Annotated in this window: 35 protein-coding genes (2 of these 35 running past the window's edge); 18 read left to right on the top strand and 17 right to left on the bottom strand. The window is 34.9% G+C overall.

What is annotated here, in order from left to right; all coding sequences use genetic code 11:
• A protein-coding gene (locus LPB88_RS11970; RefSeq protein WP_230715819.1) for an META domain-containing protein crosses the window boundary here: on the bottom strand, window positions 1-259 show its 5' portion. 176 nt of this gene lie to the left of the window's left edge; 259 of the gene's 435 nt are visible here — the first part of the coding sequence; its start codon is at window positions 257-259; its stop codon lies off the left edge, out of view.
• A 103-nt stretch (window positions 260-362) separates the two neighbouring features.
• Window positions 363-833 carry an Lrp/AsnC family transcriptional regulator gene (locus tag LPB88_RS11965; protein ID WP_230715817.1) on the bottom strand — a complete coding sequence of 157 codons (471 nt, stop codon included), beginning with the start codon at window positions 831-833 and terminating at the stop codon, window positions 363-365.
• Between the two features lie 186 nt (window positions 834-1,019).
• Here LPB88_RS11965 and LPB88_RS11960 point away from each other — a divergent pair, with 186 nt between their 5' ends.
• From LPB88_RS11960 to LPB88_RS11925, 8 genes are all read left to right on the top strand, one after another.
• Window positions 1,020-1,835 (top strand): DUF1338 domain-containing protein, encoded by an 816-nt coding sequence (locus tag LPB88_RS11960; protein ID WP_230715815.1) that lies wholly within the window; start codon window positions 1,020-1,022, stop codon window positions 1,833-1,835.
• 110 nt (window positions 1,836-1,945) lie between these two features.
• The gene (locus LPB88_RS11955) at window positions 1,946-3,499 is read left to right on the top strand and encodes an aldehyde dehydrogenase family protein (RefSeq protein ID WP_230715813.1); all 1,554 of its coding nucleotides are present in this window, start codon (window positions 1,946-1,948) and stop codon (window positions 3,497-3,499) included.
• A gap of 158 nt (window positions 3,500-3,657) precedes the next feature.
• A complete protein-coding gene (locus LPB88_RS11950; RefSeq protein ID WP_230715811.1) occupies window positions 3,658-6,780 on the top strand; it encodes a TonB-dependent receptor in 3,123 nt (1,040 codons plus the stop codon).
• A 23-nt stretch (window positions 6,781-6,803) separates the two neighbouring features.
• Window positions 6,804-8,303: a RagB/SusD family nutrient uptake outer membrane protein gene (locus LPB88_RS11945; protein ID WP_230715809.1), complete on the top strand. Its 1,500-nt coding sequence runs from the start codon at window positions 6,804-6,806 to the stop codon at window positions 8,301-8,303.
• Between the two features lie 136 nt (window positions 8,304-8,439).
• The gene (locus LPB88_RS11940) at window positions 8,440-10,455 is read left to right on the top strand and encodes a trehalase family glycosidase (protein WP_230715807.1); all 2,016 of its coding nucleotides are present in this window, start codon (window positions 8,440-8,442) and stop codon (window positions 10,453-10,455) included.
• 37 nt (window positions 10,456-10,492) lie between these two features.
• Window positions 10,493-12,628 (top strand): beta-galactosidase, encoded by a 2,136-nt coding sequence (locus LPB88_RS11935; protein ID WP_230715797.1) that lies wholly within the window; start codon window positions 10,493-10,495, stop codon window positions 12,626-12,628.
• 109 nt (window positions 12,629-12,737) lie between these two features.
• Entirely contained in the window at window positions 12,738-15,035 is a 2,298-nt protein-coding gene (locus LPB88_RS11930; RefSeq protein WP_230715795.1) for an aminotransferase class III-fold pyridoxal phosphate-dependent enzyme, read from the top strand.
• 124 nt (window positions 15,036-15,159) lie between these two features.
• Entirely contained in the window at window positions 15,160-18,111 is a 2,952-nt protein-coding gene (locus LPB88_RS11925) for an FAD-binding and (Fe-S)-binding domain-containing protein (RefSeq protein ID WP_230715793.1), read from the top strand.
• A 51-nt stretch (window positions 18,112-18,162) separates the two neighbouring features.
• On the opposite strand, the gene LPB88_RS11920 is transcribed toward LPB88_RS11925, so the two are convergent.
• On the bottom strand, window positions 18,163-19,149 hold the full coding sequence (locus LPB88_RS11920; protein WP_230715791.1) for a GlxA family transcriptional regulator: 987 nt from the start codon (window positions 19,147-19,149) through the stop codon (window positions 18,163-18,165).
• Between the two features lie 154 nt (window positions 19,150-19,303).
• On the opposite strand from LPB88_RS11920, the gene LPB88_RS11915 reads away from it, so the two are divergent.
• From LPB88_RS11915 to LPB88_RS11880, 8 genes are all read left to right on the top strand, one after another.
• Complete coding sequence (locus LPB88_RS11915) at window positions 19,304-19,615, top strand: EthD family reductase (protein ID WP_230715789.1); 312 nt, start codon at window positions 19,304-19,306, stop codon at window positions 19,613-19,615.
• Window positions 19,616-19,675: 60 nt separating this feature from the next.
• Window positions 19,676-20,176: a DinB family protein gene (locus tag LPB88_RS11910; protein WP_230715787.1), complete on the top strand. Its 501-nt coding sequence runs from the start codon at window positions 19,676-19,678 to the stop codon at window positions 20,174-20,176.
• Between the two features lie 99 nt (window positions 20,177-20,275).
• Window positions 20,276-20,719, top strand: a complete 444-nt coding sequence (locus tag LPB88_RS11905) for an SRPBCC domain-containing protein (protein WP_230715784.1) — start codon at window positions 20,276-20,278, stop codon at window positions 20,717-20,719.
• 164 nt (window positions 20,720-20,883) lie between these two features.
• A complete protein-coding gene (locus LPB88_RS11900; RefSeq protein ID WP_230715782.1) occupies window positions 20,884-21,462 on the top strand; it encodes a Crp/Fnr family transcriptional regulator in 579 nt (192 codons plus the stop codon).
• An 87-nt stretch (window positions 21,463-21,549) separates the two neighbouring features.
• Window positions 21,550-22,020 (top strand): DUF4440 domain-containing protein, encoded by a 471-nt coding sequence (locus LPB88_RS11895; RefSeq protein WP_230715781.1) that lies wholly within the window; start codon window positions 21,550-21,552, stop codon window positions 22,018-22,020.
• 38 nt (window positions 22,021-22,058) lie between these two features.
• Window positions 22,059-23,081: a trans-acting enoyl reductase family protein gene (locus tag LPB88_RS11890; RefSeq protein WP_230715778.1), complete on the top strand. Its 1,023-nt coding sequence runs from the start codon at window positions 22,059-22,061 to the stop codon at window positions 23,079-23,081.
• 195 nt (window positions 23,082-23,276) lie between these two features.
• Complete coding sequence (locus tag LPB88_RS11885) at window positions 23,277-24,050, top strand: isocitrate lyase/phosphoenolpyruvate mutase family protein (RefSeq protein WP_230715776.1); 774 nt, start codon at window positions 23,277-23,279, stop codon at window positions 24,048-24,050.
• Window positions 24,051-24,080: 30 nt separating this feature from the next.
• Window positions 24,081-24,815: a hypothetical protein gene (locus tag LPB88_RS11880; protein WP_230715775.1), complete on the top strand. Its 735-nt coding sequence runs from the start codon at window positions 24,081-24,083 to the stop codon at window positions 24,813-24,815.
• A gap of 54 nt (window positions 24,816-24,869) precedes the next feature.
• Here LPB88_RS11880 and LPB88_RS11875 read toward each other — a convergent pair whose 3' ends face one another.
• From LPB88_RS11875 to LPB88_RS11860, 4 genes are all read right to left on the bottom strand, one after another.
• The gene (locus LPB88_RS11875) at window positions 24,870-26,879 is read right to left on the bottom strand and encodes a hypothetical protein (protein WP_230715773.1); all 2,010 of its coding nucleotides are present in this window, start codon (window positions 26,877-26,879) and stop codon (window positions 24,870-24,872) included.
• Between the two features lie 136 nt (window positions 26,880-27,015).
• Window positions 27,016-28,446 carry a hypothetical protein gene (locus tag LPB88_RS11870; RefSeq protein WP_230715771.1) on the bottom strand — a complete coding sequence of 477 codons (1,431 nt, stop codon included), beginning with the start codon at window positions 28,444-28,446 and terminating at the stop codon, window positions 27,016-27,018.
• Between the two features lie 167 nt (window positions 28,447-28,613).
• On the bottom strand, window positions 28,614-30,314 hold the full coding sequence (locus LPB88_RS11865) for a RagB/SusD family nutrient uptake outer membrane protein (RefSeq protein ID WP_230715768.1): 1,701 nt from the start codon (window positions 30,312-30,314) through the stop codon (window positions 28,614-28,616).
• A 23-nt stretch (window positions 30,315-30,337) separates the two neighbouring features.
• Complete coding sequence (locus LPB88_RS11860) at window positions 30,338-33,589, bottom strand: TonB-dependent receptor (RefSeq protein WP_230715767.1); 3,252 nt, start codon at window positions 33,587-33,589, stop codon at window positions 30,338-30,340.
• A gap of 1,785 nt (window positions 33,590-35,374) precedes the next feature.
• On the opposite strand from LPB88_RS11860, the gene LPB88_RS11855 reads away from it, so the two are divergent.
• Window positions 35,375-37,573, top strand: coding sequence for an alpha-galactosidase (locus LPB88_RS11855; protein ID WP_230715766.1), 2,199 nt, complete (start codon window positions 35,375-35,377; stop codon window positions 37,571-37,573).
• 263 nt (window positions 37,574-37,836) lie between these two features.
• Here LPB88_RS11855 and LPB88_RS11850 read toward each other — a convergent pair whose 3' ends face one another.
• The 4 genes from LPB88_RS11850 to LPB88_RS11835 form a co-directional block, all read right to left on the bottom strand.
• Window positions 37,837-39,573 (bottom strand): S8 family peptidase, encoded by a 1,737-nt coding sequence (locus tag LPB88_RS11850; protein WP_230715765.1) that lies wholly within the window; start codon window positions 39,571-39,573, stop codon window positions 37,837-37,839.
• Complete coding sequence (locus tag LPB88_RS11845; protein WP_230715764.1) at window positions 39,570-41,276, bottom strand: S8 family serine peptidase; 1,707 nt, start codon at window positions 41,274-41,276, stop codon at window positions 39,570-39,572. The genes LPB88_RS11850 and LPB88_RS11845 overlap by 4 nt, the downstream gene beginning before the upstream one ends.
• A 17-nt stretch (window positions 41,277-41,293) precedes the next feature.
• Complete coding sequence (locus LPB88_RS11840) at window positions 41,294-41,431, bottom strand: hypothetical protein (protein WP_230715763.1); 138 nt, start codon at window positions 41,429-41,431, stop codon at window positions 41,294-41,296.
• Window positions 41,432-41,561: 130 nt separating this feature from the next.
• Entirely contained in the window at window positions 41,562-43,277 is a 1,716-nt protein-coding gene (locus LPB88_RS11835) for an AraC family transcriptional regulator (RefSeq protein WP_230715762.1), read from the bottom strand.
• Window positions 43,278-43,786: 509 nt separating this feature from the next.
• Between LPB88_RS11835 and LPB88_RS11830 the strand changes: the two genes are divergently transcribed.
• The gene (locus tag LPB88_RS11830; RefSeq protein WP_230715761.1) at window positions 43,787-46,195 is read left to right on the top strand and encodes a TonB-dependent receptor; all 2,409 of its coding nucleotides are present in this window, start codon (window positions 43,787-43,789) and stop codon (window positions 46,193-46,195) included.
• Between the two features lie 223 nt (window positions 46,196-46,418).
• Here LPB88_RS11830 and LPB88_RS11825 read toward each other — a convergent pair whose 3' ends face one another.
• From LPB88_RS11825 to LPB88_RS11800, 6 genes are all read right to left on the bottom strand, one after another.
• Complete coding sequence (locus LPB88_RS11825; protein WP_230715759.1) at window positions 46,419-47,723, bottom strand: ATP-binding protein; 1,305 nt, start codon at window positions 47,721-47,723, stop codon at window positions 46,419-46,421.
• 2 nt (window positions 47,724-47,725) lie between these two features.
• Window positions 47,726-48,547: a peptidoglycan-binding protein gene (locus LPB88_RS11820; RefSeq protein ID WP_230715757.1), complete on the bottom strand. Its 822-nt coding sequence runs from the start codon at window positions 48,545-48,547 to the stop codon at window positions 47,726-47,728.
• Between the two features lie 36 nt (window positions 48,548-48,583).
• Entirely contained in the window at window positions 48,584-52,735 is a 4,152-nt protein-coding gene (locus LPB88_RS11815) for a DUF4157 domain-containing protein (protein WP_230715755.1), read from the bottom strand.
• Between the two features lie 24 nt (window positions 52,736-52,759).
• Window positions 52,760-54,157, bottom strand: coding sequence for a DUF4157 domain-containing protein (locus tag LPB88_RS11810; RefSeq protein ID WP_230715753.1), 1,398 nt, complete (start codon window positions 54,155-54,157; stop codon window positions 52,760-52,762).
• A gap of 12 nt (window positions 54,158-54,169) precedes the next feature.
• Window positions 54,170-55,654: a contractile injection system tape measure protein gene (locus tag LPB88_RS11805; RefSeq protein ID WP_230715751.1), complete on the bottom strand. Its 1,485-nt coding sequence runs from the start codon at window positions 55,652-55,654 to the stop codon at window positions 54,170-54,172.
• Between the two features lie 142 nt (window positions 55,655-55,796).
• On the bottom strand, window positions 55,797-57,671 hold the 3' portion of the coding sequence (locus LPB88_RS11800; RefSeq protein WP_230715749.1) for a hypothetical protein. Its footprint extends 969 nt past the window's final position; 1,875 of the gene's 2,844 nt are visible here — the last part of the coding sequence; its start codon lies off the right edge, out of view; the stop codon is at window positions 55,797-55,799.

Below are 57,671 nucleotides of genomic sequence, written 5' to 3'. Positions count from 1 at the left end.
AATTTCCTTTTAAAGTATAAGGAGCACTATATCCGTTACAGCCTGCATTTCCTGAAACTTCATTTTTACTTTGGTCAAACTTGATAAATGGTTTTTTATCAGGAAATAAACCACCAAAAGCAATACGCGGACCAGAAATATATTCTAACTCCCAACTTGTATTGTAAAGAGCAGAAGCATTTGCGGTACCTTTGGTTGTACAACAAGAATTAAATGACAGTGCTAAAACAGCAACAAATAGTAAGATGTAATTTTTCATAAAAATAGGTTTTAGAACATAAATTTAATAATTTTTATCAGAATTTGGGCAATAAAATGAAGATTAAATCTAATCTTGCCTCTGAAATCTTGCTTCTAAAAATCTAAACTGGCAGATTCTTCTCAAAGGCAGCACCAAAGGAGAAAAACGAATCTGTGCTTCCAACACCTTCAATCTGATGAATTTGTTCGTATAGAATCTTGCGAAGTTCCTCGTTGTTTACCGATACAATTTTTATAAATAAAGCATATTTCCCTGAGACCCAGTGGCATTCTATTACTTCTGGAATTTCTTTTAGTTTTTCGGCAATAGAATAAGAATAACGAGCTTCTTTAGTAACGATCCCAGTGTAAGTAATAGTTTCAAAACCGAGTTCTTTGGCATTTAGCTTTACAGAAAAACCGTTAATTATTCCAGCTTCTTGTAATTTTTTAACTCTTAAATGTACCAGTGAATTAGATATGTTTAATTCTTTTGCCAAATCAGAAAAAGGTATTCTCCCGTTTTCACTGAGTTTTTGCATGATTTCACGATCTAAATAGTCAGTATTTTCATTCTTCTTGGTAGCTGCCATGGTCAATGTTCCTTTTAAAATTCTACAATTTTGACAATTCTTTTGTTAAAACTCCTTTTCAAAGTGTCAAAAATACAAAATTTATCATAAAATATGTCGTGTTGTAAATAATCGAATCCTTATGATGTTATATTAACACTATTATATATAGATTTGTGTCATAATCACACTATTTATAAAGCTAAAATGAATAAAGATCAATTACTTACGAAACTATGGGAGCAATATGCTGATATTACTCCATCTGCAAGAAAAATACATGAACTATTAGAAGACAGAGGCGAAGAAATCCAGAACGACCATATCGCAATTCGTACTTTCAATGATAAACGTGTTAATATTGAGGTATTAGAAAAACCTTTTTTGAATGTTGGTTATCAGGCAAAAGGGGAATATGATTTTGAAACCAAAAAATTATATGCCAAACATTATGAGCATGCAACAGATAAAAGCGCTCCAAGAATTTTTATTTCTGAATTAGAATTAGAAAAATGCTCAGCTGATTTGCAGCAGACAGTACAGAATATATTGAACAGCTGTGATCAAAATGTATTCAACGATCCTGAATTGGTTTTAAGCGGTTCTGTTTGGAAAGGAAACTCGCAAGCCATCTACAAATCATTATTAGAAGAATCTGAATATGCAGCTTGGATGTACGTTTACGGTTTTAGAGCCAATCACTTCACTATAAATACTAATGCTTTAAAAGAATTTAAAACATTAGAAGAATTAAACAACTTCCTTGAAGAAAGCGGATGGAAACTAAACGCATCTGGTGGAAAAATCAAAGGAACTCCAGAGCAACTATTAGAACAATCAAGCACATTGGCTGATTTATACGTAGTGGATTTTGAAGAAGGAGCTATCGAAATCCCATCTTGCTATTATGAATTTGCACTTCGTTACCCAATGTCAAACGGAGAATTGTACCAAGGATTTGTGGCTTCATCTGCTGATAAAATTTTTGAAAGTACAGATGTAAAGTTGCAGGAAACTAAATAATAAAATCAACTTTTTGCAGAAAAAACAAGACAAGAGAAAAGCTTTTCTGAGTACAAACTATTGTCTAGTTTTTTTGATAAAAGCAGAATAACAAATAAATAAAAGTCGCAATGACAGAAACAGAATTAGGATTCGGAATTAAAGAAGCTTTAGATCAATTAGGAATAAAGGAAATTAACGAAGGAACTTCAACGGGATTAAACAATTTTTCAACCGGAGAAATTTTAGAAAGTTATTCTCCGGTTGATGGAGAATTAATTGGAAAAATTAAAACCTCGACTGCTGCTGATTATGAAAAAGTAATGGAATCAGCTACGGCTGCTTTCAAAGAGTTCAGAGTAATGCCAGCGCCACAACGCGGAGAAATCGTCCGTCAGTTTGGAGAAAAATTACGCAAGAACAAAGAAGCTTTAGGTAAACTGGTTTCTTATGAAATGGGGAAATCCTTGCAGGAAGGTTACGGAGAAGTTCAGGAAATGATCGATATCTGTGATTTTGCAGTAGGACTTTCGCGTCAGCTACACGGATTGACCATGCACTCTGAGCGTCCTGGACACAGAATGTACGAGCAATATCATCCATTGGGAGTTGTTGGAATCATTTCGGCATTCAACTTTCCGGTTGCAGTTTGGGCCTGGAATACGGCTTTGGCTTGGATCTGTGGAGATGTTTGTGTTTGGAAACCATCAGAGAAAACACCTCTTTGCGGTATTGCCTGCCAGAATATTATCGCTGAGGTTATCAAAGAGAACAATCTTCCCGAAGGAATTTCTTGCCTTATCAATGGCGATTACAAAATAGGAGAGTTGTTGACAAGCGATAAACGTGTTCCGTTAATTTCGGCAACAGGTTCTACTCGTATGGGTAAAATCGTAGCGCAGGTAGTTGCTGGACGTTTAGGAAATTCTTTATTAGAATTAGGTGGAAACAATGCCATCATTGTAACGCCGGATGCAGATATTAAAATGACAGTTATTGGAGCTGTTTTTGGAGCTGTAGGAACTGCAGGACAAAGATGTACATCGACACGTCGTTTGATCATTCACGAAAGTATTTATGATAAAGTTAAAGATGCAATAGTTTCAGCCTACAAACAATTGCGCATCGGAAACCCATTAGACGAGAAAAACCATGTTGGTCCGCTAATTGACAAACATGCTGTTGAGATGTACAACCAGGCTCTTGAAAAAGTAGTTGCCCAAGGAGGAAAAATCCTTGTTGAAGGCGGTGTACTCTCAGGAGAAGGTTACGAAAGCGGCTGTTATGTGAAACCTGCCATTGCAGAAGCTGATAACTCATTTGAAATTGTACAACACGAAACTTTTGCCCCAGTATTGTACTTATTAAAATATTCAGGAACTGTAGAGGATGCTATTGCAATTCAAAACGGTGTAGGACAAGGATTGTCTTCAGCGATTATGACAAATAATTTAAGAGAAGCCGAATTGTTTTTATCTGTTACAGGTTCTGACTGCGGTATTGCAAACGTAAATATCGGAACATCAGGCGCTGAAATTGGAGGCGCTTTTGGTGGAGAAAAAGAAACAGGCGGAGGTAGAGAATCCGGATCTGATGCCTGGAAAGTTTACATGCGAAGACAAACAAATACAATTAACTACACTACGAGTTTGCCATTAGCACAAGGAATAAAATTTGACTTATAAGCCGATCTAGAACTGAAGCTTATACCAAAGTCACCATAAGGAGAATACCGTAATTTATTTGGTCAGTGTTTTACCACCACTGACCCGGTAAATTGCCACAATGCAAATAAAAAACTAAAAAAAGCGAGAATTTTAATTAACAAAAAACCATTACCAAAATGAAAAAACTATTAGTTAGGAAGCTAAATTTGATTCCTTTACTGTTATGTTTGTGGCTGCCAGGGATCAACTTTGCACAAGCACAAAAAACAATTTCAGGAAAAGTTACTGATGATAAAAATAATACGCTCCCAGGTGTAAGTATTTCTATCAAAGACTCTAAGTACAATGCCGCAACTGACATTGATGGAAATTATACCCTGGTATATTCCTCAAGTCTTGTAGACCCGGTTATCGTTTTCTCGTATATGGGATTCATAGGAAAAAGCGAAGCTGTAAACAATCGCACAGAATTTAATGTGGTTATGCAGGAAGAAACCAATAAACTCAATGAAGTAGTTATCATTGGTTACGGTTCTCAGAAAAAGAGCAACGTTACCGGAGCTATTTCAACCGTTAAAAAAGAAAGTCTTGAAACCAGAGCTACAACAAGTCCGGCCGAGGCACTTCAAGGTTTAGTTGCCGGGGTAAATGTGCAAAAAAGCGGTGGTGTTGCAGGAGCTTCTGTAAGCGTAAAAATCCGTGGGGTAAATACCTTTGGAGCTACAGAGCCACTTTATATCATTGACGGATTTCAAGGATCTATTAACACCATTAACCCAACCAATATAGAATCTATGGAGGTTCTTAAAGATGGTGCTGCGGCTGCAATTTACGGATCAGTTGCTGCTAATGGTGTAATTATCGTTACTACTAAAAATGGACAAAAAGAAGGCGTAAAAGTAGATTTTAGCTCCTTTTTAAGCATTACAAATCCATCAAAAACATTAGATTTATTAGACGCTGACGGATACCGTACTGTGAATAAAAGAATGTATGATGAGTACAACAAATATGCCACTTCACCAAAACCGCTTCCGGCTTATATTACCGCTCCATCTGATGTTAATACAGATTGGCAGGATGAGGTTTTCCGTTCTGGATTTACTCAAAACTACGGTTTAGGAGTTCAGGGAAGACAAGGTGATTTTAAATTTGCTTTATATGGTAATTTCGTAAAGCAAAAAGGAATTGTAATTGATAATGAATTTGGTCAGCAAACCGCTAGTGCAAGAGTTAGTTTCAAAAAATCTATTTTTGACGTAGACGGAAAAATGGCCTATATAGGAACACAAAATGCATTGCCTAATTTCCAGTTAAAAGAAGTTTATACAATGGCGCCTTTAGTTCCGGTTTACGACCAAACACAACCATACGGTTATGGATTGGCAGATAAAAACGGTTTACCGGCTGCAACAAATCCCGTTGCCGAAGAGCATTTTAGAAAAAGCAATGACGTAGGACAAGATTTAACCGCAAATATTGCCATAACCACAAATATTGCACCTTGGTTGAAATACAAATTAGCCTATTCTTACCGCGTTAAAAACAATCAGCAAACAGCACATTTCCCGCCGTTTATTGCAAATCCAAAAGAAGTTCATCTTTATCCGATGCAATCGGAATTGAGAACAACCTGGAACGAGCAGATATTAGACAATATCATCACAGTTGATAAAACTTTTGGAAAACATGTTTTTGGATTAATGATTGGTAATACTTTTAATAGCCAGGCATCAAACTGGAATCAGGTTAGTGTAGAAGGTAAAACAACAGACTATACTGTAGAAAACGGACAATTGGTTTCTATCGACCGTCCATCTGGGTTCCTTGATCCTGGATTTGAAACAATTGGTGCAGGAAAAGGAGGAACTTACGCTGCCGATGGTTCAAAATTTCAATACAATCGTGTATCATTCTTTAGCAGGTTAAACTACTCCTACAATGATCGTTACTTATTGCAAGTAACCGTTAGAAGAGATGGCTCGTCTAAATTTGGAGAAGACAGTCGTTGGGGAACATTCCCATCTGTTGCATTAGGATGGAAAATCGAGCAAGAAGATTTCTTCCCAAAAGATATGATTCTTTCTACTTTAAAATTACGTGCAAGCTGGGGACAATTGGGTAACGAAGCCGCTTTAGGTTATTACTCAGCAAATACTTTGATTAAAACGGGTAACTCTTTAGGAAATGGTTATGTACAAGGAATTGGAAGCAACCCTTGGCCGGGAAGTATTGCAACAGCTTTAGAAAACAGAAATTTACAATGGGAAACTACAGATTCTAAAAATATTGGTATCGATTATACCCTTTTAAAAGGAAAAATTAGCGGTTCGATGAACTACTACCACAATGTAACTGACAATTTGCTTATTACCAAAAAACTGGCTCCATCTGCAGGAATCGACGATCCGGTTCTTAACGTAGGTAAAATCAGCAACAGCGGATTCGAATTTGAAGTAAATTACCGCGATCAGGTTAATGAATTCAAATACAATGCAGGTTTAAATTTTACGACTCTTAAAAACAAAGTAGTAGAATTGGCAAACCAAGGACAAACCATTTACGGAGAAGGATTAAAATATGGAGACGAACATTTCCCGACTCAGGCACGTGTAGGAAGTCCAATTAGTGGATTTTATTTGTATCAAACAGATGGTATTTTCCAAACTGCAGAGGAAGTAAATGCACACAGTAAAAATGGTGTTTTATTACAGCCAAACGCTCAGCCCGGAGATATTCGTTTCAAAGATTTGAACGGAGACGGAGTTATTGACGAAAATGACAAAGCATACGCAGGAACAGGATTACCAAAATTAGAAGTGAACCTTAGCTTAGGCGCAAGTTATAAAGGTTTTGATTTCTCTGCTTTGATTGGAAGTGGCTGGGGTAATAAATTATACAACGGAAACAGATATTTCTACGAATCTATGAATTCAGGAACCAATATGTTGGCTTCGACTTTAAATTCATGGACACCGGAAAATCACAGTAATATACCACGTGCAGTATTGCAAGACCCAAATGGAAACAGTCGTGAATCTGATCGTTTTCTTGAAAGTGGAGATTTTATTAGAATGCGCCAAATACAATTGGGATATACTATTCCAAGCAAAATGTTAGGAAAAGCAAAAATCGACAAACTTAGATTTTATGTAAGTGTTGAGAACTTGTTTACCATCACCAATTATTCAGGTATTGATCCTGAATTCTCACGTGCCTCAGTAATTGACACAGGTGTTGACCGTTTTGTATATCCATTTACAAGATCATTTGTATCTGGAGTTCAGTATATATTTTAATTCTATTTAAAAAAGACATTATCATGAAAAAGATATTTTTAGTATTATCCACTATAGGTCTGTTTAGCATCACAAGTTGTAGTGATTATCTGGACCAACAATCTCCGGACCAACTTACTTCAGAGAATTTCTGGAGAAATAAAGCCGATGCCGAATCTGCTCTGGCATCAACCTATTCACAATTAGAATGCGCCGTTGACGAATGGGCTTTCGCCGAAGTTAAATGGCCGGTTGAGGCTTATCGCGAAGACTTAAACGAATTAGGAAGTGACGCTTTGAACTACCAAAACTGGGTAGAACTTTCCACATTTACCTACACAAACGGAAACAGCCAGTTTACCAGTTACTGGAAAATTAATTACAGAGGAATCAGTAATGCCAATCAGGTAATTGATAAATTACCACAAGTTCCCACAGCAACATTAAACGATGCTGACCGCAAACAAATTGAAGCCGAAGCTCGTTTCTTACGTGCCTATTATCACATGAAATTGCTTTTGAACTGGGATCAAATTTACATTAGAGACAAATACGTTACTAAAGAAAGTGATCTAAGTGTTCCCTTAGCAACACGTGCAGCAGCTTGGGATTTTATTACAAAAGAATTCAAAGCCGTTGCCGATGTACTTCCTGCAAAACAATCTTCGGATAAAACAGGTCGTGCTACAAGCGGAGCAGCAAACAGTTACCTTGGATTTGCTTATTTGACAAGAGCCTATGAAGAAACAGCTCAAAAACAAGCATTCTTAAATGAAGCCCTTACTGCACTTAACAAAGTACAAGGATACGAGTTAGTGAAAGATTATGTTTCGATGTTTGACGGAACTACAAAAAACACTAAAGAATCTATCTTCGAATTGCAATTCTCAGAAACCACAGCAAATGGAGCATTCTACCGCAATGCACTTCACTATTGGATGGCATCATCTGAACTTGGAGGTTGGGATGAAATTCTTCCGAGTGCAATGCTTGTAAACGAATTCAAAAAAGAAGGAAAGATTGCCACTACAGGAAATTATGATACACGCCTTTACAGCACAATTTTCTTCAAAGATCCTTATTTTAATGATCCAAATAACCCATTGGTTTTAGGAACAACTTACGATGAAAAATTTGGAGATACAGACAAACCGGTTTATCGCAGATACATACCAAGTACTCAGGAGAAAATGAATCAGGAGTTTACCGCAATCAATATTCCATTGATGAGATATGCCAATGTATTGTTGATGCAAGCCGAAACACTGAACGAATTAGGACGTAGCGCAGAAGCGATTGCGTACATCGACAAAGTTCGTGCAAGAGCAGATATGCCTGGAATGACAGGAACAACTGCTGCTGAGGTAAAAGCACAAATCGAGCACGAAAGAATCTTAGAATTCCCTCTTGAAAACTACCGTTTTTATGATTTACGTCGTTGGGGAAAAACAAAAGCTGCGCTTGATGCCGTTGGCCGTACTGGTTTTGATGCGTCAAAAAACAACTTTTACCCAATTCCATTGACAGAATTACAAACAAATTAATACTGTAAATGATTTTAATTTTAAAAAGAATAGCCTATATTTCTTGGGCTATTCTTTTTTATCTAAAGGTATCATCTTGTTCATAAGAAGAACAGGCAGATATCTAATTAAAAACACATCATAAAAACAAAATAACATGGGCAAAAAGAAAATATTTTTCATTCTTGCATCCTTTATTATAGTACAATGTGGTTGGTCTCAAAAGAGTTTTCCAAACTTAGAATCGGCCAAAAATAGTATAAATTACAAAGGAAACCCAACAAATGCGACAGACAGAAAACCATTGGCATTCTCAGATAAAGGCGCATGGTTTGCATTTGGATTCTTAGACGCATCAGAAGTTCAGGCAGGATTTTCAGGACCATTTTTAATGACAGAACAAAACGGCGTTTGGTTAAGTCCATCGTTTGTTTCGCTGCAGCTAAAGGATGAAAACAAACAAGAAGCCATTAATTGGAAAACTTCATTGCTTGCTCAAAACAGCTACAACAGCCATTTAGAACAAGAATTTAAAAATGAAAAAATAGCGATAAAACAGCAATTAGTTTTTTTATCAGGACATTCGGCATTACAAAAAACAAGTATTACCAATAAATCAGGAAAAACGATCACACTTTTTCCTTGGTATGATTCAAACATTTTTTTAGACGATTTACAATTGTCTAAAGAAGGAAAAGCTTTAAAAATCACTTCTACGAGAAGTACGGCCACAGGTTATATTGAGTTTTTGAACAGCGATCCAGAAATCGAAATTACAAAACAAGGTTATAAAGCAAAGACAGAAAAATTGGTATTAAAACCAAATGAAACTAAAGAAATTGTAGTTGCCCAAACGTTCATTTTTGCTCAGTATTCATGGAAAAATGAAAAGGAAGTAATAGCAAAAACAGCCTTCAACACGTTATTGAACAACACACAAAAAGAAAAAGAAAAACAATTGGCACAATTAATTGCCAAAAAGAAAAGCATTTACAAAGACGCCGTTTATTCTGATTTGATTGCAAAACTACTTTTGACACTACAAAACAATACCAGAATTGCAGCGGAAGGATTAAAACACGGCGGACTTTTTCCGAGTTACAACTACGAATGGTTTCACGGTTTTTGGGCTTGGGACAGTTGGAAACATGCTGTTGCTGTAGCCAATTATGATTCGGAATTAGCAAAGAATCAAATGCGTGCTTTATTCGATTATCAGGAACCAAACGGATTTATTCCGGATTGTATCTACAGAGATAATCTTCTGGAAGAAAACAATTATCGAAATACAAAAGCGCCGCTTGCAGCTTGGGCAATCTGGAAAATTTATGAAAAAACAAAAGACGTTACTTTCCTAAAAGAGTTTTATCCAAAACTGAAATTATATCACAATTGGTGGTACAAAGAGCGTGATCACGATCAGGACGGTTTATGCGAATTTGGCTCAACAGACGGAACGGTAATCGCAGCAAAATGGGAAAGCGGAATGGATAATGCCGTTCGTTTTGATGATAGTAAAATCCTGAAAAACGCAGAAAAAGCCTATTCATTAGATCAGGAAAGTGTTGATTTAAACTCATTTTTATTTGCTGAGAAAAACTATCTGAATAAAATGGCAGCCGTTTTAAAACTAACCCAAGAAGCTAAAAAATGGAAAGAGCAAAGTGTAACTTTAAAAGCTAAAATTCAAACTCAGTTTTGGGACGCTCAAACAGGTTGGTTTTACGACACCACAATCGACGGAAAAACATTGATAAAAGCAATGGGCTGCGAAGGATATTTGCCAATTTGGGCAGAAGTAGCAACATCGGAACAAGCCAAAGCAGCCAAAGCAAATATGATGGACACAAATTCGTTAAACACTTTTGTTCCTTTACCAACATTGGCGGCAAATCATCCTAAATTCAAACCCGAAGGCGGCTATTGGAGAGGACCGGTTTGGTTGGATCAAAGTTATTTTGGAATAAACGGATTAGAGAAATACGGTTACAACACCCAAGCAAACGAATTAGCGCACAAACTAATTTATAATGCCCAGGGAGTTTTAGACAAAGGCACATCAATTAGAGAAAACTATCAGCCCGTTACTGGAAAAGGATTAGAAGCCTTTAACTTTAGCTGGTCAGCCTCTCATTATTTAATGCTGCTTTTAGAAGATAAAGAGTTAAACTAATTATCTAAATTTGATTAACACAACAATATTACAAAGTATGTTCAACCAAAAGATATCGCTAACAAAAATAGTACTAACAGGATTGCTTATTGCCAATTGCAATATGACGCCTGTTTTTGCTCAAAGCAAAAAAACTACAGCGACAGAAAAGAAAGACCCGCAACGTTTTTTCTCCAAGCCGGATTTAATGCAAATCGGAGTGTATTATTATCCGGAGCAATGGCCGAGAGAACAATGGGAACGTGATTTAAAAAACATTAAAAAATTAGGATTCGAATTTACGCATTTTGCCGAGTTTGCCTGGACTTATATGGAACCTGAAGAGGGGAAATATGATTTTAAATGGCTGGATGATGCTTTGGCAATAGCCGAAAAACAAGGATTGAAAGTAATTCTTTGTACGCCAACACCAACGCCTCCGGCTTGGATGGGCGAGAAGTATCCTGAGATTTATTTGGTAGATGCAAGTGGTCGCCGCAGAGAACACGGCAACAGAGCAAATCAATCTGTTTCGAATGAAAAATACAGAGAATTTGTAGAGAAAATCGTGACTGAACTCGGAAAGAGATATGGAAAAAACAAAAACATCATGGGCTGGCAAGTGGATAACGAACCAGGTGCACCGGATGATTTTAGTCCATCAGCACAAAAGGGATTTCAAAAATGGCTTAAAGCCAAATACGGAACAATTGAAAAATTAAATACCGAGTGGCTGGGAAGTTTCTGGAGCATTCGATATAATAATTTCGAGCAAATTGCAATTCCAAATGCCGAACTTTATTCAGAAGATAAATTAAGTCCACATGCAATTTTGGATTTCAAAAGATACACCGCAGATTCTCAGGCAGAATATCTGAATTTACAAGCCGAAACACTTCGTAAATATGTCGATCCAAAACAATGGATTACGACAAATTACACCAACGTAGTTTACGGCGCTGATCCTAGAAGAACCGACAAAATGGATTTTGCAACCTACACGATGTATCCTGTAAGTGGTAGAAATACATTGGGAGGTCAGAATTTTAGAATGGGACAACCTAATAAAATTTCAGAAGCCAATGATTATTACAGATCTATAAACGGTGTTACAGGCGTTATGGAAATGCAACCTGGACAAGTAAACTGGGCAAGTATAAATCCGCAATTGCTTCCGGGAACAGTTCACATGTGGATTTCGCAAGCATTTGGCGGAGGTTGTTCTTTCACGTGTACCTACAGATACAGACATCCGCTTGGAAGCAGCGAAATGTACCACGACGGGATTGTTGGAACCGATGGCGTAACACTTTCTCAAGGTGGAAAAGAGTTTGTACAATCAATCGAGGATATGAAATTGCTTCGTAAAGAATACGATCCAAAAGCAGTAATTCCAGAGAATCTTTCGAAAAGAAAAACAGGATTTTTATGGAGTCACGAAAACCTTTGGGATTTGGAAAACCAAAAACAAACCGAATTTTGGAGTACCTGGAGACATAGAAATACCTACACATCGGCTATAAAATCAACAGGTGCGCCAATGGATTTTATTACAGAAGAAGATGATTTCTCGGCTTATCCGTTTATTGTAGCTCCGGCGTATCAGCTTATCGATCAAAAATTGGTAGACAAATGGACTAAATATGTGGAGAACGGAGGAAACTTAATCCTTTCTTGCCGTACGGGTCAAAAAGACAAAAACGGACATTTCTTTGAAGCCAATTGGAGCGCGCCAATCGTGCCTTTAATTGGAGCCGATGTAGCCTTTTTTGACATGCTTGTAGAAGATGTAAACGGAACAATCAATGCTGGAACAAACACCTATAAATGGAATACTTGGGCAGATGTTTTAAACCCAAAACAAGGAACAGAAGTTTTGGCAACCTACGCAGATCAGTTTTATAAAGGTAAAGCAGCAGCGATTACCAGAAAATTAGGCAAAGGAACAATTACTTATATTGGCGCAGAAAGTAAAGACGGAAACTTAGAAAGAGAAGTGGTTCGAACAATTTACGAACGTGCAAAAGTTGCGATCGAAGATTTGCCAAGAGGAGTTTATATAGAATGGAGAGATGGTTTTTATGTAGGGGTAAATTATACAAATGAGCCTGTAAACTTACCGGTTCCGGCAGGAAGTAAAATACTTGTGGGACAAAATCCATTGCAGCCGGCTCAGGCAATTATCTGGAAATAAAAGTTTGCCACGAATTCCACGAATGAGCACGTTTTTTTTAAAATAAATATGCATAGTAATTTGTGAAATTCGTGGCGAAAAATAAAAAATAAATTAAATAAGAGTAACAATGACTTTTTCAGAAGCAACTATTCAGGATTTAGTAAAGGAGCATTACGGATTAAATGTGACCGTAAAAGCATTAAATGGATATGATGAATTAAATTTTCTTTTATCAAACGAGAAAAATGAAAAATACATTCTAAAAGTGTCGAATGAGAGTCATTCATTTCCTTTTTTAGAAGCGCAGATTAACATTATTCAGCACCTTAAAAAAAGCAATATTTCAGACTGTTTTCAGCACTTTAGTATCAATAAACAAGGCGAAGAACTAACTAAAATAGTAAGAGATTCCAAAACCTACTATGTCAGAATTCTGAACTTTTTAGAAGGTACTTTTTGGGTAGATGTAAAAGAAAAAACAAGTGAATTACATCATAATTTAGGAGCGTTTTTAGGCAATATGGACAATGCGTTACAGGATTTTTCGCATCCTGCAATGCACCGCAGTTACACCTGGGATATTAGCCGTGCCAGTGAAGCGGGCGATAACCTGAAACACATTTTAAATCACGAAAAAAGACGGATTGCAGGATATTTTCTCTTACAGTTTGATACCGAAGTTCTGCCTCAAATCCACCGTTTGAAATACGCTTATATACATAACGATGCCAATGATTATAATGTACTGGTTCAAGAAAATAAAATTAGCGGATTGATCGATTTTGGCGATATGGTTTATACCGCGCTTATCAATAATTTGGCAATAGCCTGTACTTATGCAATGCTTGACGAAGAAGATCCGCTGGGAGTTGCGGCAACTATTGTTGCAGGATATCATAAAGCGTATGCATTGACCGAGCAGGAATTGGATTTATTGTATTATTTAATTGCCGGAAGACTTTGCATTAGCGTAACACAATCGGCTTATAATGCATCATTGGACAGTAATAATGAGCATCATTTTATTACCGAAAAGCCAGCTTGGGATTTGTTGTATAAACTAATCCAGATTAACCCAATTAAGGCGCAGGATGCCTTTAGAAAAGCGTGTGGTTTTACCGGATTAATTAATAATGACGATTATAGTGATTTACTAGAAGTTCGTAAAAAGAAAATAGGAAGAAATCTAAGCATTGGCTACAAAGACAAACTAAAAATTGTAAAAGGAGCACTGCAATATTTATACGATGATAAAGGAAGAACCTTTGTTGATTGTGTCAATAATCCGTCGCATGTTGGGCATTGCCATCCCGTTGTAGTTCGCAAAATGCAAAAACAAATTGCCACTTTAAATACCAATACAAGATATTTGAATGACGCAATAACAGAATATGCTGAAAAATTAACAGCAACATTACCGGAAAAACTTAGCGTTTGTTACTTCGTAAATTCAGGAAGTGAAGCCAATGATTTAGCCATTAGAATGAGCCGTCATTATACCAAACAAAAAGATATAATTGTACTCGATCATGCCTATCACGGAACATCGACCGTAGCAATGGAAATGAGTCCATACAAATTTGACAGCAAAGGCGGATCAGGTCAAATGCCTTGGATTCATAAAGCGATTAATCCTGATTTGTATCGTGGTCCTTATAAATATGGTGATGCAAAAGCAGGTGAAAAATACGCGGCAGATGTACAAAGAATCATTGAAGACTTAAAAAAGGAAGACAAAGCACCAGCTGTATTTATCTGCGAAACTTTATTGGGAGTTGGAGGACAAATTCCGTTACCGGAAAATTATCTAAAAACGGCTTACGATTACGTAAGAGCAGCCGGTGGTGTTTGTATTGCCGATGAGGTTCAGGTTGGTTTCGGGAGAATTGGAGATCATTTCTGGGGATTTGAATTGCAAAATGTAGTTCCGGATATTATAGTTTTAGGAAAACCAATTGGCAACGGACATCCGCTTGCGGCAGTAATTGTTACAGAAGAAATTGCAGATTCGTTCAATAACGGACTGGAATATTTTAACACCTTTGGTGGAAATCCTGTTTCTATGACAACAGGATTAGCAGTTTTAGATGTTATTCAGGAAGAAGAAATGCAAAAACATGCCCTGGAAGTTGGAAATCATTTAATGAATGGGCTTAAAGGTTTAATGGCTAAATATCCAATTATTAGTGACGTTCGCGGACATGGATTATTCATTGGTGCCGAAATGGTAAAAGACAGAACAACTATGGAACCGGCAGTTCCTGAAATAGATATCGTAGTCGAAAAAATGAAAGCAAACGGCTATTTATTAAGCACCGACGGACCTTTGCACAATGTTTTAAAAATAAAACCACCAATGACTTTCAGCAAACAAAATGCGGATGAAATGGTGAGATTATTAGATATCGCTTTAAGCGAATTGTAGAAAAAAAATCTCGCAAAGACGCAAAGTCGCCAAGGATTTTGTATTTAAAACAATAATAGCATCAACAAACAAAGACTATTCCTGACTTCTTATGAAGCAGACTTGTATATAATAAAGTATTAAAATGAATGATAATAATATCCTTTCCAAGAGTTCTATCAATCTTGAAGGTTTAGAAAAACAATTAGAAGGTAAATTATTTTACGATCATACCATGCGTTTGCTCTACGCGACCGACGCCAGCGCTTATAAAGAAATGCCTTTGGCGGTAGCGATTCCGAAAACCAAGCAAGATATTCAGAAAATTATTGCCTTTGCCAGAGAAAATAAAAGCAGTGTGATTGCGCGTGCAGCCGGAACTTCGCTTGCGGGTCAGGTGGTTGGAAATGGAATTATAGTTGATATTTCGCAGGAATTCACCAAAATTATCTCGGTAGATCAGGCAAGTAAATCGGCTTGGGTAGAACCGGGGGTTATTCGCGATGAACTAAATCTTCATTTAAAACCATACAAGTTGTTTTTTGGACCCGAAACTTCTACCAGTAATCGCTGTATGATTGGCGGAATGGTCGGAAATAATGCTTGTGGAGCAAGATCAGTTATTTACGGATCTACACGCGAACATTTATTAGAAATTCAAGGTTTTCTTGCCGATGGAAATGAAGTTACTTTTGGTTCCTTAACAAACGTCGAATTTGAAGATAAATGCAACGGAATTAATGTTGTGAGTCCATTGGAACAAGCAATTTATGTTCAGGCAAAAGAAATCTTATCTTCCGCTGAAAACAGAATTTTATTTGATGATAATTTTCCAAAGAAAACAATTCCCAGAAGAAATACAGGTTATGCTTTAGATTTATTGGCTGATTCTATGCCTTTTGGAGCTTTTGATGAGAAGTTTAATTTCTGTAAATTAATTGCAGGATCTGAGGGAACTTTATTCTTTTCTACCGCTATAAAATTAAATTTGGTTGACGCTTTAAAACCTTATGCAGCTTTGGTTTGTGTTCATTTTGAAAGTATAAATGAATCGCTTAAAGCCAATATAGAAGCTTTAAAATTTAATCCTGATAGTGTGGAGTTAATCGACCATTATATTCTGGAATGTACCAAAGAAAACATAGAACAAAGCAAGAATCGATTTTTTGTAAAAGGAGATCCACAAGCAATTTTAGCAGTTGAATTTTTAAGAGATTCCCAAGAAGAAATTGATGCGATCGCCATAGAAATGGAAGATTTGATGCGTTCTAAAAACCTAGGTTATCATTTCCCGATTGTTTATGGTGAGGATACCAACAAAGTTTGGGCATTAAGAAAAGCAGGATTGGGATTATTGTCGAATATTCCCGGTGATGCAAAAGCAGTTGCCGTGATTGAAGACACGGCCGTAGATGTGAATGATTTACCGGAATTTATCGAAGACTTTAATGCGATTTTAAAAGAAAGAAATCTAAACTGCGTGCATTATGCGCATGCAGCAACCGGAGAATTGCATTTGCGTCCTATTATAGATTTAAAAACTAAAGAAGGCGCAGCAATCTTTAGAACCATAGCCACAGATATAGCGTATTTAGTAAAGAAATATAAAGGTTCTTTGAGTGGAGAACATGGCGACGGAAGACTTCGAGGAGAATTTATTCCGTTGATGCTGGGCGAAGAAATCTATCAATTGTTTATTCAGATCAAACAAGTTTGGGATCCTTGGGGCGTTTTTAATCCGGGTAAAATCGTGAATACTCCGCCAATGGATTCTAGTTTGCGATATACCGCGGGTCAGGATACACCAATGCCCAAAACGTATTTTGATTTCTCGGAACATAACGGAATCCTGCGTGCTGCCGAAATGTGCAACGGATCAGGAGATTGTAGAAAAACAGAAAAAAGCGGTGGTACAATGTGCCCAAGTTATATGGCAACGCGCGATGAAAAACATACAACGCGTGCCCGAGCAAACATGCTCAGAGAAACCATTACAAACTCGACAAAGGCAAATAGATTTGATGATGAAAACCTTCTTGATGTGCTTGATTTGTGTTTAAGCTGTAAAGGGTGTAAATCTGAATGTCCCTCAAATGTAGATATGGCAAAATTAAAAGCCGAAACACTACAACAATATCACGATAAAAATGGCGTAAAATTCCGCTCGAGATTAATTGGTAATACACCAAAAATAAACCACTTGTTTGCTGCAATTCCGTGGATGTACAATTTATCTACCAAAGGAGTTTTAGGAAATGTAATTAAAAAAGCAACCGGTTTTGCAACAGAGCGAAAACTGCCTTTGATGCACAGAATTACTTTTGCCAAATGGATGAAAAATCACATTCAAAAAGGAGATTTTGTAAATGGAAAAGTGTATTTATACAATGATGAATTTCTGAATTATTATGATGTAGAAATTGGTCAGACAACCGTTAAGCTTCTGAATTGTTTGGGATATGAAGTTGAAATTCCAAAAATTGGTATTAGCGGAAGAACCTATCTTTCGAAAGGAATGCTAAAAGAAGCAAGAGAAATAGCCGAACAAAACACCAAAGATTTCGAAATAACAATTCCGGAAAACGGTATTTTAATCGGAATTGAACCTTCGGCAATATTGAGTTTTCGCGACGAATATCCTGATTTATGCCGTGGAGATTTAAAAGCAAAAGCGAAAACTTATGCCACTAAAACCTTTTTAATCGAAGAGTTTTTAGCCAAAGAATTAGAAGCGGGACGAATCTCTTCTAATAGTTTTACAGATAAAACAGAACGAGTTCGTATGCACGGACATTGTTTTCAGAAAGCTTTATCGTCATTGGTTCCGTTAAAAAAGATATTGACACTACCAAAGAATTATACGGTTCTTAATATTCCGAGTGGATGTTGCGGAATGGCGGGTTCTTTTGGTTATGAAAAAGAGCATTATGATATTTCTATGAAAATAGGAGAGTTGGTTTTGTTTCCAACCATTCGTTCTGAAGAAGCGGCAACCTTGATTTCGGCTTCGGGAACAAGCTGCAGACATCAAATTGCAGACGGTACTGGTCGAGAAGCACAACATCCGGTAGAGATACTTTACAACGCCTTGAAATAGATTTTGTTTATATTCCTGCAAGGTTAAAAAGCCTTGCAGGAAAATTATAGTTTAGGCAATCAACAGCACATCTTTATGATATTTTCTTTTATATTCTAAAGGAGACATTCCTGTAATTTTTCGAAATACTTCCCGAAATGCTTTTACATCAGAATAACCAACTTCATACATCACTTCATTAATTGTTTTTCGGTTGGTTTCAAATGCTTTTTTGGCGGCTTCTATTTTAACTCTTTGAGAGTATTCAATTGGAGTATTTCCGGTAGCTTTTACAAATCTTCGGTCAAAATTCCTTCTTCCCACATTAAATTTTGAAGATAATTCTCCAATGGATATTTTTTCTTCCAAATTCTTTTCGATGTACAATTGTGCCAGTTGTACCATTTCGTCATCGTGTTTCTTCTGACCTGTAAAAATGGCAAATTGTGACTGTGTATTTCGGTTCATTTCAATTTGGAAAACTTTCGAACAATAAATAGCAGTATTCCTGTCGAAGTATTTCTCAATCAAATAAATCATTAGATTTAAAAATGAGTAGGCTCCGCCATTTGTATAAATTCCTTTTTCATCGGTAATCAATTCATCAATCTGTAAATTCACTTTCGGGAACATTGATCTAAAATTTTCCGTTACAGACCAATGTGTAGAACAACTTTTTCCGTCTAATAATCCAGAGGCAGCAAGCACAAATGCTCCCGTGCAAATGGTGGCAATTTCGGCACCGTTATGATATTGTTTTTCTAACCACGGCAATAACGGTTCATTATCTTTTAATGCAAGATTATAATTATGATTTAATGAAGGGATAATTATAAGGTCGGTTTTAGTAACGGCCGAGATGTTAAGATGTGGTTTTACGGTAAATAATCCATCATTAAAATCTACTTTTTCAGAAATACCGGCTAATTGAATTGTAAACAGCTCTTTTTTGCCATTTATCTTATTATAGGCATTTGCTTTACTAAAGATTTCGTAAGCGCCTGTAATACTCGGAAGATTATTATCTCCATTGGGAACTATAATGGTAAGATGTTTCATCGTTTTTTTTATAGGTAAAGATAAGAAATGTTTTTGTCCAAAACTACCCCGTACAATGTCTGATTAACACCCTATGAATATGAATATTAGGTGATAATTTTACAGTATTAAATTCAAACAGAGCTATTTATGAATAATTTTAAAAAAAACCACCATGGCAAAAATGACCGTGATTTACACCACACCAAAAGATAAGGAATTTTTTGAGAAGCATTATTTTGAAGTACACATTCCGCTGGCAAAACAATTGCCCGGATTGCTAAAGTATGAAATCAATAATGGACCAGTTGTTTCGCTTACAGGGCATAATGATATTTATCGTGTAGCCAATTTGTATTTTGATTCGCTTGAAATTATGATGGAATCTTTTAAGTCAGATATAGGACAGCAATGTGCCGTTGACAGAAGGATTTTTGCAAGCGATGATGAGGTTCAGATTTATGTATATGATTCAAAAAACACCTGAATTACCAACAAAAAACTATCATAAATTTTACAACTATTACAACTTAAAAACTTAAAAAAAATGACAACAGCAATAGCAACAACAGTGACGCCAGCATTATTCGTAAAAATGATATTGGACAGATGGTATGCATCTATAGAAAATTGTGAAACATTATTGAGCTCGTTAACAGACGAAGCTTTGCAAAAAGAAATTGCTCCGGGAAAAAATAGAGGTATTTATTTACTGGGACATCTTATTGCGGTTCACGATGATTTGTTAATTCTAATGGATATGGGGAACAAACTATATCCTGAATTAAATGAACCATTTATAAAATCCCCGGATAAAGCTGTAGAAAAATTGCCAACTGCATCAGAATTGAGAACTTTTTGGGCAAAACAATCTGAGGCAATAAAACAAAAATTTGATAAACTAAAACCTGAAGAATGGTTCGAAAAACATACAGCCGTAAGTGCCGAAGATTTTGAGAAAGAACCACATCGCAATAAATTGAATATTGTGGTAACAAGAACATCGCATTTGCAATATCATTTAGGGCAATTGCGATTGCTTAAATAATAAAATGCACTTCATAAAAATTTAATTTAACACCTAGTCTCGAAGCTTCGGGACTAGGTGTTTAAAAATAACTACTCTAAATAATTAAAAAACAACAAAATGGCAACATCAAATTTTAGTACAACAATTTTAGTTGATAATTCTAAAGAAGAAGTTTTTAATGCTATCAACGACGTTCGCAGTTGGTGGCAAGGTGAAGTAGAAGGAAGTACAGATAAGCTAAATGCCGAATTTAGTTATAGTGTGCCCGGGATTCATTTTTCGAAACAAAAAATAGTTGAGATTGTTCCAAACGAGAAAATCCAATGGCTTATTACAGACAGTAAATTAAGTTTTGTGAAAGACCAAAGTGAATGGACGGGAACAAAAATTGTATTTGAAATCTTAGAAGTGAATAATAAAACACAAGTCCGTTTTAGTCATTTGGGTTTAGTTCCTGAATTTGAATGTTATGGTGATTGTTCAAATGCGTGGGGAAAACTTATACAAGAAAGCTTGTTTAGTTTGATAACTACCGGAAAAGGAGTGAATGTTTTTGGATAAAAAGACACATGTGTTCCGCTTTTAAAATGGATTTAAGTACTTGATTTAACGGAGGTTTAGATTTGTATTTATAAGATTTGGCTAATCCGAAAAATGAACTTATTTTAGTGCTAAATTTCTGGCAGTACAATTAATCCTAATAGCTAATATAAAGTATAAAAAAGTTGAACGAGACCTCTGAATTTCAAATCTTTTATAAACACATTGCAAAATTCTCATCTATTACAGAAAAAGAATTTGAAGACATAATACCTTATTTTTCAAAGGTTATCTTTAAAAAAGGAGATAACCTTGTAAAATTGGGCGAAAAAGTAAACCACACTTATTGGGTTTCCAAAGGCTTAGCTGTGTCTAACTATATAGACAATGCAGGTAAAGAGCATATCATGCAATTTGCCAATGAAGGCTGCTGGATTACAGATCAGCAGGCTTTTTATAACCAATCCACAGCCATTTTTGATATTGTTTGCCTGGAGCAGACAGAATTGATTTCGATTTCATTTGAGCAAAGGGAAAAACTATGTTTAACTATTCCGAAGATGGAACATTTTTTTCGTAAAAAAGCCAACGACAGCTTTGTAAAACAACAAAAAAGGCTGCTGACCTACATGACCAACGATGCTACGGAGCGGTTTAATCTCTTACTCAAAGAGTATCCTGATTTGATACAAAGAATTTCTAAAAGAAAATTAGCGGCTTACCTGGGCGTATCAAGAGAAACATTGAGCCGTTTGAAAAAATAATTTGCCTGTTTTAAAAAAGTGACATACATCACCACTTCTTTATCTGCATAAGCTGAATTTTGTACTATAACATTAACAATAATTATTATGCACAACAAGTTATTTATCTCAGTAGTTGTTCTTGCGATACTATTGTCTTGCAAGGATCAAAAAAAAGAAATTCAGAATACAGGTTTAGAAGAAGCTAAAAAAGCAATCGCCGAAAGTAACGCCATTTACTTCGAATCATTCGTAAAAAACGATTCTTCAATTTTTATCAATCGTTATGCAAAAGACGCTTGTATCATGGCACCAAATGCAGTACAAATGTGTGGTCCGGAAGCCGCCGCAAAATTCTTTAGAGCAGCTTATGATAGCTACGGAATGAGAAATGGAAAATTTATAACAACAGCCGTATACGGCGATGGCGTTGAATTTGTAACAGAAGAAGGCCTTTGGCAGTCTTTTAATGCAAAAGGAGAATTGTTTGATGATGGTAAATTTCTGGTACTTTGGAAAAAAACTCCCGAAGGCTGGAAAATGTTCAGAGATTCTTTTAGCAGTAACCGAAAATTATAAAATACATTAACTAACAATAAAATACCAAAACCCCTTTTATGGAAAACAAGATTGTAATATATGGTGCTTACGGGCACACAGGAAAATTTTTGGTTGCTCAGCTTTACAAGCAAGGTTACAGACCTATACTTAGTGGGCGAGATGCTGATAAGCTCAATACTTTTAATAAAGAATATCCGGATTTAATAACAAAAGTAGCAGACATTAATAGTCCTGAAACTTTGGATAAGGCTTTCGCCGATGCAGAAATCATTGTAAACTGCGCAGGTCCTTTTTTAGATACGGCAGAGCCAATCATTAAATCGGCGTTGCGATTAGGGAAACATTATCTTGATGTGAGTGCGGAACAAAAAGCGGTTCTGGATATCTTTGAGCAATTTTCTGAAGAAGCAAAACATGCCAATGTAACCATAATTCCAGCCGCTGCATTTTATGGCGGATTGGGAGATTTATTAAGTACAACCCTTACTAAAGATTGGGATAAAGTAGATGAAATTTCAAGCTATATAGGTCTGGATTCCTGGCATCCAACAAAAGGAACTCGATTGACTGGGGAGAGAAATCACTATCAAAGATTTATGTACGAGAACCATAGTCTACAACCAGTTCTGGAAGTTAAATCAAAAACATGGGAATTCCCGGATCCAATCTCGACACAGCAAGTAGTGACCGTTCCGCTATCGGAAATAATTACGATTTCGCGCCATATAAATGTTAACACGATCAATACATATCTGAGTCAAAATTCTTTGACAGATATTAGAAATGAAGAAACTCCAGAGCCTAAAGCTGCCGATGAAAAAAACAGATCGTCACAGATTTTTTGCATGGAAGTGGTGGCTGTAAAAGGCGATAAGAAAAGAACAATTACGGCTCAGGGAATTGATATTTATGCAGTTACTGCTCCTTTAATTGTAGAGGCTTTAAAAAGGATTTTGACAGGAAGAATACAAAAACCAGGTGTTACAACATTAGGAGAAGCCTTTGATGCAACAGATTTTTTAAGCGCTCTTGATGTTGATGATATTGTAGTTTCGCACATTAAAGAAACTGATTTATAATTCCGGAAAGATTTTTTCGAAATTATGTGTAACGGTGATTCCTGCAAGGTTTTTTTTAACCTTGTAGGTATTTAATATATTCAAAATCTATATTTTTTTTCAAGTTTTTGAATGTCATTAGTTAAACCTACAAGGTTGAAAAAACCTTGCAGGTTGGACTACTAATAAAAAAGTAAAATACTATTATTTAATTATATGACAAATAACTTTCAAAAGTTTAAAGAATTACATGCTCAGTCTGAGCCATTGTTGATTGGTAATGTCTGGAATGTACAAAGTGCCAGAAAAATGGAAAATCTAGGTTTTAAAGCAATCGGAACCTCGAGTTATGCAATTGCCGAAACACTTGGATATGCTGATGGCGAAGAAATGAGTTTCGAAGAATATCTGTTCATTATAAAACGTATTGCTGCAACCGCAACAGTGCCACTTTCGGTAGATTTAGAATGGGGTTATGGAACAACAACCGCAGAAATTGTGGCCAATATAAAAGAGTTGCACAAAATAGGTGTTTTGGGAATTAACATCGAAGATTCTGTAGTGGAACAAGGGGTGAGAACTATTGTTGAAGCAGAAATATTTGCTCAAAAAATTAAAGCTGTGGCAGAAGAACTTTCAAAAGAGAACATCGAGGTATTTATCAATCTTAGATCGGATGTTTTTTTACTTGGATTATCTGATGCTTTAACTCAAGCGCAAAAAAGAATAAGCATTTATGAAACAACAGGTGTTCATGGATTATTTTTCCCTTGCGTTACAAAAACAGAAGATATAGAAACGCTTACCAAAGCAACTACACTTCCTATAAATGTAATGTGTATGCCTGATTTACCTGATTTTAATTTGTTGCAAAAAGCAGGAGTAAAAAGAATCAGTATGGGGAATTTTTTAAACAATAAAATATACCAATACTTAGAATCTGAAGTTGAAACAGTTTTGAAAAATCAGAACTTTAGCAGCGTGTTTTAAAAGTATAAGCCCTCAAATCAAACAATTATAATGGATAAACAATTAGAAAAGAAAATCAACTTTTTGACCGGTTATGCAATCGTTAGTACTCTTGTTTTTAGCGTTGTATTATTAAGCTCTTTTGGAAAAGGAGATAAGAATGAATCATTTGATGAAATCACAATAAAGAAAATTAATTTAGTTGGTGAAGATGGAAGTTTAAGAATGGTTTTAAGCAATGAAACCAGACAACATTCCGGGAGAATGAATGGAAAAGATTATCCTAAAAGAGACAGACCTGCGGGAATGATTTTCTTTAATAATGAAGGAGATGAGTGCGGCGGATTAGTATTTGCAGGAAAGACCAAAGAGAATAAAATAAGCTCCGGAATGTCATTTACGATGGATAATTATCACGATGATCAGGTAATTCAGATATTGAACAGTGAAGAATATAACAATGGGAAAAGTAATATTCAAAGAGGATTAATTATAAATGAATATCCAATAGGTTCAAATATAGATACACGAAATGCTAAATATGCAGAACTCGAAAAAATTGAAGACGAGAAAATAAGAACTCAAAAAATAGAGGAATTAAAAGCGAAGGAAGGTTCTAAAAGAAGGCTTTTTATAGGGAGAAATAAAGCCAATAATTCCGGAATGTTTTTATACGATTCAGAAGGAAATCCAAGAATGAAGATTTATGTTGATGAAAAAGGGGATCCTAGAATTGAGACAATTGATAAAAACGGAAATATGAAAAATTTCCTTGAAACTAAATAAAAAAAGGATGAGCATTATAGCTCATCCTTTTTGTTTTCTACATTAAATAATATATTAAAGATTGATACTTACCGTATCTCCATCCTTAATTACTTTATTAACCAATACTTTTTTGCCCTCAGATATTGTGATTTTTAATTTCTTATCGGCTCTTTCAACGGTAATATCAAAATCTTTTTCGAATGCATTAATATGGCGCATTCTCATTGAAGGCCATGATTTAGGAAGACGTGGCGTGAAATCGAAACTGTGTAAACCTGTCGGGCGAATACCAAATAATCCTTCGGTAAAAATTCTGCAATACAGACCACTTTCTGCCGAAAGATGACGCTGATCTCCTTCAGGATACGCTTCTACGGGATAAGGAACGTGATCGCCTAATAAACGGCGGTTGGAGTAATAATGTAAAAAATCCAGTGCTTTATCGGTTTCTCCTGCTGCCAGTACACCTCTTAGAGCATATAAAGTCGAGCGATCCCAGAATATTTTATCGCCCGCAACACTGGCAAGACCATCTTTTGTCCATAATCTTGGTGAGAATAAAGCATTTATAGTTCCGTCTTTTCTATCGTAAATTCCCATAGTAAGGGGCGTACAAATCCAGGCTCTTAAAACATCATTTTCTTTGTAGTATTTGTAGGTTTCAAAACCTTCTACTTTGGCGCCAAAAAACTTTTCAATGGCAATTTTTAATTTTTCAGCTTCGGTTTTGTACACTTTAAGTTGCGATTGGTCTTTCCCTAAAGCTTCACCTAAATAAACAGCCGAGTTAAGGGCATCATAATATAAAGATGAGGTATTTAGATTGGCTTTTCCTGCCGGAAGACGACCTTCTAATTCATCAGAATCTGATGCAACAACGCCATCAGCATTTAATTTTCTATGACAATATTCCAAACACCATTCAATTAACGGCCAAAGTTGTTTTGCCTCATTTGTATTTCCTCTGGAAAGTGCATAACGTGAAGCTCCGTAAGCAATCATCGCTCCATCGCCACGATCTCCAGCTCCTGCCCAAATATCAGTTCCTTCGGCTACAATGGAACTCGGAATTGGCTTGTATTCTTTGTTCATGAATTTTGCAAATTGCAGATAAGCATTTAATGATGCCTGATTGCCATATTCATATCCTAAATAAGGAAAAAATGGACCAATATATTCTGCCTGATCATTTGCCCAAATAGCGGCATAATAAGATTCTCCTCCCGGACCGTGCATCGGACCTCCTTTGGTTTCAAAAATACTTTCCGAAGCTCTGATTTTCGCGAAAGCGAACTCTGTATTCAAAACTTCGTCTGGGGTTTCTAAGATTAATTTATCCCAGATTTCATGGATTAATTTTAGACGTTTGTTTTTCTCCTCGTCAATATTTACAATAGGAATTTGCTCGTTTGCTTTAACGCCAGAGTAGAAAACAGAGAAACTAATAGTTTCATTTGCCTTAAGATTAAAACTTCCGGGATTAAATAGATCTACATGCAAATCATAACTTCCTTCAGTTCCTTTTGAAGGATCTGTGGTATAAACCGCATTTGATTTTGGAATTTCGACCACACAGGTTTTTTCGGAAATATTTTTAAGGGTATAAATTTCGCAGTAACCAGCCAAAGTAGTCGAGGGAAAAAACTGTCTGGTTAATTCAAGTGTATTGGTTTTACTCTTTACAAGCAAAGTTCCGTTTAGGGTTAGCGAAACTACTTTTTCCTGAGCAATAGGTTTATAATTTACTGTTACGAGATCAAAAGCATCTTGAGCAAATTGGCGCGTTAAACTAGCATGAGTATTATTTGGGATTGTTCTTAGCATTGGCCAAACCAAACTGCGGGTAGCGTGAAACGAGCCATCGGCGGCAACTCCGTATCTTAAAACGCAGGATATTTTTTTGCCGCTCATTTCGATATGATCGTCATGCGGAATGTTGTTGTTTATTTGCCAGGAAATAGAACCATCCTGATCCATTTGCCAGCGGCGTTCTTCTTGCGAAAATACTCTGGTTGTGATGAAGCAAAAAGCGACAACGGCAAATAGAATATGTTTTCGTTTTTTTTGAAATGATCTCTTCATTAAGTTTATTTTTAAATTACTATTTTTTAGTATGTTGTTTTTAAAAAATAATTACCGCCAACATGTTTTATCTATTGTATTTAGTAGAGATTGTTGTGTTGTTTATAGATAAAGAGTATGCTTGTTCTAGGTGCTACTAGAAAGATGCATCCATTTTTTGCCGTGAATTTACAGGGACATCAACAAATGTATACGAATTTCCGTTATCATCTTTCTTGTGGTTGGCGGTAATTTTTTTATTGTTTATAAATATCGCATCATAATTTCCAAAGAACATAACTCGCCATTGTATAGCAGTGTTACCTTTGTTATAAAGCGTTGTTTTTTGGCTTTCTTGTTTTATAAAAAGTACTGTTTTTAAAACAGGTAAATTGTCCAGTTCAGATATTGTTCCGTTTTTTCCGCGGTACAAAGTAGTAACTGTTTTTGTTGTTGCATCAGGCTCAATTCCCATATATCCGTGTACAATACCTTCAATTACACCGTAAGAAACTTCAGGATATTCTCTTCGTTTTGTTACAGGATCGGTGAGGTGCAAAATATATTCATATCCTTTATCTTCATAACCATATTTGTAAAGTAAAAAAGGCAGATAAGATAAACTCTCGACATTGGTTTTTTGAGAAATAATATGTTCGATTGTTTTTTTAGTTCGGGTTGTATCACTCAAAGCATCAAACCACAATAAAAAGAGTTCGCCGCCATCTTTGCTAAACTTTCCGTCGTTTGTGTAAATTACATTATAAGTTGAGGTGGTATTATCCCACCAGGTTTGTTCGATTTGTTGCTTATATTTTGCTGCTTTTTTTTCGAAGAATTCAGCTTTCTGAACATCTCCTTTTTGTCTTAAAACAGAAGAATAAGTTAGAAGTCCGCGGTAAATTGCAGCAACTAAATCAACGCCCATTTTTAAGCCCGGAATTCCTTCAGAATAGGAGGGAAGTCCGTGACATTTATGAAAATCATCTTTTATGTTAAAAGGAAAAGAAGGATTTGGAAATTCAAGTCTTGTTAATAAAGAATCCTCCTCAAGTGACCAGCGTTCTATATAATTGATTGCTGATTTTTCGAAGAAATTTTCAAACTCAGGATTTTTGATATAGGTTTCGTCACCGGTCCATAAATACAATCTCCAACAAGCATACATTACATCAAAATTACTGTTTAGATTGTACCAAAACTCTTTGTCGTTTCGGTAATCTTCAGGAGCAGGTTTGTTGTATTTATTGATTTCCCAATACGAACACCAGTCTTTGCTTTCAGAAATGTTTTGGGCAAATAGAGAAAGCATGTTTTTGTTTTCTTTACTTAATCCGAGGATTTCGGCGCCAATAGTTTGGTGTGAAACATCTCGCATACAAAAAGCAGCTCTTGAAGGAAGTGCTGCTTCGTACCAGGGTCCAACAGGATCCTTTGAATCTCCTTTATAACTCAAAGCCATTGTTTTTGCACGGTCAAAAGCAAGTTCTATAGCAGAATCTGATGATTTGAATGTTGTTGTGTTTTGACCAAATGCATTAAAAAAGAAGCAGCAATTGGCAGCTATAATTATAAATCTGTTTTTCATCCAGCAATTTTCTATTATTGAATAAATACTTTAGTTTGAGATCATTTTAAGACTGTACTAAAATTTTAAAAGCAAACCCACACAATTAATATGGCGGGTTTGCTGCTTTTTAGTTCTTTTGATAAAGTAATACTTTAAGATTGGGGCAAAAAGTAGAAAGGTTAATTTTAATTATAACCCGGGTTTTGAACTAAATTGGTTCTGTTGGTTTCATCTCTCGGAATAGGCAATAAATAATGTTGGGGTTTGAAAATTCTATCCTGAACTTTGGTGTAGGTATAGGTTTTTGATCCATCACCATTTTTGGTAATAACTACTCCCATCAAAGGTTTGTTTTCGGTTTCGTCGGCAATTTTCCAACGACGAATATCATAATAACGGAATCCTTCCAGACATAACTCAACTTGTCTTTCGTTGCGAATTTTATTCTCTAAAGTAGCACCAGTCAAACCTGCCAATGGAGCTGTTATTCCTGCACGTTGTCTGATTGCGTTTAGATATTGAATTGCTGTACCTTCGTTACCAAGTTTAAATTGGGCTTCGGCATAGTTAAGATAAATTTCGCCTAAGCGAGAAATAATCCATGCTTTGTTTGTTTGCGTTTCATTGTTGTAATTGTAAGTTGTATCACAATATTTACGGAAAGTGTAACGCGTTTTACTGGCATTCCAGGTATCCCATCCTTGAGGAGAATCTAATCCACCTTCGTAGAACTCCGCTTTATTTGAACTTCCGGCATCATAACGATCCTGACAAAATTCAGGTTTCCCATAAGCACGTCCATCATATACAATATTCTTGTAAAAACGAGGATCTCTGTTTACATACGGTTTTTGCGAATTATATCCTGATGTAGGATCAGTAATGTCTTTTCCGTCTGCAGTACCGTAAGCATCTATTAATGCCTGGCTTGGTGCGAAACTAGCCCAACCATGAAAACCACTTGGAGAATTAAACATTTCGACACCATTAAAAGCACTCCATTGTGGGTCTTTACTAGACAAACGAGAGCAAATAATCTCTGAATTATTGGTAGTAAAAAGGTCTTCGTATTTTTTATCATAAAGCTGATAGATATTCAAATCGATAACAGCTTTTGCAGCATCAGACGCTTTTTTCCATTTAGCCATATCATTTGATGTATTCCATTGCGGGCTCGCAGCATAAAGTAATATTCTTGATTTTATGGCAAGAGCAGCACCTTTTGTAATTCTTCCAAGACTAGAAGCCGTTAATGGTAATAACTCAGCAGATTTGTCTAACTCGGTAACGATAAAATCAACGCATTGATCATAAGTACTACGGTCTACTTTAAAATTACTGTTCAAATCAAACGGCGCAGTAACCAAAGGAACTCCTCCGTAATCGCTCGTTAGTTTGAAATAAGCATACGCTCTTAAAAATGTCACTTCGCCTTTTAATCTGGTACGTGTGGCTTCATCTCCCGGAACAGCATCAATTCTGGATAAAAAGATATTGCAATTTTGAATTGTAGCATAAGTAGGTTTCCAGACATCAAAATTTCCTGCATTATCCGGAGTTAAAGCTCCTGAATTTAGGGTCCAAATGTCATAATCGTTAAAATTATTAAAAGCTTCATCGCATGCGGTAGACAAAACCCAGCTTCTATTTGTTCTGTCGTTCCAGTTGTGCTGTGTGCTTGGTAATACGGTATAAAGATTATTTGCGAAAGCTTCGGCAAGTTTCAAATCATTCCAAACCGTTGCATCTGTATAAGAATCTAATGGAACCTTATCTAATGGATCTTCACTACAGGATGTAACAGAGGCAATTGTGATAAAGAAAGAGGCAAGGATAAATGCCTTCTTTTTTATATTTATTAGTTTATTGGTTTTATAATTTTTCATGTTAGGATATTTTTTTTGTAATATTATAATTCAATCGTCATACCAACTCTGTAGATGCGGGTTTGCGGATAATTAACTCCTGTCGTATTGTTCGTCTCCGGATCTAAGTTGTATTTTTTCATCTGGTCGATAGAAAACAAATTGGTTCCTCCTGCATAAACTCTCATATTTAATACTCCAAATCTTGAGAGTGATTTTTCAGGTAAAACATAAGATATTTCTAATGATTTTAATCTAAAGAAAGAGGCATCTCTTAACCAGAAGTCAGACTGAATATTATTTCTATTATCTGAATCATTGAATGCTACAGGATATTTAGAATTAGGATTTTCTGCTGTATATCTGTCGTTGTATAACCATGTTGGAGGCGCTACGATTGCTCCTTGTGCTTGCGGAAGAATCATTTGTTTTGCCTGTGATTGTCCTGTCCAAAGCATGTCGATTGAGAATCCTTTGTATTCAGCTCTCATCGGAATACCGTAAGCTATTTTCGGCGTGGCTGATTCCGGAATTCTAACCTGGTCATTAGAAGTTATACTGCCATCACCATCTGTATCTTTTACCCAAATATCTCCAGGTTTTGCCCCTTCAAAGTGAGCCGAATTGTCAACATCAGCCTGTGTACGGTAAATACCATTTGTTTGATAAACTACCCATGAATCGATAGCTTTTCCTGTTGATTTTTGCCATTCTGGAATGTTAGGAGCTTCGTCACGAAACAAAACTTTACTTTGAGCATAAGTAAGATTAAAACCAATGCTGTATTTGAATTGGTGTGTCATATCGGCATAATTCAATGACCAATCTGTACCTCTATTAACTGTCTCTCCAATATTTTCTTTAGGAAGTGCCAATCCTGTGTATAAAGGCACAGATGCGTTTCTTGCTGTTAAAATATCAGATCTTTTGTTGCTGAAATAATCAAAAGTTGCCGTTAGCTTGTTGTTGAAAAAAGCAAAGTCAAGTCCGATATTTTTAGAATCCTGTATTTCCCAGGTAATATTTGGATTTGGTGAAGCTGAAAGGTATATACTGTTGTTTAAGGTGTAATCTGAACCAAAATAATTGTAAAGCTGTTGATCTGTTACTATTTGGTATCTTGTCAGGAACAGGTATTGGTTTAGAATTGTCTTTCCATTGATTACTTCTCTCATATCATCATTACCCATTTTTCCCCAAGAAGCTCTTAATTTAAGTTGATCAATTGCTTTAATATTATTTTTGAAAAATGGCTCTTCAGATATTTTCCAACCTGCAGATACTGCCGGAAACATTCCCCAACGAGTAGCAGATGGGAAGTTGAATGATCCGTTGTAACGGGCAGAAACTTCAGCAAAATATTTATTATCGTAGTTATAAGCCACACGGCCTAAGTAACTTTCCCTTCCGTCTTGATAAGCACTACCTGTTGCATTTTGCCCTTTAGTACTTCCTGTAAAAATTTGATCTAATTGGTCGCTTAATAAATCTCTTCTATAAGCATACGTTTCAGTTTTGTCTGTAGTAGTCTGCTCGTATCCAACAAAAGCATTAACGCTGTGTTTGTTGAATTTACGATCGTAGGCTAACTTTGCAAAATAGGTATTTTGATTCGTAATTTGCTCGTCTTGCATAACACTAGTTATAGCAGTGCTGTTTTTTACGTTATTATAACTGTCATTTGTTTTGTCGTAAGAATAAGCATCCCAAGGTTTAGTGAATTTTTTCTCGCTACGAACATTGTAGTCAAATGCAGCATATCCGCTTAAAGTAAGTCCTTCAGTAATTTTTGGTAATTTTAGCTCGAAACCAATTTTTGGATTTACAATTAAGTTTAAAACTTTGTCATAACCAGCAGCTGGAGAAGACATTAAAAGCGGGTTTCTTCCGTTTGTAATTCCTGATGATGGAGAACCATTTTTCCAATATGCCGGAATAAAAGGATACATGCTCACCGTTTCGTGCATAATGTTTCCAATGCCTATTGCCGGATAATTTCTGTCTTCTTTACGAGTAGCAATATCCAGATTTACTTTTAAGTTAGATGAAATATTAACGTCAATATTCGATCTTAAGTTAAACTGTCTGTATCTCTCATCGCTATTTCTAAGATTACTCTCCTGATTCAAGTATTGACCAGAAAAGAAATATTTAACCTGCTCGTTACCACCATTTACAGAAAGCGAGACATTAGCCTGAGGCGCATCTTTTCTATAGACTTCTTTAAGCCAGTTTGTACTTGTGTAATTAGGATCATTACCCGCTTTATACTTGTCGATATCTGCCTGGGTGTAAGGAAGCGTAGTTCCTTTGTTAGCATTTAGTTCGTTGTAGTACGTCATGTATTGCCAGGAGTTAACCCTCTGATCCATTCTCGTTAATTGCTGAATTCCGTAAGATCCGTCAACTTTGATTGTTGGCTTACCAATTTTACCTCTTTTGGTAGTAACTAAAATTACCCCATTTGCAGATCGAACTCCATAGATTGCCGCTGATGCATCTTTCAAAACCGTAACCGATTCAATATCATCAGGATTAATTCTATTTAAGTCACGATCCGGAATACCATCTACAACTACAAGAGGGCTCGTTCCGCCTCCAAAAGAGTTAAATCCTCTAATTAAAAGAGTTGAGCTATCATCACCAGGTCTTCCTGAACGGTTATTGGCAATTACACCAGACATACGTCCGGCAATACCATTTGAAACGTTTGCAGATGCATTTTGTGTTAATACTCCTCCTTTGATAGAAGCAATTGCTCCTGTTGTAGAATTTTTCTTCTGAGTACCATATCCTACAACTACAACTTCGTTTAAGGTTTGGTTTTGTTCTTCAAGCTGAATATTTGTCGCGTTAGCAGCCGAAACTTCCTTAGTAACAAAACCCGTAAATGAAACCACAAGGATAGTATTTCCGTCTGGAACATCAATTGTAAAATTTCCGTCAAAGTCAGTCGTTACGGCAATCTTTGTTCCTTTTACAATAATATTAACCCCAGGAAGAGGTTCTCCTTTAGGGCCTGTTACCTTACCCTTAATTGTTTTTTGCTCTGCAAATAAGATACTTGTGTTCTCTGTTTTTGTTAGCTTGGTAAGAGACAAATTTCCACTTGTTACATTGTTCCCAGTAAGAGGAGTGTTAGTTAACTTCAAGAAAAATTTGTTGTCTTTAGTTGCTGTCGCGGCAGAAACTTGTAAGCTCATAGCCAATAGAAATCCAGATGTTAGTTTGGTAACCTTCCAGATTTCGGCATTAAGCCAATCGTTTGTTGGTTTGTCTTTGGTTAATAATTTCATTTTCAAAATAATGGTTTTTGGTTAGTAATTTATTCTCACGTTTCTCTGATTTTATCTCTCACCTTCATTTTGAAAAAGCAAATAGAAATACATGGTGTACTTGCAGATCGTTGTTGAAGAAGAGATAAATGTGAGATTCAAAAGTATAAATGTTCTATACTAGTCCCATACCAGTACCTACCAGTTTTTTGCGATATGTTTAAAAAATCGATAAAAATTAAATTAATATGAAAAATAAAGTGGGTAATATATGAATATAAATCATTAAACGTGGAATTGTGTATAATGATAGATTTTTCTGATATTTTTATGGATATAAAAGACAATTTTTGATCTAATCGAAAAGAAATTGAGAAGCAATTTGTGTATTTGGATAGTAGAATTTGATGCAGAACTTAAAATGCTAAAAATCTATCAAATAATGCTATTTTTTTAGTTTTATAAGTTGTGAACTTTGAAATTTAAGAAGGTTTTTTATCCTCTAAAAATGATTATAAAAGGAGATTTAATTGAATCTTTTCTTTTTGTTTTTTTACTAAAAAAAGACTGCCTTTTAAATTTTCACAAGTGGATAATATAGTATCAAAATTAATTTTTGAAGAAATTTCACTATCGTTTCCAATAATTTTAATTAAAAAACCATACCAGTCGCAAAATTGAATTGATATGTAAGACTAAGCTTGCTTAAATTAACTTGAGTTTATCCTCGTTTTTACTTTTTTAGATAATAAACTATCAAAATCACAAAAAACATGTATATTTTAACAAATGTCTTAGCTACGAAAACGATTTTTTTGTATTTGTTTTTAAGATATGTGTATCGAGAGTTAAATTGTGTTTTACTAAATAAAGTGTAAAAATAACGTTTATTATTTTAAATATGCAAAAATATTTTTGGTCCAATATTAAAAATTGATCCACTGGTAGGGTTTTTTATAATCAATTTTAAATTGGATAATTTTTTTGAGATAATTTTTTGTGAATTTTTTTTGTTATCATTTTTGAACAGTATTTTTCAGAATATTTTGGGATTAAAATGATGAGGTAAAAATGGCGCCTGAATATTTTTGGTACTACTTTCTAAAAATGATTTATTGATGTCTTTTTTGAACGCTTTTAATCCATCAAATAATAAAAAAAATATTTTTTTAGAATGATTTGTGCACTTTTTATCTAATAGCTTTTATTAAGCATGAAGCAGAAAAATTATCCCTCTATTTTAAATCTTCATAAACTCATAATAACAAGTTTTGAAATAATGAAAAAGGCAAAGTAAATGTTGTTTTAAGAAGCCAATTTTTCCGGCTTTTTAATTTCATTTTTTTTATCAATTGCTTTTAAAAGGGAATAAAAAAACATCAACATTTTGGTATTCTGTAATAGTTCTAAACGGGAAATATTTTCATAATAATGAGCCCTTTTTTAAATCATGAAAAAAGAAACCGGTAGGTACTGGTATGAAAGAAAATAGTATTGTTATATTTTTGGATTTCATTTTTCATAAATAAACAATAGAATTAGAAATATTCGATGATGTTATTTATGAATTCTACAATATAATAGCTCAATTATTTTGTAATGATAGTAACCTTCATCGTCGCGGATTGACTGTTAAATCTCATTCAAGAGTTGTTTAAGATACAGTTGTAAACCCAACTCATAACAATTGTTTCAAGTTAGAGAAATACAAATCGACTGTTTCTAAATTAGAAATAAGTATTAATACCAAAGAAATTTTACAAACCGCAAATAAGAAACAACCACTTACTATTACTAACTAATTTTATGAAAAGAATAATATTTCTATTAGCGTTTACAACCTTGTTTTGTAAAGCTAATGCGCAAGATTCACAAATTAAGATCGAAACTCAAAGTAGTGCTTTGATTCTAAAAGCAGCAAAAAATGGGTTACTTTATCAATCGTATTTAGGAAAAAAACTAGAAGGTGATTCCGGATACAATGCACTTTCAAAAGAAAACACAAAATCATTTGTCATAAACGACGGGAATCCATTAGTTAATTTAAGACATCAGGCCTACCCAACATTCGGAACCGAAAATTTGTTTGAGTCGGCGATTCGAATGACTCATAATGATGGAAATCCGTCTTTGGAATTAAATTATGTAAGTCATCGTACAGAAAAAATTGACGCTAATACTACTGAAACTATTATAAAACTGAAAGATCCGATGTATCCTGTAGAAGTTACGCTTCATTATAAAGCTTTTTTTAATGAAAATGTAATTGAGCAGTGGACAGAAATTATTCATCACGAAAAGAAGCCAGTTATCTTATACAATTATGCGTCGTCGATGCTACATTTTGATGCCGATCATTATTGGTTGACGCAATTTCACGGCGATTGGGCAAAGGAAGTTCGCATGCAGGAAAGCGAACTCACCAGCGGTACTAAAGTAATCGATTCAAAACTGGGAGTTCGTACTAATATGTACCAAACGCCTGTTTTCTTTTTGTCGCTTAATGAAAAAGCTAATGAAAACTCCGGAGAACTTGTGGCGGGAACGATTGCCTGGTCCGGGAATTTTAAGTTTGCTTTTGAATTAGACAATAAAAATTCACTTCGAATAAGCTCCGGAATCAATCCGTTTGCTTCAGAATACAGTCTTGAGCCAGGAAAAACATTTACAACACCGTCCTTTATTTATACTTTTTCGAATAAAGGAAAAGGGCAGGCGAGTAGAAACTTACATACCTGGGCTAGAAAATATGGTGTTAAAGATGGAGAAAAACCACGTTTGACTTTATTGAACAATTGGGAAACTACTTTTTTCAATTTTGATGAAAAGAAACTAACGGACATGTTTGCAGATTCAAAAACCTTAGGCGTTGACATGTTTTTATTGGATGATGGCTGGTTTGGAAATAAATATCCAAGAAGTGGCGATAAATCTGGTCTTGGCGATTGGCAGGCAACAAATACAAAATTGCCAAACGGCCTTGGTTTTTTGATGCAGGAAGCAGAAAAAACAGGAGTTAAATTCGGAATCTGGATTGAGCCGGAAATGGTGAATCCTAAAAGCGAATTGTATGAGAAACATCCGGATTGGGTTTTGAAATTACCAAACAGACCAGAGAGTTATTACCGTACACAATTGGTTTTGGACTTGTGTAATCCGCAAGTGCAGGATTTTGTGTTCAAAACGGTAGACGATATTATGCAGACAAAATCGGGTGTAGCCTTTTTTAAATGGGATTGCAACCGAATGATGACCAATGCTTATTCGACTTATTTAAAGAACCAGCAATCACATTTGTTTATTGAATATACAAAAGGTTTATACAAAGTCTTAGACCGAATTAAAACTAAATATCCAAATTTACCAATGATGCTTTGCGCTGGCGGAGGTGGCAGAACCGATTATGGATTTCTTAAATATTTTACAGAATTCTGGGCAAGTGACAATACAGATCCTTTCAATAGAGTTTTTATACAATGGGGATATTCACAGTTTTTTCCGGCCTTTTCGATTTGTAATCACGTAACATCATGGGGAAATCAATCTATTAAATTCAAGACTGATGTGGCGATGATGGGAAAACTGGGTTTTGATATTAATATAAAAGAACTAAAAGAAAAAGAATTAAAATATTGTCAGGATGCCGTTGCCAATTACAAGCGCTTAAGTCCTGTAATCTGGCATGGCGACATGTATAGAATGATTTCTCCTTATGACGAAAGCCGCGCTGTATTAATGTATGTAAATGAGGCAAAAAGCAAGGCAGTATTATTCTCTTACACGCTTCATCCACTTTATGATCCACAGTATAATTCGGTTCGTTTTCAAGGTTTAGATCCAAAGAAAAACTACAAAGTCGAAGAAATAAATTTAATGCCCGAAGCAAAGAAAACTCTCGAAGAATCAGGCGAATCCTTTACAGGAGATTACCTGATGAATGTTGGTTTAAGAGTTTCATCATCTAAAGTAGAAACGAGTGTTGTTCTCGAAATTACAGAAATATAATTGAATTAGTTATATGACTAAAAAGCCTTTCTATGAAGAAATTCATTTGAAGGGCTTTTTTTATGAAAATCAAAATTTTGTATTTATTTGATTTATTAAAGAGTAGGGAAGAATACGATGCAATTAAAAATTATTATATCCGATACCGAAAAATATAAAACAAATTTCATTCTGGAAAGCCCAACCTGACGCGCAAGTCCAGATTGGATCAAAAAAAAATGGCTATCCGGAAGATGCATTATCAGAGCTAAATGAAAAAGCCGTTACTCTTTTTTCTTTTTACTGATCTTTTCTGCAAGTTGCATTGCATTGTAAACATTTAAAACTTTTCCTGATTTTGATAATTCTGAAAAAGGAACTTTTTTATCTTTTGTACCGGGTATAATTACATTTAGATTATAAGTTGTCCCAGAATCCAGAATGATTTGTTTAACCTCTGTAGCTGTAAGATTTGGATAATATAACCAAACTAATGCGGCTGTTCCAGATACCATTGGTCCGGAAAATGAAGTACCAGAATCAAATTTATAAGCATTATCAGGACTTGATGAATAGATTTCATCTCCGGGAGCAAATAAATCAACATTTTGCTTACCATAATTAGAAAAATCGGATACAAAAGTACTGTCCAACTTATGACTAATAGATCCAACATTGATAAAATTCGAGATCACTTCGTCAAAATTTTCAGAACCATTATCGTTTGGATAAAACGGATTTTTATCAATGTCAAAGCCATTATTTCCTGCACAGTGTACTAAAAGCACATTATGTTTTTCTGCATATTTAAATGCTTCAGTGACCCATTCTTTGTGTAAAGAAAATTCCTTACCAAAAGACATATTAATGATTTTTGCGCCATTATCTACTGCATAATATATCGCCATAGCAACATCTTTGTCTTGTTCATCTCCTATAGGGATAATGCTTAAAGGCATAATTTTAACATTTTGCACAATTCCTTTTATCCCTAGATGATTTTCTCTATTAGCTCCAATTACTCCGGACACTTTTGTACTATGTTCCTGAACAGATTCGAGACCTGCTTTGTTAGAAACATTGTTATTACCATAAGCTTTATCCAAAATATTAGGGTTATCGCCAATTAATAAGCGCTCATTGTAGCCTACATTCACGTTTTTAGTCACAACAGAATCAAGATAGGTTTGTCTATCTATTAGGTCTTTAAAAGTTTTTTCATCAACTTCCAGACTAATCATCATATAAAATATTAATGCACCTAGGTCTTTATCATTGTCATCGCGTCTTTGTCTGTATGTCTTGTCATTTATTTTATATTTTTTATACAGACTGTCCAGTTGCTTGTAGGTGTAATCTTCTTTAGGAAAAAAATATCTTAGAGTATCTTTTACTAAAGGATAAATAGCAACATTGTGATTTAAAGACTTTAACCAATTTTTATAAAACTTATTTTCTTTCTCTAACATTGTTAAAGCTCTGTGATATTCTTTATACTTAGATAAGTCTTTTGTATTAATTTGAGATTCTGTTTTATCCTTAAACAATACCCCCCATTCTCTAGCAATGCGTACATATTCATAGTTACTCCAAACCACATAATCTCCGGCTTTAGTACCTTTGAAATTCCAACCGTTTATATCATCTATGTAGCCATTATGGTCATCATCGATACCATTATTTGGAATTTCGTTGTTGTTTGTCCAAAGTTGTCCTCGTAAATCTTCATGATTTATATCAATTTGAGTATCTATTACGGCTACAATAATACTTTTAGCTCTTGGTTGCTTTTTATTTAAACGATACCATTTATCTAATGAAATGCCTGGAATCGAATCTTCTAGATAATCTTTTTGATACCAGGTTTGCATTTCTAGAGGGGTAAATTCTTTTTTGCCAAAAACAGGTGTAGAAATATTCAGATCTTTTTTGCTTTTGCATCCAACTAAGAAAATTAGTATTAGAATAAAAAACAGAATTGATTTTTTTAATGATTTTGTTTCTTTAAAGTTCGTTTTCATTTTTTCTTTTTACTGACTTTTTCGGCAAGTTGCATTGCATTATAAACATTTAAAACTTTTCCTGATTTCGATAATTCTGAAAAAGGAACTTTTTTATCTTTTGTACCGGGTAGGATTACATCTAGATTATAACTTGTCCCAGAATCTAGAATGATTTGTTTAACCTGTGTAACTGTAAGATTTGGATAATACGACCTAATTAATGCCGCTGTACCACAAACCATTGGGACAGCTAATGAAGTTCCCGAATCAAAATTATAACTGTTGGCTTCACTAGTAGAATAAATCTCGTCACCGGGAGCAAATAAGTCTACATTTTGTTTTCCGTAATTAGAAAAATTAGAGACAAAAGTACTGTCAGGTTTACGAGTAATTGATCCAACAACAATAAAATTTGAACAAAACTCTTTATTATTCTCAAAAGTTATATCCGTTGGGTAATATATTATTTTATCACTATCATTTTCTTCATTACCAGCACTGCGAACTAAAAGAACATCATGTTCTTCTGCATATTTAAATGCTTCCATCATCCATTCTTTATGTAAAGAGAAGCTATTGCTAAAAGACATATTGATTATTTTTGCTCCATTATCTACAGCATAACGTATGGCCATGGTAACATCTTTATTATTTTCATCTCCCATTGGAGAAATGCTCAAAGGCATAATCTTAACGTCTTGCACAATTCCTTTTATCCCTATATTATTTTCTCTATTTGCGCCAATAATTCCGCTCATTTTTGTACAATGATCCTGAATAGGTCTATGTCCAGCTTTATTATTACTGACATTATTATTGCCATAGCCTTTTTCAAGAACATTAGGATTATCACCTATTAATAGGCGTTCATTATAATCTATATCTAAGCTTTTATTTATAATTGAATCTAACTGGGTTTGTTCATCAACGATGTCTTTTAAAGTATTTTGGTCCATATCTAGATTAGTCATCATACAACTAATTAATGCTCCTAAATCTTTATCATTATCATTTCGTCTTTGCCAAAATTCTTTGTCATTAATTTTATATTTTTTATATAGACTATCTAATTGTTTGTATGTATAATCTTCTTTTGGAAAAAAATATCTTAAAGTATCTTTTACGGTGGGATAAAGCGCAGCTTTATAATTCAAGGACTTAAACCATCTTTTGTAGTATGGCTCTTTTTCTTCAAATTTTTTTAATGCCCTATGATATTCATTGTATTTAAACAAATCTTTAGCATCAATTTGAGATTCTGTTTTGTCTTTAAATAATGGTCCCCATTCTTTTATAATGCGTACATATTCGTATTTATTCCATACTACATAACCTCCATTTTTAGTTCCTATAAAACTCCAGCCATTAATATCATCAATATAGCCGTTATGGTCATCATCGATACCATTATTTGGAATCTCTTTATTGTTTGTCCAGATTAAACCTTGAAGATCTTCGTGTTTCAAATCAATTTGAGTATCAATTACAGCTACAATAATGCTTTTATTTTTAGGTTTCTTTTTATTTAAACGATACCATTTATCTAACGAAATTCCGGGAATGCTGTCCTCTTGATAATCTTTTTGATACCAAGTTTTTAATTGTAAGGGTGTTAGTTCTTTCTTTAATAGAATGTTTGTGTTAGTAATATTTGTTTCTCGTGTTGATTTACAACTTATAAAAAAGAAAAGAAATAGAATTATAATGTAGAATGACCTCATTTTATTATTGTGGTATTTTAAATTTCGATATACAATTTTGAGAATGTAATCTGATGATAATTTTCAGATGAACTCTTCGCAATTTTATTTATATCCAGTGAATCATCTTCTAAATGCATCTTTTTTTTTTCGCTTCCAGCTCCGTGAAATTTCATTTATTTAGTACAGTCACAAATATATGATCTGCTGCTTATAAAACTATTAGATAACTTAAGATGGTTATCGGGATTCGGGAATTTCGAGTTCTATAGTTTTGTTAAAGAACTGTTGGTTAGTGATATCGTGTTATAGAGTCGAATCTAATTCTTTAATAAAATAGGTTGGTTTTATATTTGTCCTTTTATAAAAAGCCGCCGAAAAAGATTCGGCATTGTTAAATCCAAACTCTAAAGCGAGTGCATGAACAGTATATTTTCTAAGTTTGCTGTTTTCTTGTAATTGATTTATAGCATATTCAATTCTTAAATCATTTATATATTGTGTAAATGATTTTCTTTTGTAGAGATTAACTATTTTAGAAATATACTTGTTATTGGTCTCAAATGAGGTTGATAAATTTTGTATTGTAATATTAGATTCCAGATATCCTCTTTGATCTTCAAAACGATTAAGCTTTTCCAAAATCTGATTTACCAACTCTTCGCCAATACCAATATCTTCCTCTTTTATGGTGCCAATTTTAGTCGCATTTTCTTTGTTGATTTCACGATTGTCATTGCTACTTATTTCGTTTATTATTTTTTCAAATCTTGATCGGTATTGTTTTTTAATACGGTATTGATGTAATGCAAAGGCTCCCATGCCCAAAGAAGCTAAAACTAAAAATCCCAATCCCCAATAAGTTTTTATTTTATCGTTATTAAGTGAAGTAATGAGATTTTCTTTTTCAGAAATTAAGCGTGGTGTATCATATTCTTTATAAAGCACCTTGTTTAATTCCCGATAATTTTTCTGCAAAGTACTGTCAATAATCATATAGGCAGTTACATACTTTAATTGATTTTCTTTATCACCCAAGTTCTTGTAATAAGAAATTAAATATGGATAACCATCTACAAATTCAGTACTTATATCTTTCGTTATTTTGTAGATGGAATCTACCCTAATAAAATTTTCTGCCGCTTTTGCTTTTTTGCCTAATCCATCATAAGCAATTCCTAAGTAATAATACGATGCTAATACATTGCCAATGTTGTCATATTGAATCATTTTAGGCAATGCTTTGTTAATACTGTCCAGCCCTGTTCTATAGTTCTTTTTTAATACTTGGTTTGCCCCCTCATTTAGAACAAATAGATATTGGTATTCTTCATTTTTAGTTATTTTTGATTCACTATATCCCAGTTTATTATAATAAGATGTCGAATCTGTATTCATCAAAGATTTATAACAATCTGCTATTCCAAAAATAAGGCTTTGATATTCTCCGGCATATTTTGAACTTCTTATGTCTTTGCTTTTATAGTACCTGTAGCATTCTTTAAAGATATCTAATGCTTCATGATATTCTCCCAGGTTTTCAGATTTGGTAATACCTATATATTCTCTTACTATATAATAATAATCAATATTGGTTTGAAGAGCATTTTTTTCGGCAAGATTATAGTTAGCCATTGCTTCTTTAAACTTGAATTGACCTTTAAGAAAATCACCTTTTTCACAATAAGCGGCAGTAGGAAAAAATTTATCATTAGTTCCTTTGGAGTATTTTATAACACTGTCCAGATATTGAATCGCTTTATTTTTATCAGATTTATAATAAAGTAGAGCAATCTGATAATTGGCCTTAGCTTTTCTAATGTTATTATTTTCTTTTATTGCCTTGGCCATATAGGCATTAGTATATTGTATTTGTTTTTTTGGGTTGCCTACATTATTAAAATACAAATCATGTAATTCATTGTACGACAATTTTGTGATGTCTTTTTTTGTATCCTGAGCAAATAAGAAAAACGGAAGTAGAACTAAAAGTAACGTTTTTGTAAATTTAAAAGAAATCATGCATCAATGTTTCTTACAAAAATAGGGGAACTGTTCAAAAATGTATTAATAAATAGGTCATTTTTTAAATTTCTATAAGTAATTGATTTGTAGCTATCTGTTTGCTTTTTTTCTGTGATTCCTAAATTACTTGTCGACATTCCTGAATTTCGATAACCAATATTTGTGAGCCCTCTGATGTTTGGCTGGTTTTGGTTTTAGAAATATGAAGCATTTTTTGCAGTTGTGTAATAATATAAGATATAGATTCTTCCACTTGAAATCACGAGGTACTTCGATAAAGCTTTAGAGAAATGCAGTTTTTTTTGAAGTTAAAAATCATTCATAAATTCATTAAAAAATGAGAGCAGCCACCTACAGAGAGAATAAACTTACTTAATTTAGTTTGTGTTTTTATCTTCTTATTTTAAAGGATATATTTCTGAAAAAATAACATTGTTCTGTTGACAGATTAAAATAAATATTGTTCTTTTGCGCTTTAATTTAGAATTGGTTTAAATAAGAACAATATGAAAATACCATTACCATTAATTTCCTTCTTTAAAGAATTTACCAAAGAAAAAAAACAAAAATATAATTTCAGATTGCTTATCCTGATATTCTCCCTATTGAATGTTGGATTTATTCAGGGGCAAACAGCAACAACCGGACAAATTTCAGGAAGTGTTATCACTAATGACGGTAATGCAAGCCAGGGAGTTGTTGTGAAATTGATTGAAATAAACAAAAGCGCCGTAACAAATGCATCTGGGAATTATGAGTTTAAAAAAGTACCTTTTGGTAAATATACTCTCGAAGTTACCATGACAGGATATGCTTCATCTACTGAAACTGCTGAGATTACAGAACAGTCTCCATCTGCCGTTGTAGACGTAAGGGTGAATTCATCTGTCGAGAATCTTGAAGATGTCGTAATCCGTACAGGAGGAAATCGTTTTGCTAAAAAAGAAAGTTTTGATGTTGCAAAAATGCCATTGAAAAATATCGAAAACTCTCAGGTTTATATTGTAGTAAGCAAGGAATTAATGAAAGAGCAAGTAATTACAGATTACAACAGTGCCTTTAAAAATGTTCCCGGAGCCGGTATTGCCGAAGTAAGAAATCAAGGTCGTACAACTTCTATCTCAAGAGGTTTTCCAACACCACAAGTGGTTAGAAACGGTGTTGGTAGTTTTACCTACACCACTATTGATCCTTCAAATTTAGAACGTATTGAAGTTATCAAAGGGCCATCTGCAACACTTTTTGGAAGTACATTATCATCGTTTGGAGGTTTGTTTAACCGTGTTACCAAAAAGCCTTTTGACAGTTTTAAAGGCGAAATATCCTATTCAGCGGCAAGTTGGGATCTGAATCGTCTAACAGCTGATATTAATACACCACTTAACGCAGATAAAACGGCTTTGTTAAGAATCAACACGGCTTTTCACAGCGAGAGAAGTTTTCAGGATGCAGGGTTCAATAAAAACTTTTCTATTGCTCCAAGTTTCTCTTATGAAATCAATGATAGATTAACGCTTTTGATCGATGCCGAATTTAGTTTATACAAAGCTACTTCGCCAACCAGACTTGCTCCGTTTGTTGTAAAAGGAACCGAGAGCAGTATTGAACAACTTGCTATCCCTTATAAATTATCGTTTGCCAATAATACCATTAATTACACGAGTCAACAATACAATGTTTTTGCTCAGTTAAAATATAAAATGTCTGATGAATGGACATCCCAAACTATTTTATCCAGAACAAGATCATCATCTGATGGTTATACGGTAGCATTGCAAATGATGTCTCCAACAACAATAAGACAGCAGGTTACGTTTCAGGAATCTCCTTTTTACGGAACAGATATTCAACAGAATTTCATTGGTGTTTTTAAAATTGGGAAGCTTAAAAACAGAGTGGTCGCCGGTTTAGATTATTATAGTCTGCGTGCTACGCGTAACGATGCAACTGTTAATATGCCGGCAATGGATTATAAAAAGCCGGGCGATGCTTATAACAATTTTAATGTAGACAAAGTGGCACCAATGTTTGCTACGGCTAAATTCAGCAATTTTGTATCAAATGATGAGGTTACTTATAGTGCTTATGTTTCTGACGTTTTAAACGTAACCGACAGATTATTGGCAATGGGTGGAATTCGTATTGATAAATATGAAAACAAAGGGGTGTATTATCCAAGTAAAGATTCTATCGTTGGGAATTATAACCAAACGGCTTTCTCTCCAAAATTTGGATTAGTATACCAGATCATGAAAGAAAAAATTGCTGTATTTGGTAATTATATGAATGGTTTCAGCAATGTTTCAGGTTCTGATTTTTACGGTAATACTTTCAAACCAAACCAAGCGAATCAGTGGGAGGGAGGTTTTAAATTTGACCTAAATAAAATATCGGCTACATTAAGTTATTACGATATTCAAGTGACAAATATTACTCGTGACGATCCTGATCATGCTAACTTCTCAATTCAGGACGGAACTCAAGTCAGTAAAGGTTTTGAAGCAGAATTGATTGCCAACCCAATTTCAGGGTTAAATATTGTCGCAGGTTATACCTATAATGACAGTAAATACGAAAAAAGCAACGCTAGCGTTCAAGGCTTACGACCAACAACGGCCGGATCACCAAGAACGGCAAACTTATGGGCAAGTTATAGAGTTACAACAGGTCGTGCACAGGGACTAGGAATTGGTTTTGGAGGAATTTACGGAAGTGAATATTACCAAACTAACACAACGACTTTCAAGTTTTCGATTCCATCATATACCGTATTAGATGCCTCACTTTTTTACGATCAGCCAAAGTATAGACTTGGTCTTAAAGTAGATAATTTAACTAACGAAAAATATTGGTCTTACAGACTTGCTGCTCAAAACCCAACTCGTGTAACAGCAAATGTTACGTTTAAATTCTAAATTTATTTCGAGCAAATAGTTTTAAAATTTTATAAAAAGGGATTGTTTCATCATAAATGAAATAATCCTTTTTTGCTTTATTTAGACACATAGAAACGTAGATCGTGATTACATAAATTATTTACTTATGTCAATTAAGAGTTAAAAGTCTGCAATTTGTGCCTAGCGGCACATTTAGGTTCTTGATTCGCATTGCTTAATAATTAAAAGGACAACTCCTTATTTACATCATTTTTCCTTCTTTGGCATATTCTTTTTTAATTCCCTGAAGCAGGTGATGCAGGTTAATACTTTCGTTTTCGTCTTCCAATGTTCTCAGACAGGCATATTGAATAATGTTTACAATATTGGCACCGGTAATGTCGTATTTTTTTGAAAGGTCGTTTAGATTTACGTCTTCAGCAATTCTAATTCCTTTGGGAAGGTTGTTTTTCCAAAGTTGTAAGCGTTCGTTATAAGAAGGTACTTCGAATTCGATTATAGATTGAAATCTTCGGGTGAAAGCTGTATCAATATTCGTTTTAAAATTAGAAGCCAGAATAACCAATCCGGGATGATTTTCTATACGCTGCAGTAAATACGAAACTTCCTGATTGGCATATTTATCGTGTGCATCCCTAACATTGGTTCTTTTTCCAAAAACGGCATCGGCTTCATCAAAAAACAGAATCCAATCTTTATCAATTGCTTTATCAAAAAGGGAAGAAAGATTTTTTTCGGTTTCGCCTATATATTTCGAAATCACCATAGACAAATCAATTCGGTATACATCTCTGTTGGTATATTTACCTAATAGGGAAGCTGTAAGGGTTTTTCCGGTTCCCGGTGCGCCGTAAAACATAACTCTGAATCCTGGTTTTATTTTGGCTTTCATATCCCATTCATGAAGTAAAATCTCGTTGAATTTAAGCCAGGTTTCTATTTCTTTAATCTGATTTAAAGTAGTAGCATTAAGTACCAAATCGCTCCAGTCTAATCCTGTTTCGATTAATTGAGCAGGAAAAATGCTGCTAAGTTGTGGTTTTAGGATTTTTCCGGTTATGAATTTTTCAATGTATTCGTCTTCTAAAATTAATAAACCACTCAGTTTGGGTTCACCATTTGGAACAAGTTCTATTTTGAGGATTCTTTTTTGATACAGAAAAGACTGATTATGCAGATAGTTGTAGAATAAAACCCGGTCTTCAAGATTGTTTCCTGCAATTAAAAACTGAGCCGTTTCGCCTGTTGGCAAAATTCCACGATGATTCTTTGATTTTATACCGCCAAATTCCGGAAGTTCTCCGCCATTGGGCAAATATTCTGCAATAATTGAACTTAGAAAATCAGGTTTAAGATGAGGGACAAGAGCCAAACCCAATAAAAGAATATCGGTTTCTGTCAGATTATTTTCGATAATGAATTCGTTGATAAACCCGTTTGAATCGACCTGATTCAAAACGGGTTTCTCCATTGGATTGTCGGCCTGAAAAAGAGTGTCAAGCTGAAAGACGAATTGGTTTTTTAGATAAGTGAATACATTTTCCATTTTTAACCTACTAATGATTCGATTGAGAAAAAATCTATTTTTGATTGTTTATAATTTCTGATTCTGTTCATAACGGCGTTTCCGTTATGAGATCCGTCAGAATTGGTATTACCTTCAATAGTTTCAATTATATCGCCATGAACCGCTGTTACAATTCCGGTATGAAACCAATCGTTTGTTGTTTTTTCAATCAGAAATATATCTGCCGGTTGTATTAAACCAGAATTGGTTCTTGCCTTTTGATAACGGGTCAGTATATTTTTCTGAATGCCAACTGTACCAACTGTATCACAGCTATACGTTAAAGGCATCAGGGTTTTGAAGTTTTTTCCCTGAATAGAAGCCGCCTGATCAATTATTCCCTGAACAAATCCCATGCACCAAAACCAAGGGGTTCCTTCATTACCATCCATATAGCTTCGCACCCAGGGACCCGTATTACTTTGATTATTAATTACAAGTTCAAAAGGATGATTTTTAAGATGGTTTTTGGCTGTATTCAGAATTAATTCTCTCAGATTATTGCCTGTTATAGGAGTATCAAAAGCTTTTTTAAGAGGCGAAGCGAGTACATCGAATAGATTTTGATCTACACTTCCGGTTTGCGGTAAGTTGTTGAATTTTTGAAAATTAAGCACTGCTTTTTCCGTTGCAGGCCCAAAATCACCATCGATACCCGTTGCAGTTCCCGAGCTTGAATTTTGCATAGCAAATAAATTAAGCCAGGACTGAATTTTTTCAATGTCTTTCTTGTTATTATTTACTCCATTTTTTTGTTGTGTTGCTTTGATAAGCAACTCTTTTTTGTAGAATGTTTTTTGCATGGTTAATGTTTTTTAAGGTTATTGTTCTTTTAGTTTTTATACCTCCCCGGGACCTTTGAAATTAGGACCTACTTGTCTTTGAAAACCGTCTTCATCACCTCCTTTACTTGAATTCAATGGTCTTGAAATAACTTTATGATTTGATGAAGTTGGATTAGAATACCAAAGGAATCGCTCATCTTGATGCGCATTTTTTCCATTTCCTGAGTTCCAGTGTGTAGAAACAGGCGGATTGTGATCGACAGTCGCATCTCCTACAGGAATTGAAGGTTTTTGTACTCCGCCTACAATACTGACGAAATCGGGGTCGTTTCTATAAAATGGTCTTTCATCATTAATATCAGCTTCACTAATGAATCTTGTTCGATTATTTGGATCACGCAGAACGTTGTTTCTTCGATTTAAAGAGGTACTCGTTGAACTTGAACCAGGATAGAAAGTTTGTCTTATATTATATTGAGGAAGTATCTCACCATCAATTCCAACATATCTTGAAAAGTGTTGAATTTCTTGTAATGATTTGATATGAAATAAGCTACCTACGGTTTGCAGGAATTGTCCAATATCTCTTAATTTAGAATTAATATCTGCTTCAGTTTCTGCGACATAACCAGCTCCTTGTCTTGCATGATGAATACCTTCATCTAAAGCATTCACTTTTGTGTATGTTTCATCAAGTTTGTTTTTTATATCAATACTTTGTGGGTCATTTTTTCCATCTAAAGAGTGTTTAGCATTTATTATAGAAATTTTTAATCGGTCTCCAAAACTAGACGCCATCATGACTTGTGCATTACTGCCTTCTCCAACAATATATACTCTATGTGATTCTCCATCCATTGTAAAAGGAAAAGTTAGATTATCGTTTTGAATTTCATTATTTGGGGTTGCAGCTTCTGGCGCGCCTCTTCCCATAAGTCTGTCTAACATAGCCATTCCTCTATCTACAGCCTGATTTACCAACCATGTAAGAGCTTCATCAACCATTTGGCGGACAGAAATAATCATTTCACCAACTCTTGCGCCAATTCCCGAAAGTCCAACCTGATTGGCAAGGAATCCAATTACAATAGGCATGGCTTGCCCCATAGTATTTTCGAGATAGTTGGCTGCTGTGGCTACATTTCCTTTTGCGATATCGGCTACACCATTAACAAAGGAGTTAACCACTTCGAGCATTTCACGTAAGTATTTTATAAAACTTTGAATAGCGCTGTACAAAGCTATCGCTCCATTAATCACCGCCATAATTCCCGTTGGGTCCAGCATGCTTAGCAGTCGGGCTGTTATGCGGTTAACAATGCGTTCCATGATGAAGTTTTTCACGGCGTCGAGAACAGTGTTCCAAAGATTGCTAAGCTGTTCCTGAATTTTATCCCAGATAGCAGCCATTCCGCGTTCCTGAACATCTTTTATAAAAGTCCAGATTCCTTCTAGCGTATTAATCATGCTTCGGATTCGGGCTACACGTGCAGGACCAATTCTAGGATGGGCAGCCAGTTTCTCCCAAATTTTTTCCATCGATATTCCAAGCACTTCTAATACCCATGAAATTACTCCTCGTAAAGAGAAATCAGTCAGGACAGGAATATTGGCATCTCTCAATTCACTCATCAACCAACCGGTAACACCATCAATTAAATGCGTTACAATATTGTCAAAGAATTGAACAAATCCTTGTTTGATGGCACGCAGTATATTTTTAAGAAAACCAATAGGATCTCTTTTGATGTCTTCGATTGCCTGCATAGCTCGCGTTATGATGTTTCCGATGAGGTCGAATGGGAAATTCATAATTTCGAGTATAGCGACAATTACGATTCTGATGATTTCGGCAACAAAGGCAATAAGACGGCCGATTGGTTCTCCAAATTTTGCAATAATTCTAACAAAAGCATCCAGTGGATGTATAAGATCATTGATTGTAAACGAATTCCAGAGATCAGTAAAGAGCTGAATAATTGCTGCAGGAGTCATGTTTAAAGTTGCAACCGCCGCTTCAATCTGACCCGCGATTCGGGCTATTGCGCCCGTTTCAACCATTTGTGCATATTGTTCTTCGCCACCCTCCATCAAACTCATAAAACCTCTGATAAGATTCGGGATTGTTCGTTCGACAGTTTCGTTAGTAAAAGGATCTCGCCCGATAATTACTTTTATCAACGAGTAACCTCTAACAGTTGCGGCCTGGGCAGAAAGCCATGCTAATAATGACTCCTTAACAAGTTCTAATACTTTGAGTGCGACACCTGAGGCAAAATTCCAAACATTTTGCAAAAATACTCCGGCTTGATGAGCAAGTCCTGAAAGATTATCGGCAATGTTTACCAAATTTGATGGTTGAATAGCATTCCAGGCAGCAGTTATGAGTCCGCGAAGTTGTCCTAACAATGAAGTAAAAGTTCCTACCTGAGTGTCGAGCCAATCGGCAGTTTTTTGAAGCGTGCCTCTTTCACGCATTTGTTCAAGCTCTGTTTGCTTGTCTATTAAGATTAGAAAATCTTCTAATATTTCTACCGTTGTTGCGGTAACAGCTTCATCGCGTAGCGGATCGTATTTAATTATTTTTTTGATTAATGCCCAAGCTTTGTTTTCTGCTAAAAGTGGTTCTGCAACACCAATCAATGCTTCTTTTATCCAGGTAATAATTTGTGCTACTGTAGCTCTTACAAAAGTGGTTACTCTGTTTACTAATTCTATAAATTTATTAGCGATTGAATCAATAATGCCGGTGTAAGGAAAGGATAGTTCGTGCCAAACTTCTTCGACAAGATCTAATATACTTTCGGTTGTTAATCCAACTTCATCTAATTTTCCTTGTACCCAGTCAAAAACCTGTTGTAGAATATTGTATTCCTGAAGTTTGTCGAATATCGCTGTCCCAAATGGGATAAGCCCCATTAATCCTTCTACAAGATTAATCGGAGTTCGTTCTACATCAACTTGTCGTAACGGATCGTAACCAATAATAACGGTAAAAAGCGTGTAACCGGGAATGTGCCTAGCCTGGTTGATTATCCAGTTGGGAACTAAATCCAGAAACGAACCCTGAATCATTTCGGGAGCAGGGGATATCTGCTTTGGTTTTTGTCTGATTGCTGCTCCTTGTTGTACTGTATGTGTTAATTCGTGCGCCAGTAAGTGCTTACCATCTTGAGAATTTGGATTGTATTTTCCCTGATTAAAATAAATATTGTTTCCGGTTGCAAAAGCCTGCGCTCCCATTTGCTGGTTCATTTGAACAGCAGTTGAGTCATTGTGTATGCGAACATTGCTGAAATCGGCTCCAATACCGGATTCCATTTCGGTTTTTACTTTTCCTGATAAAGGAGAACCACCGCCTTTACTACTGTTTAAGGTACTTTCAAGATTAGAAGCATCAGATGGGTTTGCATCTGCGGCGGCGCTCATCTGTAATTCTTTTTCGTCTTCTTTGGCCTGAATTTCCTCTTCCTCTTTGGCCTGAATATCTTCTTCTTTTTTCTTCTGGATTAGTGGTTTTGAAGGAAGACTTTTTTCTTTGACTTTAGGACTTTCCATTTTAACGGCATCGGTTTTATTTGGAGCAATATCTATTTTTTCAACCGCATTTTTTTTCTGAATTTCGTCTTCTTTTTTTGGTTGAACCAAAGATTTAGAAGTACTTGTTTTTTCCTTTGGTTTAGGAGATTCAATTTTGTTTTGAACAGATTCTTCTTTTTCAACTTTTAATTGAATAACAGGAGTGATTTTCTGAACTGTAGTTTCTTTCTGAACCTCTTTTTCAGGACTATTTTTTTTCTGAATTTCAGTATCCCGTTTGTTTTGGATAACGGGCGAAGCATTAAAAAAAGGTTCAGGAGTCGAAGCATTTTTATTATGAACTACTTTTAGTTTTGGCTGAACAACCGGAGAGATTCTTTCTACAGCTGTTTTTTTCTGGATATCACCGTTTTTATTTTCTGTATGAGTTTCGGTTGCTAATTTGTTCTGAATAGCTGGAGATGCTGCAAAGAATGGGTCAGGAGCAATGTTCTTTTTATTCGAAACAACTGTATCCGCTACTTTATCTGCTTCGGCTTCATATTTATCATTCGATTTACCAATACTGAGTTTTGCCTGAACACCAAAAAAATCCTCACCCTTTCTCGAATTGAAAGAGGATGAAGCAGAGGGCTTTGACTTTGCTATTTGGTTGAATGCAGCCATATATTACTAATGCTACTTAATTTACTATTGTCTGTGTTTTGTTCCTTTACCGGTAAAGGCATTTGCTCCACATGTTTGCGCAGTTGAAATGCTCAAAGTAAATTCATCTACCTTTGGTGCAGTGAAATTAAACGGAACTGTCCCACCAACGCTGAGTTGCATAGGTCCCATGACAGTTTTTCCTGTTGAATCTGTGATCTCTACACGATACGTTGGACAAGTGTTACCCTTTTTGTTTTTGGTTGTGGTTAATGTGATCGCAAATAATTTGCAACTTTTAGTTGATTTTAATGTTTCAAGATGGACTGGTTCTGATGAAAACGTGAATCGATTGAATATATCGCAATCTTTTTTCGTTGGTGTTTTTTTCTTTTTTCCACCTTTTTTTTCTACTAAAACATTGTCTAATGTTCCCATAGTTTCCGGACCTACAAGACCGTCAATTTTATTCAAACCGTTGTCAGTTTGGAAGCCGATTACAGCATTTCGGGTTTCGGTTCCAAAATCGCCATCTGCACCAAATTTTGGTAAACTTTGACCAGCTTGCATCAAGCCTTCTTGCAATTCTGCGACATATTGACCTTTTTGCCCTGTTGAGATAAGCATTTGATTATCATTGGCTTTCTCAAGTGGAGGGTTGCCTCTAAATTGTGGGTTTTCCGGTTGTTCTGCCTGCAAATCTTCAGGATGGTTTTCAATAGAGGATTTTTGTATCGTTCCTGATTTTTGTTTGGCCCCGGTTTGTTGAACAGTGTGTGTTAATTCATGCGCCAGCAAATGTTTTCCTTCCTGAGAACCGGGATTGTATTTACCTTGGTTAAAATAAACATCATTGCCATTGGTAAAAGCCTGAGCTCCTAATTCCTGACTCATTTGTACAGCGCTGGCATCAGTATGAATTTTTACGTTGCTAAAATCAGTTCCAAAGCCGGATTCCATTTCTTTTTTGGTGTTTTTATCCAGACCAGCTCCGCCGCCTTTTGAGTTGTCGAGTTTTCCTTCCAACTCATTATCCTGAATTTCGCTTTCTGTATTATTTCCCTTTTTCTGAACTGGTTTTTCTTCTTCTTTTTTATCTTTTTTCTGAACCTTATCTTCATTCTCGCATTCGGCACATTTTTTCTGAACTTTTTTATCCTCTTCCTTATCTGATTTTTTTTGAACAGATTTATCTTCTTCTTTTGTTTCTTTTGCCTGAACCGAAGAAATGGTTGCTGAAATTGGTTTTTGCTGCACTTCTTCTTTCGATTGCAAAAGTCCTCCCGCAGATGGTTTACTATTAACCACTTTATCAGCTACATTATCAGCTTCTACCTCATATTTGTCTCCAACTGTTCCTGTTTTTAGCTTTTTCTGAATTTTGGGTCCAAAAAAACTGGAAGTATCAGGACTATTTCTTTTTCGTTGTTCAAATGCTCTCATAACTTTAAAATTTTACCATTGGGTATAAATTAATTTCTCTATCCACGGAATCTTGACGATGGTAATATTCCACGGGATTTTTTCAAGTAAAAGATCCTGTGTTTTTCTTTCAATAGTCAACTTCGGATTCGATTCACTCCAATCCAGTTTGCCTTCTCTCTGAAGAAATTCAGTCCTTAATAGGTCTGTCGAAGTGCTTTTTAGGGCTGTCCAGTGTTCTAGAACCGAGAGCAGCATTTCTTCAACCTGCTGTTTGTGTTTTTTCTCAATTTTGATTTCTCTTTGTATAGATTCTTCGATATCTATTCCGCATAAAAATTTCTCAAAAAGCATCAGATGTTCATAATCGTTTTCTTTTTTTGTAGCAGCATAATGCAAAATATGCGCAGCTAATTCCTTGTTTATAATGGAATTATCATGGCCAATTAAATCGCAGTTTTTAAGCATTTCTTTCAAGAACGGATGCAAAATGATTAAACCCGCATTTTGTACATAAGACGATACCGAATCATCTTTTTCTTCCTGAAAACGATCTTCATTTTTTAATTGAATTTCGGATGTATTAGAAGAATCATTTTTAAGGCTTTCAGATGTAGGTTCTTGTTTTACAGTCGATTTTGTTTTTTCTGAATCTAAATATTTGTCGTTCATTCTCTTTAATTCCGCATCACTTGTAGCAATAGGAAAAAATGTTCTGAGGTTTTGGATAAAAAGCTCAAAAGACATTTTTTCTGATGAGAATTCTGTTTGTTTTTGATGATAAAAATGAATGATTTCTATCGGTTTTTTTTCATTTGAAACTTCAAAAAGCAATTGCCAGAATGATGTTTTAAATTCGTGTGACTTATGGTTCAGAAGCTGTATTAGTTTATTTTTTGAATGTGTTTTTTGTTGGGTTTCTGAACCCAAAAGGGCAGCGGCAAAAAGGGCAATTTCCTGATTTGAAAACTGATTTATAATACGGTTCTGAACTTTTTTCTGTTGAATTAATTTGCTAAACGGAATTTTGAAAATATCGTTTTTAATGTTTTCGAAATTCATTTTTTCAAAAAAGACTATTTCATCTCCACCAGAAATCCACCAAGGCATGTTGCCGTTTTCTATAAAATAGAGTAAGGTTTTGAGGTCTTTATTCTCAGGTAAAATAGTGCGGATTTCTGATTCGTTTTTGTTCTCATTTTTCGCTGTTTTTTGTACCTCATTTAGCCTTTTTTGAATCTCTTTTTCAATCTGATTTTTTATGTCTTTTTTGGCTTCACTATTCGAAAGAAAAATATCTGTTTTACCTGTATTTGAATTGATGGAAATTTCTATTTTTTCGATCTGAACGATCTGATTGTTAATGTTTTCTATAGTGTCGAATTGCTTTTCTAAAACAGGAATAATATCATTTTGTACAAACATGGCAAGGTTGTTTTTTATAGAATTTGCCATCAGGATAGAGTGCGTATCTATTTCTAAAAAAACTTTTTGGATGCTATGTGTATTTTTAGTCATTTTTCTTTGGTATTACAAAAAATATTTCTACATTTGCTATGAACCGATAGGTTATACTGGGAAAATATAGGTGCCATGATTGGCATCAGCTCCCCATTAAAGCTTGAGATTTGTCTGATTAAGGCAAGTGTCTCAAGCTTTTTTATTTGGTATCACCCGGCTTCCTTGGAGTTCTCTTGGTAATAGCACGTTTAGTTGTTTTTTTGGTAATGATAGCCTTGCTTATTTTTTCTGTGTTAACAAAGACTCTTTTTTTGATACCCTCACTTTTAGCCATAAAATTTGTTTCTATCTTAATAAAGAAACCATTGGTAGGTTTATAAAAATAGAATTCGGCTCTTTTGGCAAATCTGCTAAATAGCTCTTCAAAATCTGAAAGGTTTACATTTCTTGTAGTATCAATGTGAATCATGTATTTGCTCACTTTGTCTTCGTTATGAATCTTTTTTCTTAAATTCATAAACAATACCAGCTCGTCGTTTGTATCGTCGATATTATCAAGATAGTAAGACTGCATTGTTGTATTAACATAGTTTCCGCTTGTCCAGTCACCACCAATATAAATGTCATTATAACGCTCGTCTATTTGCTTGATTTGCTGAGCAATATTTAACAATTCATCTGCTACTGTGGTATCCTCATATTGCCCACTTTCATAAATCATTGGAATACTATAATAATCATTAAAGATTTTAGGGAATCTTGTAAATTCTTTTGTCTCTTTATGAAATCGTAATTCGCTTCTTAAATATTCGAATTTGTTCCAATCATCATTAAAGCGTCCAAAATCGTCATCGTCTTTGTTAATTGGATCGTAATTAGCATGTATTTTTTTGTAAATATTGGCTTTGTGCGAATTAACAATTGAACAGGTTATTTTATTTGAACTGTAAACTTTGCCATTTTTGGTCACTCCGGATTCTGTAAATTTATAAGTTGGAGTATATCTTGAGAGTGTAATGTCTTGAATTTCAAACTCGAAAGTGTCTTTTTCAAGTCGCATAATTTTGACTTTTTTCTCTTCTTCGATAAAATCAAATAATAAACCAGTTGGAAACTTTGTATTAAGTGTTTCCATTACCACATGCAAACGGCGCGCAAGAATTTGATCTATTGGTATACTTACTTCAACATTGTCTGTAATTAAATTGACACCATTTATCGTGTATCTTTTTACGCTTAGTTTGTAGTGCGTTGGTAGATTAACTTGTTTGCTTTTGGTACCTCTTATACTTCTGGATAAATTGTTGATGTATCGTAACGAACTAATCCACGGATATAAACATCCCATAATGGTGCAGCATCCTAAGCCATTGTCTGGGCTTATTTTGCCTTCAATACTAAAATCAGTTATAAATGTAGTTCCGGATTTCAGCAGCAATAAAGTTCCGCCTTTTTTTACGCCAGCTTTGTGTTCGAATGAATAATTGGTGTTGAATAAGATTTTTAAATCGGCGGCATTTTCAATAATATCCAGAATATAAAAATCAAAATCTAATCCGTGTTCTATTTTTTTTGCATTCAAAAACGTTTTTACATCGTCGACGCTGTCGTTTAGATAACCTTCAATTCGGTAAAAATCATAATCGTCTATGCAATAACCCAGCGGAGTTTTGATATAATCGTTGTTGACCAGATTTGCGGTGTGATAGCTAAAATTGGTTTGATGTATATAAAGATTACTTTTTTCAAAATCCCAGGCATGCAATAAATTATCGTCTACATTATAGTAATACGGAACTGATTTAGCACCCAATTTTCCCATTGTTTTTGAGGGTGTAATTTTAATACTATTGGCAGTTGCCTGATAATTATCTAAAATGCCTTTTAGTCTTCTGATTAAAGAATCAAAATTGCTGAATGTTTTATTCTGATCTAAAACTGTTGCTTTGTAAAATTGATGTCTGTAATTTTTAAAGCGATTATTGTCTTCTACAAATCCTAAAAACAAATGTTTTGGAAATGAACCAATAGGTGGATTACACTCTGTTTTAAGCTGAATAAAAAGGTCTTTCAA

The organism is Flavobacterium sp. JAS (assembly GCF_020991455.1).
In the GTDB taxonomy this organism is placed as follows: domain Bacteria; phylum Bacteroidota; class Bacteroidia; order Flavobacteriales; family Flavobacteriaceae; genus Flavobacterium.
The sequence above is the reverse complement of the archived record's forward strand: the minus strand, read 5'-3'. Positions and strand labels throughout refer to the sequence as shown.

What these genes read in the sequence shown, in the direction of transcription:
- LPB88_RS11945 (WP_230715809.1), top strand. Translation starts at nt 6,804, where the DNA reads ATGAAAAAGATATTTTTAGTATTATCCACTATAGGTCTGTTTAGCATC.
- LPB88_RS11845 (WP_230715764.1), bottom strand. Translation starts at nt 41,276, where the DNA reads ATGAGGTCATTCTACATTATAATTCTATTTCTTTTCTTTTTTATAAGT.
- LPB88_RS11955 (WP_230715813.1), top strand. Translation starts at nt 1,946, where the DNA reads ATGACAGAAACAGAATTAGGATTCGGAATTAAAGAAGCTTTAGATCAA.
- LPB88_RS11950 (WP_230715811.1), top strand. Translation starts at nt 3,658, where the DNA reads ATGAAAAAACTATTAGTTAGGAAGCTAAATTTGATTCCTTTACTGTTA.
- LPB88_RS11915 (WP_230715789.1), top strand. Translation starts at nt 19,304, where the DNA reads ATGGCAAAAATGACCGTGATTTACACCACACCAAAAGATAAGGAATTT.
- LPB88_RS11825 (WP_230715759.1), bottom strand. Translation starts at nt 47,723, where the DNA reads ATGGAAAATGTATTCACTTATCTAAAAAACCAATTCGTCTTTCAGCTT.
- LPB88_RS11805 (WP_230715751.1), bottom strand. Translation starts at nt 55,654, where the DNA reads ATGACTAAAAATACACATAGCATCCAAAAAGTTTTTTTAGAAATAGAT.
- LPB88_RS11855 (WP_230715766.1), top strand. Translation starts at nt 35,375, where the DNA reads ATGAAAAGAATAATATTTCTATTAGCGTTTACAACCTTGTTTTGTAAA.
- LPB88_RS11860 (WP_230715767.1), bottom strand. Translation starts at nt 33,589, where the DNA reads ATGAAATTATTAACCAAAGACAAACCAACAAACGATTGGCTTAATGCC.
- LPB88_RS11870 (WP_230715771.1), bottom strand. Translation starts at nt 28,446, where the DNA reads ATGAAAAACAGATTTATAATTATAGCTGCCAATTGCTGCTTCTTTTTT.
- LPB88_RS11810 (WP_230715753.1), bottom strand. Translation starts at nt 54,157, where the DNA reads ATGAGAGCATTTGAACAACGAAAAAGAAATAGTCCTGATACTTCCAGT.
- LPB88_RS11850 (WP_230715765.1), bottom strand. Translation starts at nt 39,573, where the DNA reads ATGAAAACGAACTTTAAAGAAACAAAATCATTAAAAAAATCAATTCTG.
- LPB88_RS11835 (WP_230715762.1), bottom strand. Translation starts at nt 43,277, where the DNA reads ATGATTTCTTTTAAATTTACAAAAACGTTACTTTTAGTTCTACTTCCG.
- LPB88_RS11815 (WP_230715755.1), bottom strand. Translation starts at nt 52,735, where the DNA reads ATGGCTGCATTCAACCAAATAGCAAAGTCAAAGCCCTCTGCTTCATCC.
- LPB88_RS11820 (WP_230715757.1), bottom strand. Translation starts at nt 48,547, where the DNA reads ATGCAAAAAACATTCTACAAAAAAGAGTTGCTTATCAAAGCAACACAA.
- LPB88_RS11895 (WP_230715781.1), top strand. Translation starts at nt 21,550, where the DNA reads ATGCACAACAAGTTATTTATCTCAGTAGTTGTTCTTGCGATACTATTG.
- LPB88_RS11940 (WP_230715807.1), top strand. Translation starts at nt 8,440, where the DNA reads ATGGGCAAAAAGAAAATATTTTTCATTCTTGCATCCTTTATTATAGTA.
- LPB88_RS11890 (WP_230715778.1), top strand. Translation starts at nt 22,059, where the DNA reads ATGGAAAACAAGATTGTAATATATGGTGCTTACGGGCACACAGGAAAA.
- LPB88_RS11830 (WP_230715761.1), top strand. Translation starts at nt 43,787, where the DNA reads ATGAAAATACCATTACCATTAATTTCCTTCTTTAAAGAATTTACCAAA.
- LPB88_RS11840 (WP_230715763.1), bottom strand. Translation starts at nt 41,431, where the DNA reads ATGAAATTTCACGGAGCTGGAAGCGAAAAAAAAAAGATGCATTTAGAA.
- LPB88_RS11905 (WP_230715784.1), top strand. Translation starts at nt 20,276, where the DNA reads ATGGCAACATCAAATTTTAGTACAACAATTTTAGTTGATAATTCTAAA.
- LPB88_RS11885 (WP_230715776.1), top strand. Translation starts at nt 23,277, where the DNA reads ATGACAAATAACTTTCAAAAGTTTAAAGAATTACATGCTCAGTCTGAG.
- LPB88_RS11920 (WP_230715791.1), bottom strand. Translation starts at nt 19,149, where the DNA reads ATGAAACATCTTACCATTATAGTTCCCAATGGAGATAATAATCTTCCG.
- LPB88_RS11865 (WP_230715768.1), bottom strand. Translation starts at nt 30,314, where the DNA reads ATGAAAAATTATAAAACCAATAAACTAATAAATATAAAAAAGAAGGCA.
- LPB88_RS11965 (WP_230715817.1), bottom strand. Translation starts at nt 833, where the DNA reads ATGGCAGCTACCAAGAAGAATGAAAATACTGACTATTTAGATCGTGAA.
- LPB88_RS11880 (WP_230715775.1), top strand. Translation starts at nt 24,081, where the DNA reads ATGGATAAACAATTAGAAAAGAAAATCAACTTTTTGACCGGTTATGCA.
- LPB88_RS11875 (WP_230715773.1), bottom strand. Translation starts at nt 26,879, where the DNA reads ATGAAGAGATCATTTCAAAAAAAACGAAAACATATTCTATTTGCCGTT.
- LPB88_RS11960 (WP_230715815.1), top strand. Translation starts at nt 1,020, where the DNA reads ATGAATAAAGATCAATTACTTACGAAACTATGGGAGCAATATGCTGAT.
- LPB88_RS11935 (WP_230715797.1), top strand. Translation starts at nt 10,493, where the DNA reads ATGTTCAACCAAAAGATATCGCTAACAAAAATAGTACTAACAGGATTG.
- LPB88_RS11930 (WP_230715795.1), top strand. Translation starts at nt 12,738, where the DNA reads ATGACTTTTTCAGAAGCAACTATTCAGGATTTAGTAAAGGAGCATTAC.
- LPB88_RS11910 (WP_230715787.1), top strand. Translation starts at nt 19,676, where the DNA reads ATGACAACAGCAATAGCAACAACAGTGACGCCAGCATTATTCGTAAAA.
- LPB88_RS11925 (WP_230715793.1), top strand. Translation starts at nt 15,160, where the DNA reads ATGAATGATAATAATATCCTTTCCAAGAGTTCTATCAATCTTGAAGGT.